Here is a 57,671-nt window from a genome sequence, read left to right as displayed (position 1 = left end):
CCGAACCGCGAATCACGCCCAGGATCCGATCGCCATCTTCCAGCGCGCGCGAGAGGCGCTTGAGCAGGATGACGCCGGTTCCCTCGCCGCGGACAAAACCGTCAGCCCGCGCGTCGAACGCCTTGCAATGACCATCCTTCGAGAGCATTTTGAAGTGGCTCAGCACGACCCAGCCCGGCCAACTCACGCTCAGGCTCGCTCCGCCCGCCACGGCCAGGTCGGCGTCGCCCGAGCGAATGCCCTGGCACGCGAGATGGATCGACAAGAGCGACGAGCTGCACGCCGAGTCGATGACCAGGCTCGGTCCGCGCAACTGCATGGCATAGGACAGCCGCGTGGCGATCGTGGCGGGCGTGGCCCCCACGTACTTGTGCGCTTCGCGACTGATGCCGAGCTTGCTGAGAATGCCACCGTACTCGATCGAGTTGACGGCGATGTAGACGCCCGTGGCCAGCCCGGCGAGTTGCTTCGGCTGATAGCCGGCCCGTTCGAACAGTTCCCAAGTGGTCTCGAGCAGCGTGCGCTGCTGCGGATCCATCCAGCGGGCCTCGCGCGGCGATACTCCAAAGACGTCTGCGTCGAACAAGTCGAAATTCTTCAGCAGCGCTCCCCATTTCGAGACGCTCGTGTCGGCTCGCTCGCCGGTGGGATCAAAGAATCGGCCAGAATCCCACCGCGCGCGCGGCACCTCCTCGACGGCGTCTTTGCCCCCTGCAACGATTTGCCAGAAGGCCTCCGGCGTCTCCGCATCGGGGAAACGGCAGGCCATCGCAATTACCGCGATGCCATCCTCGGCCAACGATGGTTCGATGCGTTCAGTCTTCGTCAACGGTGTTACTCCACGGCTTGCGCCTTCGTCGCTCGCGAGCAGCAAGCGGCGTTCGGCGGGCAATAACCTGGGGGGTGCAGTCACGTCGCGCGTTTCGTCGCGCGGCGGTAGGGGTTGTTTGGATTCTGGCGTTTCATGCGCGAAGCTGGCAATCCAGTAGCGTTCGCGCTCGAAGGGATAGGTCGGCAGCGACACGAGGCGTCCGGACGCGGACGCCGCGAAGGCGGAGACGATCGCCTCGCCCCGTACAAAGGCTTCTGCCAGCGAAACGAGCGAATCGCCCGACGCGGCATCGCGAGACGTTGCCCCCTGTGCCTTGGCACGGCCGTGCCACCAGCGCTGCCGCTCGGAGGACAGCGCCGGGGAAGCAGCGAATTCGCGCAGACGGGCGATGGCCTCGTCGCGCGTCGACACGATCATTGCCAGTCGCTCGGCAAACGCTCGACGGCCCACGGCCAGCGTATAGGCCACGTCGGCGAGGGTAGCGTCCTCGTGGGCGGCGAGATCATCGGCCAGATTCAACGCCATGCGGCGCAAAGCCGAGCTCGAGCGTGCGGACAACACGAGCAACTGTTCGCCGCCGTTTGCCGCTCGATCGGCGGCTGGCTGCGCGCTCGGGGGGCACTCGGCGATGACCGCATGAGCATTCGTTCCGCCAATGCCGAACGCGCTGACGCCGGCCATGCGCGGCCGCGAACCGCGGGGCCATGCCTGTGCGGAGACGACGGGATAGAAGGGCGTGGCCGCAAAGTCGATGGCCGGATTGGCTGCGTGGTAGTGCAGCGTGGGGGGGAGCTGCTCGGCCCGCATCGCCAGCAGCACCTTGATGAGCCCCGCCATACCGGCAGCCGCCTCGAGGTGCCCGATGTTCGATTTGACCGAACCGATGGCGCAGAACTGCCGCTCCGCGGTATCCGCCGCGAAGACCTCGGCGAGCGCGGCCACTTCGATCGGATCGCCCAGCGCCGTGCCGGTACCGTGCGCCTCGACGTAGCTCAGTTCGCCGGCCCGCACGCGCGCGTCGTCGAGGGCGGCACGAATGACGCGCTGCTGCGCCGCACGATTCGGCACGGTGAGCCCCGAGGATTGCCCACCATGATTGACCGCCGTGCCGAGCAACACGCCATGAATCGGATCGCCCTCGGCCAAGGCGCGATCGAGCCGCTTGAGCAGCACCGCGCCGACCCCCTCGCCCAGGATGTAGCCATCGGCCTGACGGTCGAAGGTGCGGCAGCGGCCACTGGGCGAAAGCGCGCCCAACTGCTCGAGCATGCGATGGTGCGTCTCGGCCAGTCCCGCGTGCGCGCCGCCGACCAGGGCCAGATCGCACTCTCCCTGCCGCAGGCTCTGTACGGCCAGATGCAGGGCGACCAGCGACGAGGAGCAGGCGGTATCGATCGACAGGCAAGGCCCGCGCAAATCGAAGAAGTAGGAGATGCGATTGGCGATCATCGTGGTGGCGTTGCCGGTGCCGGCGTGCCCCTGGCTGGCCGAACCTTCCTGGTGCAGCCGTTCGAGGTACTGACCCGGCTCGGTGCCGATGAACACGCCGACCGAAAGTGGCTCGATCCGCGGCCCGACATAGCCGGCCGACTCGAAGGCCTCCCAGGCCACTTCGAGCATGATTCGTTGCTGCGGATCCATGAGCCGCGCTTCGCGCGGGGCGATGTGGAAGAAGGCCGCATCGAACAGGTCGACACGATCGAGGAAGGCGCCCTGCGGCAACATGGCATCGAGCGGACCACACGGCGTGGCCGGCACGTCGCGCGCGGCGAGCCAATCTTGTTTTGGAATGGGACCAACCGCGTCGCGCCCCTCGGCCAGGTTGTTCCAGAACTCGGCCAGCGTCTCGGCCCGGGGAAATCGTCCGGCCAGGCCCACAATGGCGACCGCATGGCGCGGGTCGAACGGATGCGGTGCGTCCGCTGATGACGCTGGCGATGCTGCCACGCTCGGGCGCGTGTCGTGCCGAACGGCGTGTTGGGGCGGCGCGGCGCCGGCGATCGTGGGGGGGGCCGCGCTCGTACGGTCGCGACCAATCCCCGTCACGCGATGTTCGTCGATCAGGCCGGCTACGAGCTTTTCGACCGTCGAGTAGTCGAACAGCAGTCGCGTCGGCAACGGGCGACCGGTGCGCTGCCCCAGATCGAGCGCCAGCTCGACCGCCAGCAGCGAGGTGACGCCCAACTCGACGAAGGGACGGTTCACGTCGATCTGGGACGCTGACACTTCGAGCATCTCGGCCAGCAGCTCGACGCAAAGCGAGCGAAGCTCCGCCGGCAGGTCAGATGCCGTCACATCCGCCGAAGCCTGTTCGCGCGCAGCGGGGGATTCGATCTCGGGCTCCGCCACCGGCATGGATGTCGGCACGATCTCACGCGTTGTGCCGGCCGGTAGATCCATCCAATACCTGCGACGCTCGAAGGGGTAGGTCGGCAGCGGCACGCGCCGGCTCAGCGGACGGTCGAAGAGCGCCTCATAACGCACGGCGATGCCGGCACAGAACATTTCCGCGGCGGCGGCTAGCAGTGCGACACCCTCACGTTCGGCAAGCGTTTGGCCCTCGGCAGGCGGAGAGCTCTTGGCGAGCCGTGCTTCGATCCAGCCCGCGCACGACTCTTCGTACACGCGGCCATGACAGGCCGCCGCCAGGCGCGCGAGCGCAGCGGGAGAAAGTCGCTCCAGCACCGGTTGCAGTCGATGCTGCCAATGCTCGACCAAGGAGCGTTCGTCGCGCGGTTCGCCCGCGTAGACGAGCATGCTCTGCATTGCATGGCGAGAATCCCACTGCGCGAGTGCCCAGAGCTTGGCACAGAGCTCGTCGCGATGCCGAGCCACGATCGCCAGGCGATGGGGCATCTGCGTGCGACCCCGGCCGAGCGTATCGCACAGCTCGGCCAATTCGGCCACAGGGGGATCGGCCGCAGAGGGGCTGCTGAGATAGTCGCGTAGCTGCAACGTTTGCTCGGCCAGCGCGGTGGCTGTCGCGGCAGAAAGCAGGAACAGGCAGGGTTCGTCGGTCGGCCTGCCGCGCGAGACGAGCTCGGGCGCTTCTTCCAACACCACGTGAACGTTGGCGCCACCGGCTCCAAAGGAGCTGACTCCCGCGCGGCGCGGCGTCTCGGCCAACCAGGGGCGCAGGCGATCGTTCACGTAGAACGGCAGGCGTGTAAAGTCGATGTGCGCGTTGGGTGCGGCGATGCGCAGGCTGGGTGGAAGCTCGCGGTGGTGGAGCGCGAGCACCAGCTTCAGAAGGCCGGCAATTCCCGCCGCCGCTTCGAGATGCCCCAGATTCGTCTTCACCGAGCCGAGAGCGATCGAGGCCGTCGCGGCGCCGGCTGCCTGGAAGGCCTCGGCCAGCGCGGCGAGCTCGATCGGATCGCCGAGTTCGGTGCCGGTGCCGTGCGCTTCGAGGCACGAGACCGCCGCGGGCGAAAGGCCGGCAGCGCGGTAAGCGGCGATCAACAAATCGCGCTGCGCCGCCACGCTCGGTGCCGTGAAACCACCCTTGGTATGGCCGTCGTGATTCGTGGCACTGCCGCGGATCACGCCCCAGATGGTGTCGCCATCGGCGATCGCCCGCTCGAGAGGCTTGAGCAGCACGGCGGCGGCCCCTTCGCCACGCACGTAGCCATCGGCGTCGGCGCTGAAGGTGCGACACGCGCCCCCCGGCGCGAGCATGCCGGCCGCAGCCAAGGCCACGGTGCTGTCGGCATTCAGGATCAGATTCACCCCGCCGGCCAGCGCAAGCTCCGACTCGCCCGAGCGGAGACTCTGGCAGGCGAGATGCACGGCCAGCAACGAGGCCGAACAGGCCGTGTCGACCGTGATGCTGGGACCGTGGAAGTCGAACAGGTAGGAAACGCGGTTGGCGATCATCGCCAACGTATTGCCCGTGGCGACGTGCGCCTCGCGCTGGGCGCCGGCGCGGTCGAGGTGGCGCAGGTAGTCGACCGATGTGGCGCCGGCAAAGACTCCGGTTCGCGATCGGGCCAACTCCTCGGGAGAGTATCCCGCCTGCTCGATGGTCTCCCAGGCGATCTCGAGGAAGAGTCGCTGCTGGGGATCGAGGTGCCGCGTTTCGCGCCCCGAGAAGCCGAAGAAGGGAGCATCGAACTCGGCCACGCGATCGAGGAACCCGCCTCGCACGAGGCATGCATCGATCTCGGACGTGGTCGACAAGCCCAGATCGGCGCGCCGCTCGTCGGCGAGCGAGCCCACGCCCTCGCGACCGTTCCGCAAGAGCTCCCAAAACTCGCCGGGATGCTTGGCGCCCGGCAGGCGACACCCGAGACCAATGATGGCGATGGGAAAATCGCCAGAGGGCTCGGCGCCGCGATGTGTAGTCGCGTCCGGCTGCGGGATGGGGTGCCCAGACTCGCTCGTCTCGTTGGTGAGTTCAATCGTACTTGTGTGGACGCTCTGCGGTGCAGGGGCGGTTTGGACGGCGAGATGCTGTGCCAGCCGTTCGACCGTCGAATGCACGAGCAGCAAGGTCGGATCGATGGCCAGGCCCAATCGATCGCTCAACGTCTGCGCAAGTTGAGTCGCGCCGCGCGACGTGAGCCCCAGATCGAGGAAGTTGCGTACGGGATCGATCTCGCGCGTCGGGCGTTGCATGACGTGCGCGAGCTCGTCGGCGATCTGCTGACGGAGCCCGCGCACGGTGCTGAGGTCGACGGCCGACACTGGCGGCATAGCGTGCTCGACCGTCTTGATCGCGGCGTGCGTCGGCGGCAAGGTTCGCGGCGGAGCGCTGGGCGAGCGGCTCGGAAGCCAGTAGCTGCGTTCCTGGAAGGGATACGTCGGCAAGGGGACGCGCCGCCGGCGACCGGGTGATCCGCAGCGGTTCCAATCGACATTGACACCGGCCGACCAGAGCTGGCCCAGTTTGGTGCGCAACTGGACGCCCGGCGGCAACGGCACCGCCAGGTCGGGCGCGATCGTCAACAAAATGTGATCTTCGTCGAGCACGGACGCCTCGGCCGACGCTTCGGCCAATTCCCGGTTGGCCACCGTCAGCCAGTGCTCGGGGCGTGTGGCGGAGAGTCGGTCGAGCCACGTGCGCGTCGTGTGCGAAAAGAAGGGGATCGCCGGTGGACGAAGTTGCGATGTGCTGGGCTGCTCTCGCCGCACGAGCAATTGCAGCGCCGTCTCGAGTGACATCACTCCTGCCAGGCAGGCGGCGGCCAGCTCTCCCACGCCATCGGCCACGAGCGCCGCGGGCTCCAAGCCCCAGGCTTGCCAGAACCGCGCCAGGGCATACTGCGTGACGAACGCACGGCAATGGGGCTCGGCATCGGCCAGCGACTGCCAGTCGCCCGGCCTCACCTCAAGACATTCGTCGACCGCCGCGCGGAAGGCGGGCTCTGTTGCCGTGAGTTCGGCGAACGCGTCGTGCGCGAGAAGCGTTCCCGAAATCGCGAAGGCAGGCGACGGAGCCAGGGGACGTCGGCGACGACTCTTCTCGTCGGTTGTCGAGAGCGCGCGAAGCTGCCGCACGGCGTCGTCTCGATCAGTTGCGACGACAACCGCGCGTTGCTCGAGCAGTCGGCGACCCATCTGTAGCGTGAAGGCCACCTCGGCCAGATCGAGCTCCGCATGATGTTCGAGATGATCGGCCAGTTGCGCCGCGAGCTCGCACAGTGCTGCGTCCGTTCGAGCGGAAATCGGCAACGCGTACACGCCACCTCGCGTTGACGACGGTGGGGTAGACGACGTTTCCGCAGCGGCTTCGAGCACGACGTGGGCGTTCGTCCCCCCCAGGCCCAAGGAGCTCACCAAGGCCCGGCGCGGACCGTCGGTCGCCGGCCACGCGCGCGCTTCAGCGGCGAGCACGAAGGGAGATTCGGCAAGCTGCAGGTAAGGATTCGGCGAGCGGTATCCCGGCATCCCAGGAATGACACCATGCTCGAGGGCAAGTACGGCCTTGATGAAACCAGCGATACCGCTGGCGACGCTGAGATGCCCGACATTCGCCTTCACCGAACCGATCGCACAGTAGTTGCGTCGCGCAGTCGAGTGGCGAAATGCGGCCGCCAGCGCGGCAAACTCGATCGCATCGCCCAGCGGCGTGCCCGTGCCGTGGCATTCGACGAGCGAGATCGAGTCGGGCGAGACACGGGCCTTGTCGAGCGCCGCTCGTGCAGCGGCGGTTTGTCCGTCGAGCCCCGTGGCGGCAAAGCCGGCCTTGGCGGCGGCGTCGTTGTTGATCGCCGAGCCGAGAATCACGGCGTGGATCGTATCGCCATCGGCCACGGCGCGATCGAATCGCTTGAGCACCACGACGCCGACGCCATTGCCAAAGACCATGCCCTTGGCATCCGCCTCGAAGGGGCGGCAATGGCCATCGGACGAAGCGAGCCCCCCCTCGTGCCACGTGTAGCCCGTGGGAGTAAGCGTCCAGAGAGACGACGCCCCGGCGAGCGCCAGTTCGCACTCATCTGCGAGCAGACTCTGGCACGCCAGGTGGACCGCGACGAGACTGCTCGAGCAAGCGGTCTGCACGCCGACGCTTGGCCCGCTGAGATTGAGCTTGTAGCTGGTGCGCGTGGCAATGAAATCGACGGCGCCGGCAATCAGGCGTTGTTCGAAGTCGGAGTCGAGTCCCGTCGGCGGCTGCGTCGCCTCTTGATAGAGGTTCACCCCGGCACTGGCAAAGACACCGGCATTGAGCGGAGATTCGCCCGCCGCGTAGCCCGCCGCTTCGAGCGCTTCCCAGGCCCCGCGTAGAAAGAGACGCTGCTGCGGATCGATCTCGGCCGCTTCACGCTCGCTATAGCCGAACAGGTCGGCATCGAAGCGATCGATGCCATCGATCCAAGGCACCGCCGGGACGAAATGGGGATCGGCGAGCCGTTCTTCCGGCACGCCGGCGGCACGCAGCTCGCCGGGCGAGAGACGACGAATCGACTCGATCCCTTGACGCAGGTTGTTCCAGAATTCCTCGACGGAAGGAGCGCCGGGGAATCGCACCGACATGCCGATGACGGCGATGCGCTGGTCCGATCCCTGTGATGCGATTCGGCCGGTCGCTGCCGGATCGTCTGACGTGTGTCCTGCTTCCGGCAGAGTGTCGGCAAGGCGCGGCAAGCGCTCGCGCACCAGTCGGGCCAGCGCGTTGACGTTGGGATGAGCGAGCAATTCCGCGGCCGAGACTTCGACCGCCAGCCACTCGCGGAGCCGGGCTTCGAGATCGGCCAGTTGCAGCGAAGTTCCGCCGAGTTCGAAGAAGCTGGTGTCGGCGGCGACTTCGGCCACGCCGAAAACCTCGGCACATAGGGCCGCCAACCGGCGCGGCACCGAATCGGCGCCGCCACGCGCTATCTCTTGCGAGACGACCTGCCGCGGCGCTGCCGCGGATGCCAGCAGGGGAGCGAATTCGCCCGCTTCGAAGCGCGCGCGCAGCCGTGGACGCTGAATCTTGCCGATCGACGTCTTGGGAATCTCCTCGGCCGGCAGCTCGAGCACGAACTCGGGCCACACGCCGACGCGTGTTCGCACTTGTTGCCGAATCTGCGCGGCAAGCGAGGCCGCGTCGAGGTGGGCATCCGGATCGCGGGCATAGAAGATCGCCACGGCCTCGGTATCGCGACCGGCGGGACGCACGGCGCAGGCAGCCGTGAAGCTGGTTTGCACTCCGGCGAGCGATTCGACGACGGCTTCGATATCGGCGGCCGCGTAGTGAACGCCGTGGACGATGATGTCGTCCTTGGCGCGTCCTACGAGCGCCAATCGACCTGTAGCGAGAAAGCCCATGTCCCCCGTGCGGAACCAGCCGTCGGGCGTGAAGGGGGACGATGCCGGCGTCGTTTCCGATGGCAAGTAGCCATCGAAGACCGACGCGCCGCTCAACTGCAAGTGCCCCACGCTCCCTTCAGGCAGAGGACGATCGGCATCGTCAACGATGCGCAGAGCGGCGCCGGGAATCGCCGGCCCGAGCGAAACGGCCTCGCGACCATCGTCGGACGCGACGACCTCGAAGCGTTCGCCCCAGGTAACGCCCGAGCAGGTCTCGGTCATGCCAAACGCGGGACGAATCGCGTCGGCGGGGAGACCATATTGGGCGAGCAGGTCGGCAAAGCGGCGTACCGTCTCGGGCACGACCGTTTCACCCGCGCTGACGAGAAATCGCAGCTTCGCCAGGTCGAAGGGGCGCGGACGCGCCCCGATCTCGTTCGCGCGATCGAGGATGCGACGGAAGGCGAAGTTCGGCGCCCAGGCAATCGAGGCGCGGAAACGATCGAGCCATTCCAACCAAGCCAGCGGCTCTTGCAGCACGCGCGAGGTCGATCCATGTACCTGCTCGGCACCAAGCACGACCGGCATCAGGTGCAGGAACGAAATGGCCCCCACGTGGTCGAGGGGGAGCCAGTTGAGCGTGACGTCGTCTGGCGTGAAGCCGTTGGCGGCGATGGTGCCTTGCGTCATGGCCAGCAGATGGCGGTGTCGCAGGGGGACACCTTTCACGCCCCCCGTGCTCCCCGAAGTGAAGAGGACGAGTGCCACGTCATCGGGATGCATGGCATGTGGCGTTGCCTCGTACGATGCGGACGCCACGTGGTGCAGTTCGCGCAAGTTGGCAAAGTCGAGGAGCGAGGGAGACGCCTGAGATGATTCCTCTTGCAGGGCGCGCGCCACTTGCGGGGCGTGCTCCGCGATGGTTACGACTGGGGGTCTCCCCAGCAGGCGCCAGGCGGCTCGCTGCGGCGACTTCGCGCCGGCTGTGGCATTCACCGGCGCCAAGGGGACGGGAGCGGGGACGATCCCCCCCAGCAGGCAGGCCCAGACCATGGGTAGCAGATCGGCCGGCTCGCTCAACTGAAGCAGGAGCCGATCGCCCCGTCGCACTCCGGCCGCGGCAAGACCGGCTAGAAGCTGCTGGGCCGCGGCGCGCAGTTCGTCGTACGGCATCCGGCGATCGCTCGTCTCCGCCGAGGCGAATACGAGACCGACGCCACGAGGATCGCGCGCCGCTCGATCGAGCGCATCGGCCAACGTCCGCGGCCGGTCCATAGGATCGACGTGGGTCATCAAGTGTCTATCGCGAAGTGTGTCGATCTGACGTGATGGGGGCACGTCTTACGACTGGGGACATTCCGGGCCGGTACCCTCGATCCGGCACAGTCGCACGACGATCCGTGTGCGCAAAAGCTTCCCCGCTCGACCGCCGCCAGGAGCCTGGCGTTGGGCGGTCGATAGCCCAACCGAGAAGCAGCGCACGACGAGACAACTTAATCGTAACCGCTAATCCGGTCGGTCGATAGAAAAAATCGACTAGGCAAGAAAACGGACCGGCTGACCGCCCCAACCAGCATCGCCGCTCAGAGAGAAATCCGGAAGGTGTGGAGACATTTGCCGAAGCGGCTCCCCCCATCCTGCGCCAACCAGATGATCGAATTATTCGTCACCTGCGTACTGCCGCAGGCGAACTGGACTCCCAGGCGATGGAGGTGATAGGCCACCTCGGGACCGAGCCAGCCCAGCCAACCGACGAACTCGGGGGATACGGCCGACAATACCCCCTGGACGACGTTCAGCTTCCAGCGGTCCCACTTGTCGCGGTGGTAACGATACGTGACGAAGGCGCCCGGCTCTGGCACGTCGGGCACGATCGTGATGTCGGCCATGCGGCCGGCGACCGATTCGGCCACCCAGCGTTCCATCAGCCGCGCAGCGTCCGCGGGATCGATCAGCGGATCGGCATGAAAGCGGTCGTAAGGGTTTATCATTTGGCTGGCGGCGCGGGCCAGGCTGGGAATGTCTTCTTCCGTGGCCCGGCGGATGGGAAGTCGTTCGCCCAACACGGGTTCGATGACGGGACCGCAGTGCAGATAGCGTGTCTCGATGAGGGTGAAGCCTGCCTCTCCGACGGCCCGTAGCAAGGCGAGATCGCGCGGGTCTACCTGGACGGTAACGTAACGGAGCCCCTCTTTCCGCAAACGCTTGAGCAGCTTGCCAAAGACGCGATGGTAATCGAAGCCTGGCCGAACCAGCGGGGCCGCCAGCGGAAAGACGCCGTGGATGCGGCCCACGCCGTAGCCAAAGAACTCGCTGTCCCAGGGGAGACATTCGGCGAGCAACGCCACGGGCGAACCGTCGTCCGCCGCTCCCTCGAAGCGAAAATCGTTTTCCGGGGCCTTGGAACTCGTCAGGTCGGCAGCCGCCAGTTCTCGGTCTCCCTGCCGGGAGATGCCGGGCACGTAGTCGAACGGGGTCCAGGGCAAATGCTCGGCCAGCAGTCGTTCGAGCGTGTTCAGGTTGTCGCGTAGGGAGACGAGCTTTGCCATTACTACCTTGCTCAAGAAGGGACGATGCTGGCCATTCTGCTTGCGCTCCTCTGGCAAGGCAAGTTCGCCCCGCGACGAACTCGCACACATCGCCAGGTGGGAATGGAAGTCTTTGGCCACAAGGTCGTTAAGATCGGATTAGTGGTTTTAACGCGACCGAAAACTTGCTCGCCGTTTTCGAAGTTTGCTGTAATATGGGTTCAGGCCTTTGGGACGAGGGTCTTTCGCGCATGCCGGCGTTCGTCGGACAGGCGTGGAGGCCGTGGCAGACGCGTGTCTGACTGCGGTCCAGAATCCAGCTCCATGCTGCGGGCCACCAGCAGCGCCCTCGGTTCGGATCGAGGCCGGGCCACGCGTGGGAGGTGGGCGCGATCAGTTCGCGCATCATGGGGGGCCGTCCGGCATGACAAGGTTTTTTACGATGCCCATAAAGTTCGGGTTGTGTTTACTCTTGTTCTCGCTGTCGGCGACCTATCCGGTCCTCGGGCAAGATGCTCCGAAGACGGTCGAGAACTCCAGTCCCGCCGAGCAGTTCGAATCGATTCGCACGGAATGGGCTCAATTCGCGCTTGAGTTGGATAAGGCGCGGTTCCGGGTCAACAACTGCCCGCCCGATCAGAAGAACGAAGCCGTGCTGGCCTACGACACGCTGCTCGAGCAGGGCAATCAACTGCTGCAGCGATTTGCCGACTCGACCGTGACGGCCTATGAGGCGGATCCCGACCACGCCGAGGCCGCTCGCTACTTGACCATCATGATCGAGCACACGCTCGCGGCCGATCGATACGAGCTCGTCGTACGCATGGCCAAGGCCATGATTGAACATGGCAAGCCCGATGCCAAGCTCTACGAGCAGGCGGGGATCGCCTGCTTCGAGCTGGGCGCCCTGGACGATGCGGAGAAGTTCTTCGCCGAGGCCGCCAAGCTGGGCGATTTGAGCAACGACGCGAAATCGCGTCACGACAGCATTCCCGAATGGCGCGAAAAGCTCGCGCGAGAGACGAAGCTGCGCGAAGCGGAGGCCGCGGCCGATAACCTGCCGCGCGTCACCATCACAACCACCAAGGGGGACATCGTCCTCGAACTGTACGAGGATCAGGCCCCCAACGCCGTGGCGAACTTCATCGGGCTCGTCGATCGCAAGTTCTATAACGGTCTCGAATTCTTTCGCGTGCAGAACAACTTCGCGGCAGTCGCCGGCTGTCCACTGAATCGTGGCACGGGTGGTCCTGGACATGAAATCTTGTGCGAAACCGACCGCGACGATCGCCGCGCCGCCATGCGGGGAACGATCTCGATGGCCAATGCCGGCCGCGGGCGATGTGGATCGCTGTTCTTCATCTCGCTCGCTTCGAGCGGCGTTAACCACTCGGAAGCGAACAACCCGGTCTTCGGCCGCGTCCTTAGCGGCATGGACGTCGTCGAACGGCTGAAGCGGGCGGATCCCGACACCACCTCGAAAGACTTCGCGCGAGATCGCATTCTCGATACGAAGGTCGAGCGCCGCCGCCCCCACGAGTACGTACCCGTTACGACCTACGACATCGGCAAGGCTAAAGAGGCGGAGGCCGTGGTGCTGCTGCGCGAAGGCAATTACGACGAGGCGGAAAGACTCCTCGCCGAGGGGCTCGAAGTGGCCCCCTGGTGGTACAACCTGCGCTATCGCATGGGGGTGCTGCAGCTCGAACGTGGACGAGCGGCCGAGGCGATTCCCCACTTGAGCCGCGCGGCACGGATGGCGCCGCGCGAGCCCGACCCGCACTTGTACCTGGCGATGGCCTACGCCAAGGCGGGGGACTCGACCAATGCCAAGCTGAACTTCGAGAAAGTGCTGAAGCTGCGCCCCACCGACGGACAGGCCATGAAGGGATTGGGGATTGTGCTCATGACGGAACGGCGTTTCCGCCAGGCGATCGAGATGTTCGAGCAGGCCCTCGAGGTCAATCCCAAGGACACCGAGGCGCAGGGGTATATCAACCGCGCCGGCGAACTGCTCAATCAACAGCGGGCCGGCAAGTAGGCCGCTTCGACGCTGTGGGCGTCCATATCAACTCGCGCGCGGAACGCGCGAGCGCCGCGCCGCTGTCGCCCTGAAGCCAAGCGAGCGTGCCGAAGGCCGTTTAGAACAGCGTGTAGATGAACGGGGCCGCGCCACTCGAAGCGAACATCGCCAGCGCGCCGACGGCCGCAATCACCAGCAGGATCGGCAAGAGCCACCACTTCTTGTTGTCGCGGAGAAACTCGAGAAACTCCACGACCAAACTCGGCTGGGCTTCTTGAGACAGCTCTTCCAGGCTCTTGTCCTTGCGTTCGCTCATCGCCGACCCCATGTCTTGATTCCTGATGTCGTGGGCCTGCTCGCCTGCTCGGCGGCGTCGGCACGCTGGCCATCGCCACGGCAAGATGCGGGCCGCCTAGAACTGCTTCAAGTATCGCGCCCGATCGCGATCGGGTCGATAGGATTCCCAATAAGTGGCTGCCTCCGGCTGCAGCTTGCGTTTCAGCGGATCGCGCCCGATAAGGCGGAAAAACAGCCCCACCGGCGTAAAAACGCCATAAAAGACGATGGCCATCGCCAGGTGCGAGATCGTCCAGCCAAGGGGCCAGGCCGCCACGGACATGGCTACGAACAGGGGCCGCATCCAGTCGGGCCGCAGAAAGCCGAGGGCGCGCCCGGCGATCGCCACCCCCCACAGCACGACGGCCAGGGTCATGTGTCCTCGGTAAAGCGCCAGCGGCGCGGCCAGCATGCCGAGAAAGAACATCCACGCCTCGGAGAATTCGGCGAGAGTCTTTCGATTCGGACGCCAATTGAGTTGGACGAGTGACACGGGGCACTCCGTGGAACGAACGTGAATTAATCGAGCTGAAACTGCGCGAGGTAATGGTCGACCTCGTCTTCGGAGAGGGTCTGCTGCTCTCCCTTCTTCAACACGCAATGCCCCAGCACGAGCACGTCCATGTTCGTGCCGAGGAAGCAACGGTACGCGTCGCGCGGCGTACACACGATCGGTTCGCCACGCACGTTGAAGCTGGTGTTGACGAGCACCGGCGAGCCGGTCTTCTCCGCAAAACGCTGGTGCAGGCGGTAGTAGAGCGGGTTTCGATCCGCATCGACCGTCTGCACGCGGGCCGAATAGTCGACGTGCGTCACCGAGGGGACCACGCTGCGCGGGACCTTGAGCTGCTCGATGCCCTCGAGCGCCGCCGTCGCCGGATCCTGCGACAAGCGCTTGGATGATTGCACCGGCGCGACGAGCAACATGTAGGGGCTCTCCTCGTCCGGACGCATCTCGAAATACTCGTCGACGCGATCGCGCAGCACCGTGGGGGCGAAGGGACGGAACGACTCGCGGAACTTGATCTTCAAGTTCATCGTCGATTGCATCGACGAGCTGCGGGCATCGCCGATGATGCTGCGGGCGCCGAGCGCCCGGGGACCAAACTCCATCCGCCCCTGGAACCAGCCGATAACTTTCTCCTCGGCCAGCAGGTCGGTCACGGTATCGATCAACTCTTCGTCGTCGCCGCAGCGCGTGTACGGCGCGCCGACGCTGTGCAGGTAGCGCTCGATCTCGGCGTCGCTATAGGCCGGTCCCAGCAGCGAGCCGGACTGGAAGTCGGGCTGCTGCACGACGCGCGGATGGTCGAGCAACTGGTAATGGATGAAGAGCGCCGTGCCGAGCGCCCCGCCGGCATCGCCCGCCGCGGGTTGAATCCAGATGTTCTCGAAGGGGCCTTCGCGGAGAATCTTGCCGTTGCCGACGCAATTCAGCGCGACGCCCCCCGCCAGGCACAGGTTCTTCGACCCGGTCGCCTCGTGGACGTGCCGCGCGGCGCGGAGCATCGCTTCTTCCGTCACGACCTGGATCGAGGCCGCAAGATCCATCTCGCGCTGCGTGACGCGCGACTCGGGCTGCCGAGGCGGACCGCCGAACAGACGATGAAACTTCTCCGAAGTCATCGTCAGGCCTTGGCAGTAGTTGAAGTACGACATGTCGAGTCGGAAGGAACCGTCTTCCTTCAGATCGATCAGGTGCTCGCGAATGAGCGAGGCGTACTTCGGTTCGCCATAGGGAGCGAGCCCCATCACCTTGTACTCGCCGCTGTTGACGCGGAAGCCGGTGTAGTAAGTGAAGGCCGAGTAGAGCAGCCCCAACGAGTGGGGAAACGTGATCTGGTGGGTGAGCGTGATGCGATTGCCGCGGCCATGCCCGAAGCTGGTCGTGGCCCATTCACCGACGCCGTCGAGCGTGAGGATAGCGGCCTCCTCGAACGGCGAGGGGAAGAAGGCGCTGGCAGCATGAGACTCGTGATGTTCGGTGAAGACGAAACGCTTCTTGTACACGCCCCCCAGCTCGCGCGACATCTCGCGCGGCAAGAACAGCTTTTCGCGTAGCCAGAGCGGCATCGCCATCAGGAACGAGCGAAAGCCGCTGGGGGCATAGGTGAAATACGTTTCGAGCAATCGCTCGAACTTCATGAGTGGCTTGTCGTAGAAGCCGACCCAGTCGAGATCGCCCGGCTTCAGGTTCGCCTCGCGGAGGCAATATTCGATGGCGTGCGTCGGAAAATGGAAATCGTGCTTCTTGCGCGTGAAGCGTTCTTCCTGCGCCGCCGCGACGATCTGACCATCGACGACCAGTGCCGCGGCCGAGTCGTGGTAGTAGGCCGAGATTCCCAGGATCGCCGTCATGTTGCGTTACCAGCTTCGCATCGCGATCGACCAAACCATGAACGAACCGACGGCGCCCCGTGCGGCCCCGCGGTCGTAACAGACAAACTTAGGACAGGAATCGTCCCGCGTTGGGGTCCCGGTCGCTCGGGACCGGTTCTGCGGGTGCCCGCCGCCCATCGATCCAGCCCAGCGGGATGCGTCGTATCTCGAAGCGCTGTCGAAGGTTCGAGCCAGCGATGGCCGCACAGTTTAAAGTCTATCGGTGACCTCGTTGAGCGTCAATTTTCCGTGTGGGGCGCTCGCCGCAATTCGGTGGACGAGACGTCCTTGCGGAACGAGGACTCGGGCACCGCCTGGCAGAGCTCCACCAGCGACGGCGACAGGTTCAGATCGCCCAGCGTCACGAAGCCGCGACGGGGATCGCAACGGCCGAACACGAGGAACCGGCAGCCGCAGGCCGCGATCCATCGGATGGCATCGTCGCGATTCGCCTCGCTCTTGTGGTAATAGCGAGGATCGTTGATTCTTTCGACCGTATCGACGCCGACCACGAACGTGGCACCCGGGAAGCTGAGGGCCTTGGCGAAGAAGGTTGCCGCACGGCTGAACCACACGGTTCGATCGGAAAACTGAGCGAGGCGAGCGGCCATTTCGGTGTAGTCGAGACGCGGCTTATCGACGTTCTCGACCGAGATCTCGAACTCGACCGACTTGCCGAGCCATTCTTGCGCAACGGCCGCCATGTGGCGATGCCCCTCGTGCAGCGGATGGAAGGCCCCCGGAAACACGACCAGCCCTGGCTCTGGCTGCACTTCGGCGGGGGGAGACGCCGCGCTCGCGTGGCGTACGACGAGTGTGCGATTGCCGGTGACCAGGTCCTGCCACAAGGGGGGCGCCTCGGTGCGGACGACGTCTATCTGCTCTGAGGGGAATAACTCGACCGCGAGACGCTCGGCAAGGCCTGCTTCTCCCGCGATCGCGTTGAGGATGAGCGCGGCGACAAGCTGTTCTTCGGCGGCGCGCGAGCGGGCATTCTTTTGCAGTTCGAGCGAGTAGGTCTGCGTGCAACGCGTCGACTGCAGGGCGATGTGGACGCGGTGCGCGCCCCGCTTCGGACGATCGCTCGCCAGGCTTGCGGTACAGCCAAGCCCGACCAGGTGCTCGGCCGCCGTGGCCGATTCGCCCAGGTTTTCTCGCAGCGTACGCATGCGCCGGTACGCGGTCATCGCCATGGCCCGCGCCGTGCGTGCCGCACAGAAGTGCTCGGGGCGCGAACCGAGCCAGGCGGCGAGCGATTCGGGCGCGTAGGGCACGATCGCCTCGACGAGCGTGCGCGACCCACCGGGCACGACCAACAGGTCGGCAATCGCCTGCGAGCCACCACCGGTGATGGCGAGACCAAGCCGCAGGTCAGAAGCGTGAATCGCGCTGACCACAGCCTGCGGAGATGGAAACGACTCGCCGGTCGGCGGCATGCGTTGATCGATCGATTTGGAAGGAGATGTCGCGACGACTCGCCCACGTCCCTATTTTAGGCGGCATAGGAGTGGCCTGTCAGCGAGCTCCGGCCGGTTTTCGGCCAGGCCTTTCCCAGCATGCTGCGGCAGCGGACGTACTGGTGCCAGACCGACTTCTTGATCCCCTCGGCCGAGCCCACCCAATCGTACAACTGATAGTCGACCCAGTTCCGTTCCTGGAAAATGCGCACCGCCGCTGGCGACGCCCCATGAAATGGCTCTTCCGCTTGTTCCGAAGCGGGAGCCACGTTCACTTGAAAATACTGGTAATTTGTCAGTCCCAAGACCTCGGCCAGATGTTGCGAGTCCTGTTCGAACCGCTCGGCGAGCCCGATGAACGCGATCTCTTGATCGATCGTGCGGAGGGCGCGATGCAGTGCCACAAACGGACGACGCGAGGAGAGCTTGGTCGCCACGCCCAAGCGACTAGCCATCACATTCGTCTGGCAAGTCTCGAGATAGTGATTGATATCGTGGAAACTGTTCAGTTGCTGATGGTGGACCGGGTTCTTCGATCGCAGCCAATGCCGCCAGCGCGACAGGCACAGTTGCAACGGATCGCGCAAGAAAGTCGCTACCTTGACCCGCCACGGAATCGAGCGGATCAACGGCATCGAGATATGCCCCACGACGAGCTTGGGGGGTTCGGCACGCAGGGCGAACTGTTTGCGAAACAGGTCGCCCGCCGTGAACCCGGGTCTCGTGGCATACAGCTCAAGCCGCTCGTTCGTCGAAAAATTGAGCTCGAGCAATCGGCGAATGCTCGTACCGGCCGTCTTCGGAATATGAAGAAAAACAGCAACCGGATGATCGGTCGACTCAGGCAATCTGCCCATTATTTCCATCTCGATACGGGATTGGAATCTCAACTCCTTGCGCGGCGGCGGCTGTTGCACGTCGCCGGGACTAAGTAAGGTGCCACTCCGTCTGTGGCATTACGGTGGAACCAAAGGGAAACGAATCACCAGGACTCGTTTCGGTGCTCCGAGTGTTGGCGGCGAACCCCCTAGCAAATCGCCTCAGGCAATCACTTGCAAACCTAACAGCTTGTTGAAAAATGCCTTCGTGGCATTTTTCAACCTCGCCAAGTGCGGAGCAAAGCTCCGCACGGCTCGCACAGGCCGAGGAATACTTTCCCGGCCTGTTAGCGTCGCAGCTCGCTACGGCTCTTGGCGCGAGGAGCATGCTGCGGCTGGTCGTACGACACACGGCGATAGCCCGAACGCGAATGGTAGGAGCTTGAGCGATTGCCAGGCACCGGGATGGGCTCGGCGACGGGGGGCTTGGCCGGCGTCGGAGATCCCTTGACCGCGGGTCCGTCGTGGAACTGCATGTCGGAATACCCACCCTCGAAATAACCACCGCCGGAACCGCCGCTGTAGGGATAGTAGTTCGACCCACAACCACCGCAGCAGTCGCCACCACCGCACTCACCATAGCAGGTCTGACCGGTCCAATTGCCGCAGCGATCGCAGGGATCGCACAAGTCGGGCTTATCGCTGAGCTCGCCCCAGTAGGTCGGGCCACAATCGCCGTGCTGGCCGCACGAGAACAACCAATCGATGATGCCCCCGTGTCCGATGCTCGTCCCGCAGCCACCACATCCGCCGCAACTGTCGTAGCAGCCGTTCTCGTAGCAACCGCCATAGGGCCCTGTGTCTTGGCAGCAATAACCGTGGCCCAAGCCGCAGCAGCCCGAACTGGCCGCGAGAATAGCGGAAATCACGCTGACGAGTAAAGCGTTCTTCATGGTCGCGAAATCCCTTTGCGAGACGTCCTCGGCGACGGTATCCGCCCGTCGCCCACGGCAGTCGAGCCGAGTCCCCAATGGGCATATCGGCCCAACAACCGGAAAAATCGAGAAAACCGTCATAACCCCCAGGGTTTGACAGCCATGACAGCGTGCCGCCGCCAGCAAAGTTGGGCCTGCAAGCATGCGGGCTCCAATACCGCACAAGGCTTGTTCCCCCAGACACTTTGCAAAGCGGGGAATAAGCTAGCAGCCGAGCAGCTTCGCCGTGGCGAGCCATTGCAACTCGGCGGAACCGGCCCGCAGGGGGCTCGGCGCGTCCAGAGCAGCGACGGCCCCCTTGGCAAAACGAATCAGCGCACGGCGATCGCCGATCATGGCGGCGGTCAGTTCCGCCACGTCGGGCATGTGGCCGACCCAGGCGAGCTCCGCGTCCGCGCTCTGCGCCGCACTCCAGGCCAGTAAGGCCGCGAGGTCGGAACCTGGCGCCAGGGCCGGCAACTCCTCGACCACGGGTTTACCGCGCACGCCAGCCGCGATGATGTCTGCCGTTTGCCGGCAACGCACCAACGGGCTGGTGGCAATGAACCGCGGCGCGAAGCCTCGTTTGGCAAGCTTGCGGACCATCTCGGCAAAACGCTCCTTGCCTTCGCGCGTCAGAGGGCGCAGGCGGTCGTCGGGATAGCGTGGGTCGCCGTACTCTCCGGCCCAGGCGTGTCGCACGATGTAGAGCTGCATGACAAGGTCTTACCAGGAGTGGGCCGTGCTCAGCGGGTGCGCCAGAGAACAGCATCGTCGATGCCAAGCGCCGCCTGCTCGAGCTCGATTTCGCGTTTGAAGCGAGCGGCGTCGCCAGGATATCCCGCCGTCGGGCGGAGATTCGGCACGCGCGCACACCAGAAATCGTTGAACGCCCGCATCGACAGCTCGCGCAGATACTTCGAGGCCATCGAGGCGAGCGCCGTCGGCAGAAACTGTTCGCCCTCGGACTTGAACTTCACCTCCACGGCACGCGCCGCAAGTTGGAAGCGATAGGTGCTCACGTCGCGCGATTCGCCGTGAACGCCAATCAGGACATCGGGAAACTGTCGCTGCAAGAGCGGGCTGTAGCGATTGCGACCGCCATGCTTGTCGCACAAGACGAAACAAGGCTCATCGCTCGCCGGCAACGCGGCGAGCATCTCGGCCAGCAATTCGATCGAAAGAATTGAGAGCGCCGTTCCCTTGCTATTGTCCTGCTCGGCCAGGCAGTTGAAACGCGCGGGAAAGACGGCACGACTGCCCACGGCGACGAGCGTGACGCGAGCCTTGCGCGCCGCGTGCCGCAGAATCTCCGCCCGGCGAGCAATGAAGTCTACATCGGCCACGAGCGGCAGCGAGACGTCGAAACCGTCGTGCCAGGGAGCTGCGTCGCGTTCCGCAAGCGAGGAGGCGGCCAACTGCTGCCACAGCATTTCCCACGTGTCGGGAATCGAACCGCACAAGCCGAGGACCGCGAACAGGTTCGCTTCGAGATCGCCCAGCCCCTGCCCTGCCCGATAAACGACCTTCGAGTCCGCGATCGTCACGCGTTCGGACGTCTCGGCGTGCGCGTTCGTCCTGGATCTTGGGGCCATCGTCGGCGTGACGGCATCGGCCAACAAATCGTAGAGGTTGGCCGCGGTTTTGCGCCCCGCCACGTGCCAAACCGAGGCCGAAACCACCAGCGGCCCCAGATTAGGGCCATATCCGGCCTCGTCGATCCCCAAGAAGTAAGCCACGGCGTTCCTTCGCGAAAGGTTTCGCTGAAGGTACACCCCAGGGCTGCCGCGAAGCAAGAACCCCCGCTCACTCGTCGAAGAGCAACAGCCCGAACCCTTCGGGCTTCGTCGTCGGCGAGGCGGGCACCGTCCAGGATTGAAAGCCGACGCGCGGCACGGTGCGTTCGACCCCCACCAGCCAGGCAGTCCCCGGCGTGGGAGTCTTTTCGGTTAATTCGATCCACGGGATCGCCGCCTCGCAGATCCAGGCCTCTTCTTCCGCGGCGGTCGCCACATGCCAGGTGGGGTTCCAGGTGGCATCGTTCCACAGGCGATCGCGGACATCTCCCCGATGATCGACTTCCAAGCGATACGTCACACTGCGATCACGATCGAGATCGAGGTTCAGCACGACACGGTCTTCGTCGACCAGCGTCATGTCGCGGTGACGAAGACCGTCGGTGGGCGTATAGGTGGCGCCGCGGGGCTTGCGACAATGAAAGGCCACGTAAAGGTACTCGTCGTCTCGTGCGAGCAATGCCGTGGCGGGCCAAGAGGCATCGTCGCGAGCAGCGCTCACGAGCGCCACGCGCTCGGCCGATTGCCACACGGCCTCGTCGAGCTTGCCATCGAGGAAGGGCTTTTCCGCCGTCTTGTGGACTCTCCAGAAAGGAAGTGGCACGTTCGGGCTGCGGTTGGCCAGCCATTGCTCTGCCTCAGCGGCGCGACGCCAGGCATCGGCGGGGCGCGTGCGGTACAGGCCTGCGAAGAACTGCCCCCCGCTGCCAGAGGCCAACGCGGCCCGCTCGGCGAACATCCAGGGAAAGACGATCTCGGGCTCGGCCGAATAGGTGGCACTGGCCGCCTGCAATTGCGCGGCATAGCCGATCGCCCGCGTGGCACGTTGTGCCAGTTGCTGCTCGTTGCTGACGCGAGTCGTCGCATTCGCCTGGGTCACTTCGGCCGGCAGGTCTTCTGGTTCGAGTTGCTCGAGCGCGGCGACCGGCGCGATAAGATTCGTGGGGGCGGCGGCGTTCATGGTACCCACGAGCGATTGCGTTGCCGCCTGCTTCTCGCGTTGCAGCTTCCAGGCGAATTCGGCACTGGCGTAGTAGCGGACGAGCCAGGCCAGTGCCGCGGGGGTGAGCTCGCTCGCGGGAAATCGCTCGGCGATACGCGCGAAGGCATCGGCGGCCATTTCATGGTGTCCCGCCAGATGATGCCGCCAACCCAGCTCGTACAGAAAGCGCGCGGCGTTGTCGGAATCGAGTTCGGCCGTCAGGCTATCGACCTCGGCCAGGAGACGGGGCGCGAGCGATTCATCGGTGGCCGAACGGCTCATGATGGCGGCCAGGTTGCGCCGGCGTTGTGCGAGTCGGGCCAGCACGGCCGTGCGTCCTGGCGGGGGATCTCCCAGCCGGCGTCGGGCGTCGCTCCCTTCGGCCAGCGAGATGCCGCTCATCAAGTCGCGCCGCCCCAGTCCTTGCGGCACGCGATCGACATAACAGCGAAAGGTTTCTGTTTCTTCCGCGATTTGTGGCACGTTCGACCATAGCGCGCGGCCGACTTGGGCGATGTCCCCCAGCGAGAGCCCCAAGCGAGGAGAAAGCTGGTTGCTCCCGATGTCGAGGCTGCCGTTCTGATTGCCGCGCATGCGGCCGTAGACTTTCTTGACCTGCCACGCCCCCAGGTCGGCATGCGCGGCAAGTTCCTTGTAGCTATTCGCATCGCCGGCGCGGTCGATCGCACGGAGCACCATCTGATTCAACAAATGACTGCGTGGATCATCTCCGGAGGTGGCCGCGCCGTGCGTCAGCACGACGTCGGGGCGCACGGTGCGCAGATACCGCACCAGGTGGCGTTCGAGCAGGGCCAAGCCGTGCCCGTCGTTGGCGCGATTCCACCCCTCGACGAGCCGTTCGGCCGTGAGGCGCAGCTCCACTTCGCGCGCGGGAAAGGCCCAGTTCGTGTTGATGTCGCTCGCACCGACACGGACGAGCGCCTCTTGGGTGCGCCACTGCGGATCGCTCGACTCGAGACCGGCAATGCCGACGTCGCGCCGCGAGAGGATGGCGACCGAAGAGAGAAATCCTTCATCGCCCGAGAGTCGCGCCAGGCTGACCAGGGGAACGTCGGCCGTATCGCCAAAGATACCCGCGACCGCGACGCGAATGCCGCCGCGGCGCAGCGAGCGCCACGTACGCCCGCCATCGGAGGTGGCGATGATCGAGCCTAAGGAACCGGCCGCCCAGCCATGCTGTGAGTCGACAAAGGTGATCGCTTCGAGGGGCATCCAATGGCCGGTGGCGTGCGAGGTCCACGATTGGCCGCCATCGGGGGAATGAAAGACGCGCGTGCCGGGATTGCCGGCCACCCAACATTCGTTGCCCAGCACGGCGAGGGCGTTGAAGTCGAACGCGGCGGCAATGCCGACGCTGGTCGTTTCGTCGAGCACCGGTCGCCAAGTGGCGCCGGCGTCCTCGGTCCGCAGGACTTTGGCGCCCTCGGCGACGGCCCAGGCAATACTGGCATTCGCATGTCGAACTCGTTTGACGCCGCGCAAGCCCAGCGTGGGAAGTGTCACTTCGCGGGGGGCGCGTTGCGAGATCACCGCGGCCGTGGCGGAGCGTCCCACGATGATGCCCGTGCCGGGATCGACAAAGCTGCCCGCGTTCCAACTGGTGAAGCGCGTGCCCGCTAGAGGCATCCAGGTTCGCCCACCGTCGTCGGTGACGTAGACGCCGCTGGGAAAAAAGGCGGAGGCGTCGCCGGTCGCCCAGCCGTGCATGAGATCGAAGAAGCCGACATCGGTCAGGCCCGGCAGCATGAGCTTCGGATCGCGCTGCCAGGTGGCGCCACCGTCGCGCGTGCGCAGCATGACGCCGCGCGAGTTCTGCGTGTAGGGTTCGGTGAAGCGGCCGGCGATCCAGCCGGTCTGCGCGTCGAGAAAATGGACGGCCGTCAGCGGACAATTGACGCCCGACTCTTGCCGCTGCCAGGTCTGGCCCGCATCGCGGGTATGCCAGACGACGCCGCGATCGCCGACGGCCCAGCCTTGCTGGGGATCGACAAAGTGGATATCCGCGAGCCGGGCATCCTCGAGCAGCGGGGCCGCATCGGGGGGGCGCGACGGACCATCGGCGCCCCGCGCGACGGGCAACGTGCCGAACAGGCCGACCGCCACCCACGACAAGACAAGGGAGCAAGCGGCGCGCTCGAACGAGTCGCTGGGCCGTGAGAGTCGTAATCGGAACATGCGTCGCATCCCTGCCAGCACGTCTTATTCGCTAGCGCGGCGCGCGAACATTCCACCTGCCAGGCGCCGCCTGAATCCGCCGCGAATTGTAACCCCAAGGCGCGGCCCCGACCTATGCCGGATCGTGGAAGGGGCGCGAATCCGCTCGCCGCTTCATCCACACGACGCACACGAGGTTGCTGCTGCGCGTGCTGTCGCACGACCATCCGCCGGCAGAGATCGTGCGCTCAACGGCTTTCGTTCCGAGCACGCTAGCGGTGCTAGCAGCAACGACGCGACCCTGCGAACCGCGGAGATTCGCAGGGCCGGCGTCTTATCCTTGCCGCGGGGTTCCGTCCGCACGCGGTGGTTGGTTAGCGGACCGCCTCGTTCAGCATCCGGGTGTTCGGGACGCTGTGGCGATTCAACAGGCCATCTTCGAGCGTCTCGATCGTGGTGGCCACGGGGCCCACCTCGCGGACGGTCCCCTCGAGACCGGCCACTCGCACGCGATCTCCGGCGTGCAGCCGTTGACGCGTGTAGTAGCCGGCGAGGATGCCTCCCATCACGTCCCGGCCCCCGAGCCCGAAGGCGAGACCGAAGCCGACGGCGACGGCGCCGAAGGCGATCAGGATCATGTCCTTGAGCAGATCGAACTGCAGACCGAGCTGCTCGAAGGCGGCGATGAAGGTCATCAGCGCCAGCACGTAGTAGCAGCCGTTGGCCAGATACTCGGCATACGAGAGACCGACGCGATCGGCACTGGTCGCTACGACGCCGCGAAGGAAGGTGGCCACCAGCAGGCCCACCACGACGACGACCGTCGCCACGAGCAGGTTGGGGATATAGCCCACCACGTCTTGCATGGCCGTCGAGAGGGCCTCCCACTTCAGGATGTTGAAGCTGGCGCTCAGGAAGAGACAGATCGTGAGCCAGAAGACGATCTGGCCCAGGATCGCCGATACGGAGCGGGCGATGCCGGCCTGCTTCATCGAGTCGACCAGGCCGCTACGCTCGGCCGCGGTTTGCAGGCCAATCGCGTCGGACAAGGCGCCGACGACGCGGGCCAACAACCGCGCCACGACGTAGCCCACGATGACGACCACGATGGCCGCCAACACCGTGGGAGCCATGCGAATCACTTCGCGGAAGGCGTCCTGAAAGCTCGACACGAAGACTTGCGTCCAGTCGTCGAGGTGGACCTCGGGCATGTAGCTGGTTTCAGCGGCCGGAACGGCCGGCACCGCGGGAGTCGTGGCCGGGAGCGTCTCCGCACCGGGCGTTTGACCCACGAGCGACAGGATCAGGTTCGTAGCGTACATCTTCGTTCTCCTTCGTGTTGTTTGAGGTCGCGTGCGACACGCGGGACTTATTGGCACCTAGAATTCGACTCCTGGCGTGGGCGGCTCGCGCCGTCGGGCGTTACGGCGCCGGCCGATCAGGGCGGTCGACGTCGGCCTTTCCAGTAACGGTGAAAACAATCAATCCCACCAGCGCTCGCGCAAAGCGCGCGAGCGCGAACGGTGCGCCGGCCAGGAAGAACTCCGCCACGTGCGTGACCAGTAGCACGCGATTCACGCGTGTGTGAACCTCCTCGTCGAACTGCTCCGGCAAGGGAGGCACTTCGACATCGGCCAGTCGTTCGAACATGTCGTTCGTCATGTGGATTCCATCCTCGGACCGCTCGGCGGTCTTCCTGCGTGCTCAGTCGCCCAGGTGCGGGAAGCGTTGCTGCAACTTCTCGCGCGAGCGACTCAGTCGCATCTTGCAGGCACTCTCCGAGATGCCGAGCATCGCGGCCAACTCCTCGATCGAGTACCCTTCGGCATACTTCAAGATCACGAGCGCCCGCTCCTCGTCGCCGAGCGTGTCGAGCGCCGCGGCCAGGTCGAGCCGCTCGGTGGTCTGCTCCGACGCTCCGGCGAACGACTCGCCCGTCGAGGCCGCTTCGCTCGGCGCGACGCGCCGCTCGCGCCGACCGCGTGCGCGGCGTAGCGAGAGACAGGTACGTAGTGCGATGCCGTAGAGCCACGTGGAAAACCTCGATCTTCCGGCGAACTTGGCGCGGTTGAGAAACAGTCGCACGAAGACTTCCTGCGCGGCGTCGGCCGCGTCGTGCTCGTTTCCCATCAGGCGGTAGCAGATCTGCCAGACCCGCTGTCGATGGCGTGCCACCAGCGCGACGAACGCAGGGCCGTCCGACCCTTCGCGAGCGGCCTCGGCCGCCAGTTGTTCATCACTGAGTTCGGTGGTTTCCAAGACGGTTTCCACAGCGTTGCGAGCCTCGCTGCGTTCTCCGGCCGCCTTACGCAAGGTCTGTTGCCGGAGAGGGGCGCACAGGTCACAAGAAATTTTGGCTTACCCCGCGGCAGGCCCCGATTTGCGGCCGACGACAGGGTTTACGTCGCCCAGGCGTTCTCGGGCAAAGCTCGGATTCAACCCGCCGCAACCGCGGTGAGGGGGGGTGGAGAAATCGTTCGCGTGGCCGTGCGCAGCAAGATGTGTCGCCAGAGAGGCCATTTCCGCCCGGCATCGGACCAGGAAATCGGCGCAACCGTCAAGACCAGAACCTGAGGCCCAGCACGCGAGACGGCCGAGCGGCGTGCGTCCCGCGCGGGCAGCGAGGATCAATCGACCGTGTCGCTGGGGACCGGCCGCGGCGGAGTCACCGGCGCGGGGGGAGGCGGATTGGGGTTCGGCATCGGAGGTGGTGGAGGCGGACCGAAACGCAAATCGCCCCCGAGCGGCGTCGCGTATTCTTCGCTCGTCGTCTGCGGCGCCCAGCCAGCGAGCAGCCCCGCGGAGGCCACGACCTCGCGCGCCGCGAGATAGACCTCGAAGCTGTCGGGCCAGACGAGAAAGTTGGCGAACTGCTTGGCCGGATTGAGCGTGCTCAGTCCGCGCTGAAAATTTCCGCCGCGCCTTCGCAACGCCAACGCGGGATGGCCGCGATCCTGCCGCCGTTCGAAGACCAGCCAAGGCGTGGGACCACGCGCCATCAAACTGACGCGAAAGTAATCGTTGTTCGGCTTGCGCGCATTGAAGGCCGCGATCAGCTTTTCGGCGTCGATGCCCGCCTGCGGATCGCGGTCGAGCGATTGGCTGCGCACGATTTCGAGCGCCCGCGCCAGGGACTCTTGCCGCAGCGTCTCGACATCGAGCGGATAGAGCCGTTCGTCGCGGCACAAGAGCAACACCGGCTGCGCCCCCTCGGGGGCCGAACGCGGGTTGGGCAGGTAGACCACTTCGGCGTCGGGCGTGTCTCCGGCAGGTTCGGCCGGCGTTTTGGCCAAGAGCGTTTCGAGCGAGGCCTTGTGCGCGAGCACCTGCTCGATTTCGGTACGGAGTTGCTTTTCGCGCTCGGTCAGCTCGGCAAGGTTTTTGTCCTGCTCTTGCTTCGCCTCGACGCGCTCGCGAGTTTGACGTTCCAAGTCGGCAAGCTGCTCTTGATGGGCGGCAAGCTCGGCGCGGACGCGTTCGAGTTCGACCGCGGGATCGAGCGCTAGCAGTTCGGCCAACTCGCGGCGGCGGGCCTCGGTGTCTTCCAGCTTCTCGCGCGACTCGGCCAACCTGGCGGGATTGGCTTTCGCGGCGATACGCTTCGCCGCTTCGCGGGCGCCGATCTGCGTGAGAATCAAGACGAGCACGAGAATGCCCAGGACGTTGAACATCGTGTCCAACAGGGAATCGAGTCCCACGTCGTCGCCGCTATCGGAATTGCGTCTGGGCATGGCGCGTCACGCACGATCAAGGGCGATGGCGGCGAAAAACACTCAGATCGATCTCGCCCTGGCCGACCACCGGCAGCTTGCCGTTGCGCGCGTAGTTGCGGCGTGCCACGTCGGCGGCGGCGTAGTACACGTCGATCGCATCGCTCCGCAGCAGGAAGATGACGGAACGCTTCTCGCCGCGCGAGATGTGCGCGAGCGCCGCCAGAAAGTCGGCATTCGTGGCGATCTCGCTACGGGGAATCCGCTTGGGCGGTTCCGCGTCGAGCAGCACGATCGAATCGGAACGGCACTCGACGAACGTGGGTTCGATGTCGACGCCCGTCCCCCCGGGACGAATTTCGACCACGGCTCCCTTGGGCGGCTCGGGGAGATCGGCCACCTGCTTTTCGAGCGCCCCGACTTGTTCTTTCAATTTGGCGATTTCTTCTTCAATCGCTTTGATCTGGTTCCGCAAGGCCTCGATGTCGACGGGAGACTCGTCGGCGGGCAGCCTGGCCTTAAGCTGGTCGAGCTGCGCGGTGATTTTGTTGAGCTCCGCCTGGAGCCGCGCGAGTTCCTGGACCTTTTCGCCCGCCGCGGCCGATTGCGCCTCGAGCTCGGCCAGTTCGGCGTCGGCGGCCACGAGCTCACTGTCCAGGTGCTCCAACTCTTCGGCCTGGGCCACGCCGTCGGTGTCGATCTGCACGACGGCGAAGGCCGTGATCAGCAGCGTGAAGAGTCCGATCACGCAGGCCAGCACGCTCAAGAAGGGAAACAGCGAGATACCGTCGTCGTCTTCTTTGCGTCGTCGCGACATCACGCCACTACTCGCTCAGTTGGACGAGATGCTTTCATTGGCAGACTTGTCGCCGTTCGATCGCCAGAAGGCCCAACTTCGCCGCCGTGTTTCCACGGGCATGGGAAGAGCGACAGGCCGAGCGCCCAGCTCGCGCAAGACGTGATTGAGCGCTAGGAGCCCCTGGTTGAGCGCCGCGAGGCTCGTGCCCAGCGAATCGGCCGTATGCTTCATCGAGTCGGCGGTCTTCGCCAGCACGACATCGATCTCTTGGATGCGGCCTAGCTTTTGCGCTTCGAGTTGTTGCAGCCGGGCATTGATCTGCTCCCAACTGGCGGCGACCTGGCCGGTGAGCGTGGTGCCGATCGCTTCGAGCCGGCGGGTCCAGGCTTCGAGCTGCGCGCCGTTCGACAGATTTCCATCCATCGACCCGCGGGCATCGTCGAGCCGTTTCAACAGATGATCGTTGCAGTATTCGTCGACGCCGCTGAGCAGGTCCTCTTCGCGCTTCTGCATCGACGAGGTGGGAAACTTGACAAACAGGCTCAGCACCAGCGCGATGAGCGTCGTGTCGAAGGCGGTGGCCAGACCGCCGAGCACCGGTAAAAGAGACTCGGTCATGTCCGAGACGCTTTCCGCCGTGCTGACGGAGCCCCCCAATCCGACCACGGCCGCGCTGATCCCGATCACGGTGCCGATAAAGCCGAGAATCGGCATGGCCCAGATGAAGACCTTGACCATCGTGTAGCTCGAGTCGACCGACATGGAGTCGATCTCCCCCTGCGACGCCAGCACCGAGGCGACTTCCGGGGCGCTATTGCGCACGCGGAAATGCTCCAGTCCGCGAATCACACGGTTGATGAGGTAACTCTCGTCCGGGCGGATTGGCAGTTTCGCCAGGTGCTCGAGATACTTGGGCACGTCGTCGGCCGTAATGTCCTGGCCCAAATCCATGGGCAGCAGATCGAGCAGCATGGCGCGGCGCTGCCGAGCGACCTTCTGCAACTTCAGCCCCAGCACGGCGAAGGACCACGAGGCCAGCAGGACGACGGCCGGCGGCACCCAACCTCGTTCGAGCACGAGGTCGCCCAGGTAGGTACCGCGCAGGGGATACAACACACCACAAACGACGATCGTGACGGCCAGGGCGATGCCGCCGGAAATCAGCATGCTCACATCGCTCGAGGGGCGCATCTTGAGCAGCGATTCGGCGGCGCCCTTCACGGCCTGCGACGGTTTGGGCCTGAACTTGCGCTCGGTGGCGAGCGAGGTCGGCTCGATCTGTTCGAGGAACTTGAAGGGTTGTTCTTCGATCGACGTCTGCGCGGCGCCGCTGCCCTGCGGAGCACTGACGTCGACGGGCGCTGGCGTGGCCGGTCGTGGAACGGACGCCGCAACGGGGGCATCCGCAAGGCTGCCCGGCACGGTGAAGGGGGCCTTGCAATGCGGGCAATTGACGCGGCGGCCGACATGCTGTGGACCGACGCGAATCACCTTCTGGCAGCTTGGACAGCCGACTTGCAATGACATTTCGCCAGGCCCCACTCGGTCGAGCGTGAGGAACGAAGGGGAAATCTCGGGGCGCATCACGTTGGGCCATCGCGCGCCGTCGCGGGAGCGTGCCATACCTGAGCGTGCCGCGCGGAATCGCCGACACGCTGAAGATGCTGCCTCGGGACCGCGCCATTTTAGCAACGGTGCGCGCCGGGTTCCCCACCATTTCCGGGCGAATTTTTCGGGAGCGCATGAAGGTCGGCTGGTGACCGATGCACGCTGGGCGCGAGTCCGACGGACGTGGCAGACCGGGCGGTTAGCGCCGCGGCCCCATTGCGTCGCCGTCGTGTTCTTCGCAGGGGGCGCTTACCACTTGAGACCGAACTTCTCGCCGCCTGAAGATGCCTTGCGGCCCCCCTTGAGCAGGTTGGGATCGGTCTTCTTGACGGGGGGCAGGGCGTTGATCGCCTCTTCGGCTTCGGCAGCGGCGTCTTTCTTGATCGGCTCGGGACGGGCCTGCAGGGCCTTGATCGAGAGGCTGATCCGCTGCGCGTCCTGATCGACGGAGATGACCTGCGCCTCGATCTCGTCTCCTTCCTTGACGACATCCGCGACGCGGAAGACCCGCTTGTGGGCGAGCTCGGAGATGTGGACGAGTCCCTCGATACCCGGCTCGAGCTCGACGAACGCGCCGAACTCCATCAACTTGGTCACGCGCCCGCGGACCGTGGCGCGGGGGGGATACTTGGCGGCAACTTTGTTCCAGGGGTTCTCGAACAGGTCGCGCATGCCGAGGCTGATCTTGTGCGTATTGGGATCGATCCGTTCGACGATCACGCGGACCTTCTGCCCCACTTCGAGCAGATCGCTGGGATGCTTGACGCGGGCCCAACTGAGCTTGCCGACGTGCAGCAGGCCATCGACGCCCCCCAGATCGACGAACGCGCCGAAGTCGCGGATATTGCGGACCACGCCTTCGCGAATTTCGCCCGGCTGGAGTTCTTCGAGCAGCTTCTTCTTATTCTCGGCCTGCTCGCGCTCGAGCACGGCGCGGCGGCTGAGGACCAGATTGCGTCGCTCGGGATTTGCCTCGGTGATGACGCAGGTGAAACGCTCTCCCACGAGCGTGCCGAGATCCTCGATGCGATAGAGCGAGGCCTGACCGGCGGGAATAAAGCCGCGCAGGTTGTTCACCTCGCACTCGAGGCCCCCTTTGTTGTGCCCAGTGACGCGCACGTCAACGAGCATGCCTTCGGCAATGTCAGACCAATCAGCGACATTCGCCGCGGCGCCGGCCAGGCCCAGCTCGTAGAGTCCCTCTTCCGCGTCGAAGCGTTGCACGACGGCCTCGACCTCGGCGCCGATCTCCGGCGGCTTGGTGAACTGTTTGAGGGGAATGACCCCTTCGTTGCGATTGCCCAGATCGATGAAGACGAATTCGTTGTGCTGCGAGACGATGCGACCTTTGACCCGGGTATCGTTGGTCAGTTCCTCGCTCGTGCTGGCGGTTTTCGTGCTGCCGGTCAGGATGTCGTCGAGCGCAAGATCGCCCAGGGCGTCTTGTAGTTCTTGCTCGAGTTCGGGAGGCAGATTGTGGCGCTTGTTCGGGGGTGGGAAGCGCTTGTTCGCCGGTGCGATGGGCTCTTCGTCGACATTCGCGCGGCGGCGACGCTCGGCGGCCGCCGCGCGCAAGGCACGTTTGTCCGTGCGGGGTTCGTCGTCCCCTGCCTTTTCCTGTTCCGCAGGGGATGTCTGAGGAACGGGGCCGGCTGCTTCCGCGGGTTCATCGGTCGGGGAGTAGCTGGCCGGAGCGGCTGAGGCTACTGTCGCTACCTCCGCGGGCGCCGGTGCTTGTGTCTCGCCGCTCGTCGTCAGCGTGGGCAACGCGGGCTGAGGCTTTCCCTGGTCGCGCTGAGAACCAATACGAATTCGTCGTGCCGCCGATGACGATTCGTCTACTTCCTGCGCCGCCGCGGCCTGAGTCACTTCCGTCTCGGGCGATCCTTCCTCACGCTCAACGTCGTCTACCATGTCAAAATCCCTCGCCATCGAACTCCCCCCGCGTCGGCCGACCGGCCGGCGGATAGACCCGTTAATCTAGACCAATTCTGCCACGTGGGGAACTCCCGGCAAGGTAGGGTGTAGCCAGCGTGGTGACTAAACCGCCTGGGGAGATCTGGAGTTTTCGGTAGAGGGTAAGTTCGTCGCGTTTCCGCAGTATGGTATTCCGCGGGATCCCGCCTCACGCCCCCTACCCACTCCGCGAATTCTCCGCACCCCCTACAAAAGGCTCGAAGGCTTGGTAGACCGGCAGTTTCATTGCCCAAAGGCTCGAATGAGGTTAGCCTTAAAAACAGTACCCCTACGAGCGGCCCTACTTACTGCCGCACCTTGCAGCGAGCAACGCTACTGAGCCATTCTTCGAACGTGGGCGACTGACAACTCGGTCCCCTTCTCTTTCGTTCGCAAGTCCTTATCGCGACCGTTGCGTCACGCGAACGGTTACCTCTCTACTTTGTTCCGCGACTTCATTACGTCAAAGGGGGCGAACTATGTTGAGTTCAGCCTTGTCGACCGGCCAGCAGTTCCGCCGTCCATGTGGCGAAACGACGATCTGCCTGGGAGTGTTCCTGGCATTGAGTGCGATGGTCGATATCGCCCGCGCCGATTTGTTGATCACAAACTGGCGAGGCAACTCGGTACTGCGCTACGACGATACCACGGGCGCATTTCTCGGCGAACTGGTCGCGTCAGAAAGTGGCGGTTTGAAACGTCCGATCGGCCTGGCGGTGGGTCCCGACGGCCTGCTCTACGTGAGCGGGAGCGAGTCGGACAACATCCTGCGTTACAACCTTCAGACCGGGGCGTTTGTGGACGAATTCGTCGGCTCCGGCCCCGACGGCATCGACTATCCTCTCAGCATTCATTTTGGTCCGGATGGCCATTTGTATGCCGGCAGCTTTGGCACGCAGTCGATCCGCAAGTATGACGGCACGACGGGAGCTTTTCTGGGCACCTGGGCCACCGAGCCCTCGCTCAACGATCCACTCGACTTCACTTTCAGTTCCACGGGCCAGTTGTTTGTCAGCGGCTATGCCTCGGGTGCGCTCTATCACTTCGACGCAGCGGGGAATTTCGTGCAGAAGCTGGCCGAGGAGTTCGGTGACAGCGAACCGTGGGGAATCACCTTCGGACCAGATGGCAATCTGTATGCGGCCAGCTACCTGCTGAACGGCATCGGACGGCTGAATGGAACGACGTTCGAGTACATCGACACGTTTGTCGACGAAGTGACGCTGGCAGGTCCGGGCAGCATCGCATTCGGCCCTGACGGCAATCTTTACGTAGCCAACTGGAATGTGAACAACGTACACCGTTACGATGGCGTTACCGGCACGTTCCTCGGCGAGTTCGTCGCGAAAGGCAGTGGTGGATTGTTCGGCCCCAAGGCAATTCTATTCGTCAACGTGCCCGAGCCAGCGACATGGGTCATGGCGCTAACTGGCTTGCTGGCGATGCCATTCTTGCTTCGTTCACGCCACAGGGGCGTGCGAGCATAGTCGGTTCGCGGCACCAATTACTTACTGAGCTCTGGATGGCAAGGACGGTGCGTCGGCCCGAAGCTGGCGCGCCCGGCAGGTCATCACGGCATCAAAACGCTAACGACGACTCGATGGGGCGCTGGCTCCTTCGCTCCTTATCAGTACCCGGCTCGCTGGGCTATGCTCGCGATCTGGCCTGATGTGGGACGTCGCCCTATTAGTGCCACTCGCGAAAGGTGCGGGAACATGGAATTCGACCGTCAGGCCTTCGGACCGGCCGCTGCGGCGCTCTTGCCGGCTGGGCACGTCAATGATTTGGGTCCTGGGCGTCCGAACTCGGCGGTTCGTGCGTCGCTCGAGGGGCTGACGGTCGACGAACTGTTTGCGGGACAGAAGATCGTCGACGGGGCGATGGCGAGGTGTTGCCTCTCCGCCCTATGGCTCTATCACGATTATCTCGACGAGTCGCACGCGCTGAGCCAGGAGATCGAGACCCCTTCGGGCAGCTACTGGCACGGGATCATGCACCGCCGAGAGCCCGACAGCTCGAACGCCAAATACTGGTTCCGCCGCGTTCGCCAGCACGAGATTTTTCCGGCTTTGGCGGCAGATGCCCGACAGTTGGCCGCCAAAGAACCAGGACTCGATCGGTCGGCCGAATTCCTTCGCGAGCAGACGGAATGGGCCCCTAACGCCTTCGTCGACCTGTGCGAGCATGCCCGGCTTGGGCGCTCGCCGGCGGCAAGTCTGTGCCAGGCAATCCAGGAACGGGAGTGGCAACTCCTGTTTACCCATTGCTTTCGAGGAGTGGTCAGGGGATAGGGGGAGTAGTCCCAACATATTTCCCCTGTCCCCCCTGCCCACTATCCACTGACCCCTGACCACTCTCTACCTGCCGCAAGTGCTTGCAACTCCTTAAGTTTTACTTGTTTCGGTGCTCGGGTGGGCTAGAATATACCCCACCTTCGGAACAGGGTACCCGAGCACACTCGAGGCAGAGCCGATGCTCCAATTCGATTTTGAGAACAGTGTTGGATACTGGATCTTCGCCACGGCGCACGAGCTTTCGTGCGCCATGAACGAAGAGCTCCAGGCCCATGGCATCACCTACCGTCAGTGGGAGGTGCTGGCCTGGATTTCCGTCGCGGGGGAGATGTCGCAGAGCGAGCTGGCCGCGCGGATGGGCATTGAAGCCCCCACGTTGGTTGGGGTGCTCGACCGCATGGAGCGGGACGGCTGGATCACGCGGACCCCCAGCGACTCGGACCGGCGCAAGAAGATCATCCGCACGACCGATCGGGTAGAACCGGTCTGGTCGCAGATGGTCGCTTGCGGCCTGAAGATTCGCCAAAAGGCGACGCGGGGATTGAGCCAGGAGCAGTTACAGACACTGCGCGAGACGCTCGCCGCCGTGTGCGAAAATCTCGGTTCAATGAAGCCACACCTACGCGAAGCCACGCAGGTCACCACCGAAGCACTGACCTGATTGGCTCGACCACGCCGGCACGAGGGACCGTAGCGCCGTAGCAGGCCGCCTTCCAGCGGCCGTTGCGCGCTGGTTCCTGCGCCCGATGACGTACTGTCGCATGTTACCCACCCTCGTTCGATCAGCCCGCTCGGCACGAACCCCTCGGTATTTGCCGCTGGCGCTGTTGCTGTTGGTGGGCTGCAGCGGCCCGCCGGCCGCGGTGGAGACGGCGCCACAAAACAACGTGAACGTCGTGGCGGTGCGCGCCGACCATGTGACGCCGGAGCTGATGGCGGTCGGCACGATCATGCCCGTCGAGCGCAGCCGAGTGGCGGCGGCAGCCGAAGGGAAGGTGATCAAGTTCCCCCATCGGGTCGGCGCCTTCGTGCGCGAGGGAGAGTTGCTGGCGGAACTGCGCACCGTGACGCTGGCCATCGAGTTGGAGGGGGCGCGGGCCCTGTTGCGTCAGCGCGAGCAGGACTATCAGCGGACGAAGGTCGGTTTTCGCTCAGAAGAAAAATCGCAGGCCGAAGCCAAAAAGCTGGCGGCGGAGGCGACGATGAATCTGAACGAGTCGGCGCTGCGCCGCCTCCAAGATCTGCGCGCGAAATCAGAAAACGCCGTCAGCCAGCAGCAACTCGAAGAAGCGCAGTTTCAGCTCGAGAACGCCAAGCAGCTTTTTGCCGAGGCCGAAGCGGCGCATGCCCTGACCGTGGCCGGCAATCGCACCGAAGAGATCGATGCCGCACGGGCCGCCGCCGACGTGCAGCAACAGGAAGTGCTGCGTCTCGAGGACGAGATGCAAAAGCGGAACGTGGTGGCGCCGTTCTCGGGCTTCATCGTCGAAAAGAATATCGATCTGGGAGAATGGGTACCGCTCGGCGGACCGGTCGCCACGATCGTGAATCTCGACGAGGTCGAGGTGCAGGTCAACGTCGAGGAATCGTACATCGCCGAGATTCGGCTCGATCAGGAAGTCGAGGCGCGCATCGACGCCTTGAAGGGCGAAGTGGTGCGCGGCGTCGTGCGGCAGGTGGTGCCGCGTTCCGACTGGTTGACTGGCAGCCGCAGCTTTCCGGTCATCGTGCGGATGAAGAACACGATCGAAAACAATCAGCCTCGCCTGCGCGAGGGGATGGTGGCGCGGATCACCTTCCGGGGCGAGGCACAATCGGCCCTGCTGGCCCACAAAGACGCCATCGTCCGCAGTCTGAACGGCACGCTGGTTTACGTCGTCGGCCCCGACAACAAGGTGCGGGCCGTGGCAGTGCGCGAAGGCGCCAGCAGCGGCGAGTACATTGCCGTGGAAGGTGACTTGCGGAGTGGCGATCTGCTGGTGACCGAGGGAGTTGAACGGCTCCGCCCGTTCGACGAAGTCGCCATCTTGAACCTGGACGACGCCTCGCGCGCGGTGGCCACCGAATCGATTCCAGCGACGCGCACGACGAACGTCGGTGGCGAGTAACCGACTCGCGAGATTCCGCACCGCTCGGACACCGCTCGCCGGCCCTGCCACGCCGCGCTGAATCTTCATGGAGTGGCGCGGCCCCTTGCGCTGCCGGCGGGGTTATAATGTGAGCCTGTCCCCGCGTCCCTCCGGCCCGTAGCCTGCCTTCCGCGATCCCGCCATGCAGATTGCCGACTTCTCGATTCACAACCCGGTGAAGGTCGCGGTCGGCGTGGTGCTGGTCTGCCTGTTCGGCATCGTGGCGATGCTGAATATCCCGGTGCAACTGACGCCCGAGGTGACGCGACCGGTCATTAGCGTGCGCACGCGCTGGGCCGGCGCGAGCCCCGAAGAGGTGGAGAAGGAGATCGTCTCGAAGCAGGAGCAGCAACTGCAGGACGTCGAAGGGATGATCGACTTCCGCAGCACCTGCCAGGAGGGGCAGGGGGAAGTCGAGATGGAGTTCGAAGTCGGCACCGACATCGATGCCGCGCTGGTCCGCGTGACCAAGCGTCTCTCGCAGGTCCGCGATTATCCCGACGATGCCGACGAGCCCTTCGTGCGCACGGTCAGCGCGAACGGCTCGCCCATCGCGTGGTTCTCGTTGCTGCCGGTCGCGCCGACGCATGCCGAGGTGCGCGCGTTGCTGGAGGCGAATCCTCATTTGGCCGAACCGCTCGCGCCGCTTCTGGCGCGAGAATCGATCCACGTGCCGATGCTGTACGAGTTGGCAAAGCATCATCCGGAAGTACAGGAACTGATCCGGCACGACGTCGATCCGTCGCGTCTGCGGACGTTCGCCGAGGACAACATCGCCGCGCGCCTGCAGCGCGCGCACGACGGCGTCGCCGCGAGCGACGTCTATGGCGGGCGAGAATTCGAGCTGCGCGTGATCTTCGATCCCGTCCGTTTGGCGGCGCGCAAGATCACGGTCCCTCAGCTACGCGACGCACTGCTGCGCGAGAACCGCAATGTCTCGGGGGGGGACGTGTGGGAAGGGAAACGGCGCTATCTCGTGCGCACGTTGGGATTGTTCTCCGATCCGCAGCAGGTGGCCGACACGATCGTGGCCTATCGCGACGGCGCGCCCGTTTACGTCCGCGACCTGGCCACGGTCGAACTCGCCAGCACGAAGCCCGACAGCCTAGGGCGCGAACGTGGCGTGAACATGCTCTCGGTCAACGTTCAGCGCAAGCAGGGCGCCAACGTGATGGACGTGATGGCCGCGGTGCGCGAAGAGGTGCGATCGCTCAACGAGGGGTTCCTGGGCCGCAACGGCCTGCAACTCGTGCAAACGTACGACGAGACGGTCTACATCAGCTCGGCCATGTCGCTCGTCACCGACAACCTGGTCGCGGGGAGCGTGCTGACGGCCCTGGTGTTGCTCGTCTTCATGCGGAGTGGCCGCTCGACGCTGGTCATCTGCCTGGCGATACCAATTTGCGCGATGGGTACGTTCGTCGTCATCCGCCTGCTGGGGCGTTCGATGAACGTGATCAGCCTGGCCGGCATGGCATTTGCCGTCGGCGTGGTGGTCGATAGCGCCACGGTCGTGCTCGAGAACATTTACGTTCGCTACCAGCGCGGCGAGAGCGCCTTCACGGCCGCCAGTCGCGGCACGAGCGAAGTCTGGGGGGCGGTGCTGGCCGGCACGCTGACGATGCTGGCCGTCTTCCTGCCGGTGATTTTCATCCAGGCCGAGGCCGGACAATTGTTCCGCGATATTTCGATCGCCATCAGCGCCGGCGTGGCGATCAGCCTGCTGGTAACCCTCACCGTGGTGCCGAGCGCGGCGTGTCACCTTCTGCAACATGGCGAAGTGGCGCGCAACCGCGAGGAAGATCGCTCGCTGGGGACGCGCCTCTGGCGCGTGTTGGATCGGTGGATGACGCCGTTCAGCTACCTTGGCGAGCGCTTTACCACGGCGCTGTTGTGGGCGACCGACCGCTTGCAGTCGGGCAACCTGAGCCACGGCACGATGATCGTCACGTGGCTGCTCTTTGCGGCCGGAGCGATCATGCTCGTGCCGAGCCGCTATGTCCAGCTCGAACATTGGCCCTGGTACTATCCGGTCCCCAGTCTGCTGGGGCTGACGATCGCGGTGGTGTCGACGCTGCTGTTCCTGCCCCTGGCATTTCGCTCGCGGCGCGTGGCGGTGGCGATCATGTCGATCGTGCTGGGCATGGGGATCAGCTACCGTTTGATGCCCGAGGCCGAGTATCTGCCGGCGGGCAACAAGAACCTCGTCTACGGCCGCATGCAGCCTCCGCCGGGCTACAACGTGGATCAGCTCGTGGGGCTGGCCCGGCAGGTCGAGGATCGTCTGCGCGCGAACTGGGAAGCGCTGCCCAATAGCGCCGAAGCGGCCAGGCTCGAGGGCCCCCCCTTGGCAACTCTTTCGGTGACGGCGCGCGGTCGCACGCTGGTCGTGGCGGCTCGTTCGGCCGATCCCGAGCGCGCGAGCGAAATGGTGCCCTTGGTGCGCCGCGCCATCGCCAAGCTGCCAGGCGTGCTGACATCGGTGAGCCAGACGAGCTTGTTCGAGCGTGGGCTTTCGGGGGGGCGCACGATCGATATCGAAATCTCCGGCCCCAAGCTGGCCACGCTCGTGGGGCTGGGGCAAGAGATCATGTCGGGCGTGCAGCGCATTCTGCCCGCCGAAACGACGGAGACCTCGGTACAGCCCATTCCGGGACTCGACCTGGGCAGCCCCGAGTTGCACGTGCGCGTGCGTCCCGAAAAGGCCGCGCAGCGCGGCATCAGCACATCCGATTTGGGCTACTCGATCGATGCCCTGGTCGATGGCGCTTACGCCGGCCCCTACTGGCACGAGCAGAAAGAGATCGAGCTCGTGCTGTACGGACAAGCGGCCTTCAGCGAACGGACGCAGAACGTCGAGCAATTGCCGATCGCCACGCCGACGGGCGAGGTGATCTCGGTCGCCGACGTGGCCGACGTGCGACTCGCGAGCGGACCGGAGCAGATCAGCCGTATCGATCGCGAGCGGGCCATCACCATCCAGGTGCGCCCGGGGACCGGCGTCGCGCTCGAAGGGGCGATGAACCGCATCCAGCGCGAAGTGCTCGATCCGATTCGCGCCGCGGGTTTGCCGCCGGGCTATCACCTGAACGTGGCGGGCACGGCCGACGACCTGATCCAGATGCGCACGGCGATGTCGGGGAGTCTCCTGTTCGCCTTGCTCATCACCTACTTGTTGATTGCCGGGCTGTACGAGTCGTTCCTGTATCCGCTCGTCATCATGATCAGCGTGCCGATGGGGGCCGTCGGGGGCTTTCTCGGCTTGTGGCTGTTGAACCTGGTCACCGTGCAGCGGCTCGATTCGTTGACGATGCTCGGCTTCGTGATCCTCATCGGCACGGTCGTGAACAACGCGATTCTGATCGTCGATCAAACGCTCGTGTACATTCGCCGCGACGGGGCACATCACCGCGATGCCGTCCGCGAGAGCGTGCGCGGACGCGTGCGACCGATCTTCATTACCACGCTCACGACGTTGATCGGGTTGTTCCCCTTGGTCGTCTCGCCCGGGGCGGGGAGCGAGTTGTACCGCGGCATGGGCACGGTGCTCTTCGGCGGGCTGGTGGTTTCGACCTTTTTCACGCTGCTGCTGGTGCCGCTACTTTTCTCGCTCTTCTTCGAGATGCGAGCGCGACTGTTTGGCCGCGGCATCTCCGCATCGTCGCTGGCCGCGGTAGCGGCCCTGTCGGGTGGCGACGACGAAACCGTAACGGTGATTCCGACGCGAAACGAGGACACCGCCGTGGTGGAAACCCTTTGATTTCGGCGGTCGGACAGGGGCTGGTACTTTTTTTCAGGAGCTTAGGCGGATGAATCGTTTGCTCGGTGGCGCGGCCTTGGCCGCCTTGTGCGTCTCGTCGGTCGTGGGCGGTTCGGTAGCGGCAGATCATCTGCGCGATCTGCAAACCGCGGCCATCAAGGAACATCGCGCGGCGTGGGGCCACTGGGGAGCGAATCCCGACCGTTATAACGGCTGGTTCTCGCACAGCAACCGTTTGATTCCGATTTACTCGTTCGGCATGACGCTCGACGAGGTGAAGGGAGAGCAGAGCCTCTACCGCGACGCGAAGCGCCTTGAAGCACTGTACGGCCGCCTGCCCGAGGATACGCTCAACCCGGCCGCCGAATACTTCGACCAGACCGACGTCTACCGGCTGCAGAAAATGGCCGCGGAGGCGGGCAAGAAGTACATCGTGCTGATGGTCTTCGACGGCATGGACTGGCAGACGACGCAGGCGGCCGCGATCGAGGCCGCCGGCAAGGTCGCCTACCAAGAGGGGCGCGGCACGGGACTCGCCTTCCAGGACTATCGAGGCACGACGACCGACTTCGGCTATTTCGTCACCAGTCCGCACAACGAAGGGACCAGTGTCGACGTCAGCCAGCAAACGATCGCCAACCCGGGGGGAAAAGTGCCCGGGGGTTACGATTTCAAACGAGCGGGCTCGGCCCCTTGGGAGTTGCCCACCGATCGCGCGTATCCGATTTCGGCCAGCCGCGAGCAACGGCAGGCATATACCGACTCTGCCGCCTCGGCCACGTCGCTCACCTCGGGCATCAAAACCTACAACGATTCGATCAACGTCGATCACCTGGGTCGGCAGGTCACCCCGATCTCGCGCGAGCTGCAGGAGCAGGGCTACGCGATCGGTGTCGTGACCAGCGTGCCCATCAGCCACGCCACGCCTGGCAGCGCCTATGCGAACAACGTGAACCGTTCCGATTATCAGGACATCACGCGAGACCTGGTCGGTCTGCCTTCGGTATCGCATCCGTCGAAGCCGCTGCGGGGAGTGGACGTGTTGATCGGCACGGGCGCGGGAGAGGCGAAGGAGAGCGACTCCGGACAGGGGGACAATTTCGCCCCGGGCCGGCGACACATCAGCGACGCCGATCTCGCCGCGATCGATATCGCCAAGGGAGGGAAGTATCGCGTGGCGGAGCGCACGGCAGGCAAGAATGGTCGCGAGTTGCTCCTGGAGGCCGCGAACGAGGCCGCCGCGAAGAACGAACGATTGTTCGGCTTGTTCGGCCATTTCCCCGGCTTCGGCGACAGCCATCTCCCCTTTGCCACGGCCGACGGCAAATACGACCCGACCAGCGGCCTGCGCGGTAGCGAGACTTACACCGAGGCCGACATCGCCGAGAACCCGACCCTGGCCGACATGACCGAGGCCGCGCTCGCCGTGCTCGAAAAGAACCCGAAGGGCTTCTGGCTGATGGTCGAGGCCGGAGAAGTCGATTGGGCCAACCACGACAACAACCTCGACAATTCGATCGGCGCCGTGAAGAGTGGCGCCGCGGCGTTCGAGAAGATTGTCGAATGGGTCGAGAAGCACGATGCGTGGAAAGATGCGGCCGTGTTTGTCACGGCCGATCACGGGCACTACCTGTTCCTGACGCAGCCTGAAGCGCTGCTCGATCCGACGCCGACGGCGGCCAAGTGAATTGCTTCAACAAGGGGGCATCGATGGGCGACATACTAAACGTTAATTCGTGGCTGATTCGCCTCAGTGAAGTGGGGCGATTTTGGCAGATGGATTATGAGCAACTGACGCGGCCTGAGCAGGTGTTTTTCGGCGTGTGGGAACTGGAGGCCGAAGTCAACAACGGAGGCTTCGACCAGTATTTCTATAACTCTTCAGGGGACCACGCGTTTGCGATCGTCGATGTGCTGAACGAGATCAATGCACATCAGGCCGCTGCAATCGTGCGCCAGGCCATCAGCGTGTTCAATGGTGGCATGTTTTCTCGCGAATCGGCCAAGCGACAGGAACAACTTCTCGCGCTTTCCGAAGACGCAGAAGAGGAATTCGATAGTCTAGACGAAGAGTTCTTCGAGTATCCGGACAATCTGACCGAACTGCTCTATGCGTACGTCCGTCAGCATCAGTCCGAGATTGCGGGCGTCGATAAGGTCGACCGCGAGTTTGGAATCACTTTGTGACGGGTCTTCAATGGGGTGCGGCCCAGACCGTACTCACATCTGCAAAAAATCTTGGTCCGTGGACCAAGGCCGGGTAGAATGACCGCCGCTGGTCGGCGGCCTCGTTGGGGATCGTCGCGCCGCTCGGTGTGTTCGCCTCAGTGTGTGCGGAGCACGGCCATGTTCTCGCTCGAAGATCGCCCCTATCGCCTGTGCGACCACATCTCGCGGCGCGAATGCCTGCGCGTGGGTGGCCTGAGCGCGCTGGGGCTTTCGTTGCCGGGACTCATCGCCGGCCGCCGTTCGCTGGCCTCCGAAGCACAAGCCGCGCTCGGCGGATCGTTCGGCAAGGCGAAGTCCTGCATCATCCTCTTTCTGATGGGGGGTCCGCCGCAGCACGAGACGTGGGATCCCAAGCCCGAGACGCCGGTCGAAGTGCGGGGCGATCTCAAGCCGATCGAATCGCGCACGCCGGGCCTGATGGTTGGCGAGCTGATGCCGCGCACGGCGCTCATGACCGATCGCATCGCGGTGCTGCGGGCCATGTCGACGCACGACAACGCCCACTCGTCGAGCGGCTACTGGATGCTGACCGGCACGCCGCACGTGCCGATGAATTCGGAGAACGCGCTACCCGGCGCGCCGAACAACTGGCCCTCGCTCGGCGGCATCGTGCAGCACCTGCGGCCACACTCGCTTCCCTTGCCGGCGGCTGTGACGCTGCCCGAGGAAATCTGGAACACGGGCCGCATCGTCTGGCCGGGTCAGGATGCTGGGTTCCTCGGCCTGCGTTCGCATCCTTGGCTGCTGACGTGCGATCCGAACTCGCCGGAGTTCCAAGTGCCCGGTACGCGTTTGCCGGCCGAGATTCCCGCGGCACGCTTCGACGAGCGGCGCTCGCTACTGGCGACGATGAACGAGCATCTCGACGGGATCGAGCGCAGCGGTGGCCCGAGTCGCTGGGACACGGTCTCACAGCAGGCGATCGATATCATGGTTTCGCCAGCCGGTCGCAAGGCGTTCGACATCAACGCTGAAAGTGACGCCACGCGCGATCGCTACGGCCGCAGCCGGTTCGGGCAAAGCGTGCTGCTGGCGCGGCGGCTGGTCGAGGCGGGGGTCTCGCTCGTGCAGGTGAACTGGACGCGTCCCAAGACCGACGCAGATGTGAACCCGGTCTGGGATACGCACAGCGACAACGCCAAGCGGCTGAAGGAAGACCTCATGCCGCCGATGGATCTCGCGTACACGGCGCTGCTCGAAGATCTCGAACAGCGCGGACTGCTCGACGAAACGCTCGTCGTCTGGATGGGTGAGTTCGGCCGCTCGCCGAAGATCAACGCCCTGGCCGGCCGCGATCACTGGGGGCACGTCTACTCCGCGGCACTCGCGGGTGCCGGCGTGCAGGGTGGGACCGTCTTCGGCGCCTCGGACAAGCTCGGCGGTCAGCCCAGCGTCGGCCGCACGGAGCCGCAGGACCTTTCGGCCACGATCTTCCACAGCCTGGGCTTCTCGCCCGACACCGAAATGCACGACACCCTCGGCCGCCCCATTCCGATCAGCCGCGGCCGGGTGATCCACGAAGTGCTGGTGTAGGTCCGGCACTTCATGTGTGAGGGAGTCCACCCAACTTCGCGGGTGGCATACGGCAGTGGCACAAAGTTCAGACTGCTCGCCCTAACAGCCGATCGACCGCCGCGCCGATATCGTCGTGTACGATGAGCGATTCGCCCACCAGCATGGCTTTCACTCCGGCGGCTTGCAGGCGTTCGACGTCGGCTCGCGTGCGGATGCCGCTTTCGGCCACCACGACGCATTCGTCGGGGATGCGCTCTTTCATCCGCAGGGTGTGATCGAGATCCGTCACGAAGGTGCGCAGGTCACGATTGTTGATGCCGACGAGCGTCGCCCCGGCGTCGAGCACTCGCGGCAGGTTCTCGGGCTCGTACAGCTCGACGAGGGGTGTCATGCCCAGCTCGACAATCAGGTTGTGCAGGCTGCGCAGTCCGCAGTCGTCGAGGCACTCGGCGATGAGCAGGACGGCGTCGGCGCCAGTCGCGCGCGCCTCATACACCTGCCACGGATCGAGAATAAAATCTTTCCGCATCGCCGGCAGTGAAATAGCGGCCCGCACCGCGCGGAGATGCTCGAGCGAGCCTTGAAAAAATTGCTCGTCGCAGAGCACGCTGAGGCACGAGGCGCCGTGCGCTTCGTAGGTCGTGGCGATGGCGACGGGATCGAAGTCCGGGCGAAAGACGCCCTTCGAGGGGCTGGCCTTCTTCACCTCGGCGATGAGCTTGATCGGGCCGTCGGCGGCCAAGGCGCCGAAGAAATCGCGTGGGGCAGGCGCACTCGCCGCGGCGGCGCGCAGCGCGTCGAACGAGGTCGACGACTTCAGTCGTTCGATCTCAATTCGCTTCTGCGCGACGATTTTGTCGAGGATCGTGCTCACGACTCGCTCAATGTTTGAAATGTCGTCGACCGGTGAAGATCATGACCAGCCCGTGTTGGTCGCAGGCGGCGATTGAATCGGCGTCGTTCTTCGATCCGCCCGGCTGAATGAAGGCGGTCACGCCGGCCGCGGCCGCGATCTCGATCGAGTCGGGGAAGGGGAAGAAGGCGTCGGAGCCGAGCGCGGCCCCTTTGGCCAGGCTGCCCGACTTCTCGATGGCGATGCGTACCGAGTCGACGCGGCTCATCTGTCCGGCACCCGCGCCACGGAGGGCACGATCCTTGGTCAGGACGATGGCGTTCGACTTCACATGCCGCACCAGGTTCCAGGCGAACCGCAACTCGGCTAGCTGCGCGTCGGTCGGCTGCTTCTGCGTAACTACTTGCCATTCGGCTTCCGGATCGGCCAGCACGTCGCGATCTTGCACGAGCAGCCCGCCGGCGACCGAGCGGTATTCGAGCATCGCTTGCTGGGCCTCGAGCGGGCCGACGTCCAAGAGTCGCACGTTCGATTTCCACTTGGGCTTGGTCGTCAGGATCTCGACCGCGGCCGGCTCGAAGCCCGGCGCGACGATCGCCTCGACAAACAGACCCGGCTCGGCAAGCTGCTCGGCACAGGCCCGGTCGAGCGTGCGGTTGAAGCCCAGCACGGAACCGAAGGCGCTGACCGGATCCCCCGCCATGGCGCGACGCAGCGCTTCCGCCAGTTGCTCGTGCTCGGCGGCTCCACAGGGGTTGTTGTGCTTGACCACCGATACGGCCGGGCTGCCAAAGCTGCGGGCGATGGCCAGCGCGCTGTCGAGATCCAACAGGTTGTTGTACGAGAGCTCTTTGCCGTTCAACTGCTTCGCGCCGGCGAGCGTGTCGCTGCCGGCCCGCGGATCGACATACCAGGCCGCCTGCTGATGCGGATTCTCGCCGTAACGCAACGTGGCGCGGCGTTCCTGGACGAGATTCAAAACCGCCGGGAAGGGCCCCTCGGCCAGCTCGCGGGCAAAGTAGTTCGAGATGGCCCGGTCGTAGCGCGCCGTGTGCTCGTAGGCAGCTCCTGCCAAACGGCGTCGCAGGGCGTAGCTCGTCTTGCCGGTGGCCTTCAACTCGGCCAGTACGTCGGCGTATTGTTCCGTGCCGGTGACGATCGTCGTGAAGGCGTGGTTCTTCGCCGCGCCGCGGATCAAGCTGGGCCCGCCGATGTCGATGTTCTCGATCGCATCTTCGTCGGTGACGTCGGGGCGCGCGACGGTGGCCTCGAACGGGTAGAGGCTCACCACCACTAGCTCGAACGTGAGGATGCCATGCTCGGCCAGCACGCGCTGGTCGTCCTCGCGATCGTGACGGCAGAGGATGCCGCCGTGGATCTTGGGATGGAGCGTCTTGACACGGCCATCCATGATCTCGGGAAAGCCGGTATAAGCCGAGACGTCGCGAACGGGCAGGCCTTCCCCCTCGATGAATTTTCTGGTTCCCCCGGTGCTGAAAAGTTCCACGCCGGCGGCGACAAGGCCACGCGCGAAATCGCCCAGACCATCTTTGCTGCTGACGCTGATAAGGGCGCGACGGATCGGCGGAGAGTTTTCATCGGCGGAATTCGTCATGGGTGTTCGGCGCGGGCTGACAGGTTTGAGAGGAACAGCCGCGGCCAGGTTCGCCGCGGAACCTTCATTAAAGAGAGTACCGGCCGGCGGTCAACCACCTTGGGCTACGAGAGCCCACAAGACGGCTCGCGCGGAGCATTCGACTCTTAACGCAAAGACGCCAAGGCGCAGAGACGCAAAGTCTCAGAGACGGGAGACTTGCAATTCGGAGTGAAACGCAAGAGCTTGCCATTCACTCGTTCAAGAGAAGTCATGTTTGACTCCCAGCTTTCGGCCCGAACTTTGCGTCTTTGCGTCTTTGCACCTTGGCGTCTTTGCGTTGAAAAACTCCACGGCTCCGCGCGAGCCCCTTTTTTTCCGCAGAATCGCTCGATCCGGCCCGGGGGCAGACCTATAGTTGAGGTGTGGCCCGAGGTTGCCCCTGTTTTCCGCTTCGCCGCGGCGGAACAGGCTCTGGCCACTTTGCCTGCGAGGCCCGCATGCGCAGTACCTTGGAAAGATTTCGACTGACACGGCGGCGGTTTGCTTTTTGGGCTGGGCTGGGATTGTTCCAACTCGGCGAGAAACTGCAGGCCGACGAACTCGATCGGCTGGCGGCCGCGCTGATGCGGGGGACCGATCCGGCCAAGGCGATCACCCGGTCGCCCGAGCATTGGACCTTGGCCACCAACCGCACGTGGCGCTGGTTCGTGCGCGAGAACCTGATCGACGACAAGTGGGTCGTCACCGGCATCACGACGCCCATCCATCGCTCGACCGGCGAGCGCTACACCGGGCACACCGGCTATCTTGAAGATGAGCTGGTGCCCGACGGGGTGCGCTTCGGCGACGAGACACTCGAGGGTTCGCTGGTCGAGGATGAGACCGTCTCGGCCGCGGAGCCCGGTCATCCTACGGCCGAGCGCCGCGAGCGGCATGGCCGTCCGCCGAGCAAGTGGCTCCGCAGCCTGAACGCCGACGAGCTGCGGATCTTTCTGGCCAAGATCGACGTGCCGGAGACGGGCGTGAGTGGCATGACCTTCTGGGAACATCTGACGCGCGACCACAGCTTCGATCCCGACCGCATCGTGGGTCTCGACGAAGAGGAGCAGATGCGACTCCACTCGGCGGCCCACTACGGGTATTGAGACGTGAAGAAGACAAGCTCACGTGGAGGCGCGGAGAGGTGCCTTTCGGCATCGATCGTCAGTGAAATGGTTGCGTGAGCGATCCCTCCGTCAGTTATCATGTTGGCGGAGGTATAGGCATGCTTTCTCCGCGACTCCGCGTCTCCGTGTGCGCTTTGCTGATCGTCGTTTGCATGGCTGGCGTTGCGCGCATGGGTGTCGCCGCCGAACGGCCGAATGTGCTGGTGATCCTGACGGACGATCAGGGTTGGGGCGATCTCAGCATGCATGGCAACACGAACCTGGCGACGCCGCGGATCGATTCGCTGGCCCGCGACGGGGCGGAGTTCTTGAACTTCTATGTCTGCCCGGTCTGCTCGCCGACCCGGGCCGAGTTTCTCACGGGGCGCTATCATCCGCGCGGCGGTGTGTCGAGCACCTCGACTGGGGGCGAACGGCTCGATCTCGATGAAGAGACGATCGCCCAGCTATTTCAACAGGCCGGCTACGCGACAGGCGCGTTTGGCAAATGGCACAACGGTACGCAATGGCCCTACCACCCGAATGCCCGTGGCTTTGACGAATACTACGGCTTTTGCTCGGGGCACTGGGGGCACTACTTTGACGCGCCACTCGAGCACAACGGCCAACCGGTGCGCGGACGTGGCTTTACTGCCGACGATTTCACCGACCATGCGATCGCGTTCCTCGAAGCCCATCGTGACGAGCCCTTCTTCTGCTACCTGCCGTTCAATACGCCCCACTCGCCGATGCAGGTGCCGGAGCGATTCTACGAGAAGTTCGCCAGTACCGCGCTGAAACTGCGTCACGAGGGCAAGCAGGAAGAAGACGAGGCGTTCACGCGCGCGGCCTTGGCCATGTGCGAGAATCTCGACTGGAACATCGGCCGCGTGCTCGACAAGCTCGACGAGTGGCAACTCGCCGAGCGCACGATCGTGGTCTACTTCCACGACAACGGCCCCAACGGCTGGCGATGGAACGGTGGGTTGAAAGGACGCAAGGCCTCGACCGACGAAGGAGGCGTTCGCTCGCCGCTGTTCGTACGCTGGCCGGGAAAGATCGAGCGAGGAGTCCAGTTCGCCACGCCAGCCGCGGCGATCGACTTGTTGCCGACGCTGCTCGATCTGGCGGGCATCAGAGAACGGCCGGCCAAGCCGCTCGATGGTGTGAGTCAGGCCGAAAGGCTGATGGGCAGAGGAGTCGATGCTACGGCCCAGCGTCTGATCTTCTCGCACTGGGCCGGCAAGGTGAGCGTGCGCGACGAGCAGTTCCGGCTCGGCGACGACGGCAAGCTCTACAACTTGACGGCCGATCCCGGGCAAACGCGCGACGTGACACAAGAGTATCCCGAGCGGGCCGTGGAATTGAAAGAGGCCGTGGCCGAGTGGCGCGACACGGTACTCGGCGAATTGGCAACACCCGACCGGCGTCCGTTCACGGTGGGTTACCGCGAGGCACTGCTGACGCAATTGCCCGCGCGCGACGGGGTGGCACAGGGTGGCATCACGCGCAGCGCCTGGGCTCCGAATTGTTCGTTTTTCACGAACTGGAAGAGCGCGGAGGATCGCATCACGTGGGATATCGCCGTCGCCACAGCCGGCCGTTACGAGGCCACGCTGCACTATACGTGCCAGACGGAAGATGTCGGCTCGACCGTCGAGTTAATCTTCGGCGATCATCGCACGGCGGCCAAGGTCACCGTTGCCCACGATCCGCCCCTCGAGGGCGCGGCGGTGGATCGAGTTCCCCGGCAAGGGGAATCGTATGTGAAAGAGTTTGTCACCCTGCCGCTCGGCACGATCGAGCTACTCGCCGATCGCGGCGAGTTGACACTGCGTGCCACGGAGATAACAGGCAAGAACGTAGCCGACGTGCGCGGCATATCGCTCAAACTCGTCGAGGAATGATTATCGCAAAGACGCGAAGAACGTTAAGCTCTCGTAGGTCAGGTACTCCGTACCTGACAATGCTCGATGTAGCCAACTCAAACCATTGTCAGGTACGGAGTACCTGACCTACATCTAAGCAAGATTCTCTTGAGATACTTCACTGCTGGACAAGCCAGCAGTGCCACGCAACGCTCCCTTTCAAAGGGGCTTCACGACGAAACCCTTCGCATACTTCACGGTGAATCTTTTTCTTCGTGGCAACTTGGCCTAGTGTTTTGTCAAAACCTGATTTTCGGGTTCCCCAGCCGGGTAGCACCGACGATAGTGCGGCGCGACATGGCGCACGACAACACACTCGAGTCGCACCGTCGTCGGTGTGGCGCAGCAACCAGAGGGTCGATCGGGCAGGCACCTTTCAGCAGCGCGGCCTCGCCACAACGTCGGCCTGGTTGAAACGAACCTCTTGTCGCTACGCGACACCGACGAGCTTCCGACTTGCGCGAGAAAAGTTTTAAATCGTCTCCGGAAACTCGTCGGTGCTACCTCCCTCGTCCACCTCCCTCGTCCAGTGTCAACCCCTGTTTTTCGGGTTCCCAAGTTCCACGCGTTCGCGATGCGAGAACCAATTTAGCAAGGGCAACCCGAACTTTTGGCTCTGACAGAGCACTAGCGCGGACGGCCGCCGCGCGGTTGTCGCGTCAATTGGCTTTCGGTGGCGACGAAGACTTGCGGGTCGTCGATCACCCAGCCGGTCGACCAGTCGCGGCCGTTGCTTTTCTGGAAGACGTCGAAGAAGACGTCGATCAGCTTCTGCGCGCGGAAGCCGTAGCAGTAGTGCGAGGCGAGGTGATCTTCCGCCGTCAGCGGATCGAGGCCTTCGCTGGCGAAGTAGTGAACGCGTCCGTCGGGGGTGAAGGTCATGCCCAGCGTGTACCAGCCTGGGGTCGCGATGCGGCGGACGATGTAGTCCTGTCCGCGTTCGCCCGCCCGCACGAGCAGGCTGGCGTATTCCGGGGTCTTCGCGTTCTTGGACATGGGATGGAACTGGAAGAAGAGGCCCGGCCAGTAGGGTTCGGTCTCGCGTTCGCCTGGCTTGGCTCCTCGGAGAGTGGCTCGCACGGCAAAGGAGGAGCCGCTGCGACGTTCCCACTCTTCGAAGGGGGGCACCCAGACGCGCACGACCATGTTGGGTGTGCGGCTGACAGAGATCGAGCCACCTCCCTTGGCCGCTTTCATATACAGATCGTCCTGCTCGGTCTTGCTGGTGGGTTGGCCAGGATTGCCCGTGAACTGCGACGCGATCAACAGCGCGCCGGTGCTCCCCTCGAGACCGCCGAACGGGGTCTCGATGCGACGGACGACGTCGGGCTGTCCACGACCGTTGCCTTCGTACCACAGGCCGTTCACCGAACGTCCCACGGGAGGACGGTTCTGGCCGGCGGTTTCCAGGTCGCCGCTGTTCTTGGGGTTGTTGTAGGTGTACGTCCAGGCGGGATCTTCGAAGTCATCGCCGCCGATCAGCACGCCCGTACCTGGCACCACCTGTCCCCAGGCGACCGTGGCCAACAGCGAGTGGCAGAAGAAGGCCAGCGCAAGCGAACGCGGGCGAATAGAAATTGCGAACGACGGCATGGCGTGATCCTCCCTGACCTTCGCCTGCGTGTAGATGTTTGGTCTCTTAGCTGAATATCGCCCGCCGTACCGTCTCGGCATCACTTTCGGCCGGGGGATGTGACGGTGAATTTGGGGGCGGAAAACCCGTAACAGGGGATGACAAGACCCGGTCGGGACGCTTACTGTCCAATCTGGCTGCTTTGGAAGCCGGCAAGCTCTTCCCGTTTTGCCTTGCTTCTCTCCACTTCTGCCGAAAATGGTTCGTGACCTTTTCGGCGAGCTTGCGGATAGCTCACCTTACGGCAAAAACCGGTGGTGTAGCAGCCAATCCACGAAGGTCAGGAATTCGGAAAGGAACAAAAGCACGATCATCGTGGTAACGGTCGAGACGATCGCCAGGGCGATCTTGTAGGGCCACGGCCAACGGCGATAACGGCGCGGCGGAGGGTGGGCCAGCGTGCTTTCGATGGCTGGGGCCTCGTAGGGATTCATGGCCATAGGGCCATTTTACCCGATTTTGGCGCCATCTCGTGACGCTATTCCCGACCTTTGCAGCCAGCTAAAATGAGGGTTTTGCCCGTGGTCGGAAAAGCTCGCTGGGAGCGTCGATGCAGCCAGGTCGGCACATATCGTTGCGCGGGGTCGAGGTCCACAACCTCAAATCGATCGACGTCGATATTCCCCACCGCCGGCTCGTCGTCTTGTGCGGCCTGAGCGGTAGCGGCAAGAGCAGCCTCGCGTTCGACACACTCTATGCCGAAGGTCAGCGTCGTTACATCGAGAGCTTCTCGGCCTACACGCGGCAGTTTCTCGAGCGGCTGGAAAAGCCGGCGGCCGAAAAGATCGACGGCATCCAGCCGGCCATCGCCGTGGGACGGAGTGGCGCGCAGCGTTCGAGCCGCTCGACGATCGGCACGGCCACCGAGGTGAGCGACTACCTGCGGTTGCTCTTCGCCCGGATCGGCCGCGTATTCTGTCTCGATTGCGGCCGGGAAGTGCGTCGCGACAACTCGCAGAGCGCGGCCGATTACCTGCTCGGCCTCCCCGTCGGCACACGCTACCTGGTGGCCTTTCCCGTCGATCGCCCGGCCGATGGCGATCTGGCCGGCACGCTCGTCACGCTGCAAGAGGATGGATTCGTGCGCGTGCTGGCCGGGGGACGGATGTTCAATCTGTCTGACGCGGGCGAGGCGACGGCTGCCATGGCCGCGGCGCTCGACGACGCGCCGCACGAAGGAGCACGAGGCAACGGCGGCCATGGAAATGGCAACGGGTTGTATACGATCGTCGATCGCTTAGCCGCGGGGAGTACGGCGGACGAGCGCGTGCGAGATTCGGTCGAGACGGCCTTTGCGAAGGGGAGCGGTCGTTGCGCGGCGTTCGTCGAACTGGCCGGCGCGGATGCCGCGACGAATGGAGACTCACTGACAGACATCACACAGCCGCTGGGGATCGAATACCCGATCGACGGCAAGCCGTGGCGGCGAATTCGCTGGAATACGCGGTTAGCCTGTGCCGATTGCGGCCGCGAGTATCCGCCGCCCGATCCGCGCCTCTACAACTTCAACAGCCCGCTCGGCGCGTGCCCGGCGTGCGAAGGGTTCGGCAACACGGTCGACGTGGATCTCGACCTGGTGGTGCCCGACCGCTCGCGCTCGATCCGCGACGGCGCGATTGCCCCCTGGAACACGCCCGCCTACGCGCACGAGCTGCAAGAGCTACTCGCGCTGGCGAAGGATTACCATCTGCCGGTCGATGTCCCCTTTTCGGAGCTGACCGACGAGCAGATCGAGCTGATTCGCCAGGGTGTGCCCGAGCGCGAGTTCGGCGGTCTGCAAGGGTTTTTCAATTGGCTCGAACGGCGCAAGTACAAGATGCACATCCGCGTCTTCTTGAGCCGTTGGCGCAGTTATCGCCAGTGCCCCGAGTGTGGTGGCGGGCGATTGCGTCCCGAGGCGCTCGCCACGCAGATCGGGGGCCGCAACATGGCGCAGTTGAGTTCGTTGCCGGTGCGCGAGGCGGTCGCGTTCTTCGAGGGGCTCTCGCTGACGGATTGGGAGCGCAGCGTCGGTCGCACGATGCTCGAGCAGATTCGCGCGCGGCTGGGATTCATGGCCTCGGTAGGATTGGGCTATCTCACGCTCGACCGTACGCTGCGCACGCTCAGCGGCGGAGAATCGCAACGCGTGGCGCTCACCTCGGCCTTGGGTTCGAGCCTGGTCGACATGCTGTACGTGCTCGACGAGCCGTCGATCGGCCTGCATCCCAGCGACACCGAGCGGCTGCTGCGTTCGATTCGCGGCCTGTGCGATCGCGGCAATACCGTCGTGGTGGTCGAGCACGAGGAGTCGATCATCCGCGCGGCCGACCAGGTGATCGAGATCGGCCCCGGCGCCGGCGAACGTGGCGGCCAGGTGGTGTTCCAGGGCACGCCCGAGGAAATGATGGCCCGCGAAGGGAGCCTGACGGGAGATTTTCTCGCCGGGCGCCGGCTCGTGCGCACGCCGAGCAAGCGACGGCAGCCCGACCATGGCTGGATTCGCGTGGCCGGGGCGCGCGGCAACAATCTGAAAAACATCACGGTCGAGTTTCCGCTCGGCGTGTTGTGCGTGGTGACGGGGGTCAGCGGAGCTGGCAAGAGCACGCTGGTCGAAGATACGCTCTATCCAGCACTCTGCCGCCGGCTGCGGAAAGATGGTGAACAGCCGGCGCCGCTCGACGATGTCTATGGCGATGGGCAGTTGGACGACTGCCAGATGGTCGATCAGTCGCCGATCGGTCGTTCGCCGCGCTCGAACCCGGTGACCTACATCAAGGCCTTCGACGAGATTCGCGCCGTCTTTGCCGAGACGGTGGACGCGAGGACGCGCAACTACACGGCCAGCCATTTTAGCTTCAATGTCGAAGGAGGGCGCTGCAATGCCTGCGAAGGGGACGGCTACCTCTCGATCGATATGCAGTTTCTGGCCGACGTCCACATGCGCTGCGATCAATGCGGCGGCACGCGCTATCGGCCCGAGATCCTCGACGTCCACTACCGGGGCCGCAACATCGCCGACGTGCTCGAGATGACGGTCCGCGAGGCGTTCACCTTCTTCCGCGGGCATCAGAAGGTGCAGGCGCGGCTCAAACGGCTGATCGACGTGGGGCTCGACTATGTGCGGCTCGGCCAGCCGGCCAATACGCTCAGCGGTGGCGAATCGCAGCGGCTGAAGCTCGCCGGGTATATTTCCTCGTCGCGACGAGGGCGATGCTTATTCATTCTCGACGAACCGACCACGGGACTGCACTTTTCCGATATCGTGCAATTGCTCGACTGCTTCGACGCGCTCTTGTCGGTGGGGCATTCGCTGATCGTGGTCGAACACAATCTGCACCTCATCAAGTCAGCCGATTACGTCATCGATCTGGGTCCCGGCGCCGCGGAAGAAGGGGGGCTCGTCGTCGCCGAGGGAACGCCCGAGATGGTGGCGCGCAAGAACGAATCGGTAACGGGCCGCTACCTGCGCGAGGCGCTGGCCAGCGAGTTTCAGCCGCAGACCTCATGAGCAGGCCGTCTATGCACGAGCGCGATCCGGTCGATCTGTTCTACGGCGAGGCGAACGCGGCGCTGGCGCGGGTCTACGTGCGTCTGTCGGACGCGATCTCGCCGAGGCTTGACGGCGCCACGCTTTCCGGCACCATCGCCGGACCGCACTGCCTCTACGCGCGTACGCTCCCTTCGCAGTTCCGCTTGATGTCGGGCACGCCGGGGGGAGAGACGCTGGCCGAGGCCGTGGTGACGGATCCCTGCTTCTGGTCGCCGCTCGAGCCGTATCGTTATACGGCGCGGATCACAATCGACGACGGCTCCGGTTCCCATGCCCTGTCCGATCTTGTGTTTGGCATTCGCCGGCTAGGCGTGCGCGGAAAGCGGCTTTACTTCGAGGGGAAGAACTGGGTGGCGAGAATCGTCACCTGCCGCGAGCCTGATCTTGAACAGTTGCCGCGCTGGCGCGAGGTGGGCGCGACGCTGTTGGTCGACCGTCCTGACGATGAATTCTGCGAAGGGGCGAGCCAGATCGGCGTGCTGTTGATGGCACGGGTGGCGGGGGATGAAGCAACGATCGTGCGCGAGTTGCGCCGCCTGACCCGTCACGCCGCAGTGGGGATCGCGCTGGTTGAACCGACGGGCAGGATAGAAGGCGACCTGCGCGACGCGTGTCGCAATGTGCTGCTGGCCGCGGTGGCAAATGAGGAAACCGCTGTAATACCATCCACCTGGGCACATGTGATGTTGTTCGACGTAGAAAAAGCTTTGTCGATTGCTCGCCTGGCCGCCGACTGCACACTGCCCGTATTCATACGGAGAAAGCTGGCGCCCGCGAGCGACTCGTCGCTCGAAGGAGCGCGCGCGGCCTGCGATGGGCTACAAGCCGATTTGACAGGACAGTGTGAGGCCGCGGCCTTCTGCGTCTGAGCAAGAACGATCGCCACCACAACTTCGCAAGCAAGAGCATGTCTGATCCGGCATCGCCAACCATTGCTAACAGCATTTTGGCGCTGCCACCTCTGTGTCTTCGCGGCTTTTCGTTAAAACATCAGGGGAGCTGGATTGCTCCTGCGTCCTGACATTGCTCCTCTCCACATGTCGAACAAGCCCACGCTCGCTCAGCTTGATTTTCGCCTGGCAGCCATGCTGAGCCTGGCGGCGGGGGCCGTCGATGTGATTGGATTCCTGGCGCTGGGGGGACTGTTCACCTCGCATATTACGGGGAATCTGGCCGTTGTAGCGGCGCATTACACCACGGGGTTCTTCAGCGAAGTGGCGCCCATGCTGGCGATCCCGATCTTTATGGTCGTGCTGGTGTGCGTGTCGCTGGCGGCGCATGCCTTGGAACGGCGTGGGGCTTCTCCACGGCGATTTCTGCTCGTGCTGCACACCTTGCTACTCGTCGTCTCGCTCGTACTGGGGTGGGTGTGGGGGCCCTTCGAGAATGCGAACCTGGCGCTACCCGTGCTGATCGGAATGTTGTTGGTGGCGGCAATGGCGGTACAAAATGCCTTCGTCAAGCAGTGTCTGGCCGACGCCCCCTCGACGGCGGCCATGACGATGAACACGACGCAAATGCTCGTCGATGTGGCGACGCTTGCCGCACGGCGCGATTCGCCCGAAATGCTGGCGAAAGCACGGCGCCGCGCTGGGGCCATGTTCACCTGCCTCGTAGGATTCGTCGTCGGCTGCGCGATCGGCGCGGTGCTCGAATACCGTTACGATCTGGCGTCTCTCGCTTTTCCCACGGCGCTGGCGATCATCGCGCTGCCACTCAACGAGTTCGGCAGCTTCGGGCACACGACTAACGATTGATGATCGCTGCTACTCGTTGGTTGTTTTGGGCTCGCGCGGAGACGCGGAGTTGCTCACGGCTCGTTCGGCACCAGGCGTGATAACGCCAGTACGACCCACGATGCCGTTCCACATTGAATCGGCGTGAGCAGTTTTGAACTGCCACCGGGAGAACCGTCGTTCGAAGCGTGTGAGGTCATCGGCCAGCTACCGTCAGGTTGCTGCTTGGCGACGAGAAAGTCGATTGCGCGGCGGATCTCGGGGCGATCGGCGGTATAGCCCACGAGCGCCAGTGCGTAAAGCGTCTGACCGGTGGCGTAGGCATCGGTCGGCATTTCGGCATTTTGCCGCCAGCCTCCCTCAGGCTGTTGCAGGGCGAGGAGTTCGTCGACGGTCGATTGCAACTGGTCGCGCGACTTGCCCAGGCGAAGCTCGACCAGGATCTTGAGGACCTTATCCTGCAAGTTGTCGGGGAGCGTCAGGCCACTCCACCAAGTCAAGGCCTTGTCGAGCGCGGCACGTTGCGGCTCGGGAGAATCGGGGCCCGTCTCGCCATAGAGCGCCATGAGATTCCACGCGCCATCGGTGGTTTCGCTCTCGTTGATGGGTGGACGGCGGAGGTGGCAATCCCAGCCCCCGTCGGCGCGCTGTTTCTCGACGAGACCAGCGGCAATCGCTTGCAAAGCCTGCCGCTGGCCATCGGTCAGGGAGGGATAGCTGCGTGCGGCGACGGCGGTGAAGGCGGTCACGACGCGCACGCCGTTATCGACGGGGCGTGGGCCTGGCGGAGAGCCTGGCTCGGGAATCTGCTTCGAAGCGACCAGCGCCTGCGGACTGCCGAATGCCGTCTCGGCCATGTCGGTCACGTATTTCTTGTCGATGGCGTACCCCTGCCGCTCCGCCTCGTTGAGCGACCAGAGCACCATCGGTAGATGATGGCAGGAAGCGCAGCCGCGGGTGCTCATCCACGAGGCGCTTTCGGCCTGCTCATATCCGATTGCCTTTTGCACCGCTTCGCGAATCTGCTGCTCGGTGGCCGCGGCCGGTTCATCGGCGTGAGCCAGTGCCGAAAGGGAAAACCCGCACAACAGCAGCGAGAAGGTTGACGCCCGCACAGTGGATCCCATTCTGCCAGGAATACAACTCGTTCACGAGGCCAGCCGGCGATTGTACTCCGGGAGCGACCGCGCACACCACAAACTTCTTGTCA

General features: G+C 64.4%; 37 protein-coding genes (1 of these 37 running past the window's edge). 14 read left to right on the top strand and 23 right to left on the bottom strand.

Going from position 1 to position 57,671, the window contains the following annotated elements; translation table 11 throughout:
- Both KF708_15430 and KF708_15425 read right to left on the bottom strand, forming a co-directional pair.
- A protein-coding gene (locus KF708_15430) for an SDR family oxidoreductase (GenBank protein MBX3414078.1) crosses the window boundary here: on the bottom strand, positions 1 to 9,862 show its start. It extends 14,444 nt beyond the left edge of the window; 9,862 of the gene's 24,306 nt are visible here — the first part of the coding sequence; its start codon is at positions 9,860 to 9,862; its stop codon lies off the left edge, out of view.
- A gap of 290 nt (positions 9,863 to 10,152) precedes the next feature.
- Entirely contained in the window at positions 10,153 to 11,175 is a 1,023-nt protein-coding gene (locus tag KF708_15425) for a hypothetical protein (GenBank protein ID MBX3414077.1), read from the bottom strand.
- A gap of 364 nt (positions 11,176 to 11,539) precedes the next feature.
- On the opposite strand from KF708_15425, the gene KF708_15420 reads away from it, so the two are divergent.
- Positions 11,540 to 13,138 carry a peptidylprolyl isomerase gene (locus KF708_15420; protein MBX3414076.1) on the top strand — a complete coding sequence of 533 codons (1,599 nt, stop codon included), beginning with the start codon at positions 11,540 to 11,542 and terminating at the stop codon, positions 13,136 to 13,138.
- A gap of 100 nt (positions 13,139 to 13,238) precedes the next feature.
- Here the strand turns inward: KF708_15420 and KF708_15415 are convergent, their stop codons facing one another.
- The 16 genes from KF708_15415 to KF708_15340 all read right to left on the bottom strand — a co-directional run bounded on the left by KF708_15415 (position 13,239) and on the right by KF708_15340 (position 32,068).
- Positions 13,239 to 13,448 (bottom strand): hypothetical protein, encoded by a 210-nt coding sequence (locus KF708_15415; protein ID MBX3414075.1) that lies wholly within the window; start codon positions 13,446 to 13,448, stop codon positions 13,239 to 13,241.
- 84 nt (positions 13,449 to 13,532) lie between these two features.
- A complete protein-coding gene (locus tag KF708_15410; protein ID MBX3414074.1) occupies positions 13,533 to 13,949 on the bottom strand; it encodes a hypothetical protein in 417 nt (138 codons plus the stop codon).
- 26 nt (positions 13,950 to 13,975) lie between these two features.
- Positions 13,976 to 15,814 carry a carbamoyltransferase gene (locus KF708_15405; GenBank protein ID MBX3414073.1) on the bottom strand — a complete coding sequence of 613 codons (1,839 nt, stop codon included), beginning with the start codon at positions 15,812 to 15,814 and terminating at the stop codon, positions 13,976 to 13,978.
- A 260-nt stretch (positions 15,815 to 16,074) separates the two neighbouring features.
- Complete coding sequence (locus tag KF708_15400) at positions 16,075 to 17,271, bottom strand: hypothetical protein (GenBank protein MBX3414072.1); 1,197 nt, start codon at positions 17,269 to 17,271, stop codon at positions 16,075 to 16,077.
- A gap of 56 nt (positions 17,272 to 17,327) precedes the next feature.
- The gene (locus KF708_15395) at positions 17,328 to 18,149 is read right to left on the bottom strand and encodes a sulfotransferase family 2 domain-containing protein (GenBank protein ID MBX3414071.1); all 822 of its coding nucleotides are present in this window, start codon (positions 18,147 to 18,149) and stop codon (positions 17,328 to 17,330) included.
- 308 nt (positions 18,150 to 18,457) lie between these two features.
- Positions 18,458 to 19,063, bottom strand: a complete 606-nt coding sequence (locus KF708_15390) for a hypothetical protein (protein MBX3414070.1) — start codon at positions 19,061 to 19,063, stop codon at positions 18,458 to 18,460.
- A 246-nt stretch (positions 19,064 to 19,309) separates the two neighbouring features.
- Positions 19,310 to 19,801 carry a histidine phosphatase family protein gene (locus KF708_15385; protein MBX3414069.1) on the bottom strand — a complete coding sequence of 164 codons (492 nt, stop codon included), beginning with the start codon at positions 19,799 to 19,801 and terminating at the stop codon, positions 19,310 to 19,312.
- A 29-nt stretch (positions 19,802 to 19,830) separates the two neighbouring features.
- A complete protein-coding gene (locus KF708_15380) occupies positions 19,831 to 20,823 on the bottom strand; it encodes a hypothetical protein (protein ID MBX3414068.1) in 993 nt (330 codons plus the stop codon).
- A gap of 67 nt (positions 20,824 to 20,890) precedes the next feature.
- Positions 20,891 to 24,058: a hypothetical protein gene (locus KF708_15375; protein MBX3414067.1), complete on the bottom strand. Its 3,168-nt coding sequence runs from the start codon at positions 24,056 to 24,058 to the stop codon at positions 20,891 to 20,893.
- A gap of 353 nt (positions 24,059 to 24,411) precedes the next feature.
- Positions 24,412 to 25,359, bottom strand: a complete 948-nt coding sequence (locus KF708_15370) for a mechanosensitive ion channel (GenBank protein ID MBX3414066.1) — start codon at positions 25,357 to 25,359, stop codon at positions 24,412 to 24,414.
- Between the two features lie 100 nt (positions 25,360 to 25,459).
- Positions 25,460 to 25,699, bottom strand: a complete 240-nt coding sequence (locus KF708_15365; protein MBX3414065.1) for a hypothetical protein — start codon at positions 25,697 to 25,699, stop codon at positions 25,460 to 25,462.
- Positions 25,700 to 25,741: 42 nt separating this feature from the next.
- The gene (locus KF708_15360) at positions 25,742 to 26,296 is read right to left on the bottom strand and encodes an RNA polymerase sigma factor (GenBank protein MBX3414064.1); all 555 of its coding nucleotides are present in this window, start codon (positions 26,294 to 26,296) and stop codon (positions 25,742 to 25,744) included.
- A 368-nt stretch (positions 26,297 to 26,664) separates the two neighbouring features.
- On the bottom strand, positions 26,665 to 27,768 hold the full coding sequence (locus KF708_15355) for a hypothetical protein (protein ID MBX3414063.1): 1,104 nt from the start codon (positions 27,766 to 27,768) through the stop codon (positions 26,665 to 26,667).
- A gap of 16 nt (positions 27,769 to 27,784) precedes the next feature.
- Positions 27,785 to 28,564 (bottom strand): hypothetical protein, encoded by a 780-nt coding sequence (locus KF708_15350; protein ID MBX3414062.1) that lies wholly within the window; start codon positions 28,562 to 28,564, stop codon positions 27,785 to 27,787.
- 15 nt (positions 28,565 to 28,579) lie between these two features.
- Positions 28,580 to 30,169 (bottom strand): MotA/TolQ/ExbB proton channel family protein, encoded by a 1,590-nt coding sequence (locus KF708_15345; GenBank protein ID MBX3414061.1) that lies wholly within the window; start codon positions 30,167 to 30,169, stop codon positions 28,580 to 28,582.
- A gap of 234 nt (positions 30,170 to 30,403) precedes the next feature.
- Complete coding sequence (locus KF708_15340; GenBank protein MBX3414060.1) at positions 30,404 to 32,068, bottom strand: S1 RNA-binding domain-containing protein; 1,665 nt, start codon at positions 32,066 to 32,068, stop codon at positions 30,404 to 30,406.
- Positions 32,069 to 32,604: 536 nt separating this feature from the next.
- Here KF708_15340 and KF708_15335 point away from each other — a divergent pair.
- The 8 genes from KF708_15335 (at position 32,605) to KF708_15300 (ending at position 44,055) form a co-directional block, all read left to right on the top strand.
- Entirely contained in the window at positions 32,605 to 33,597 is a 993-nt protein-coding gene (locus KF708_15335) for an NHL repeat-containing protein (protein ID MBX3414059.1), read from the top strand.
- A 228-nt stretch (positions 33,598 to 33,825) separates the two neighbouring features.
- A complete protein-coding gene (locus KF708_15330; GenBank protein MBX3414058.1) occupies positions 33,826 to 34,401 on the top strand; it encodes a hypothetical protein in 576 nt (191 codons plus the stop codon).
- A gap of 181 nt (positions 34,402 to 34,582) precedes the next feature.
- Positions 34,583 to 35,065 carry a MarR family transcriptional regulator gene (locus KF708_15325; protein ID MBX3414057.1) on the top strand — a complete coding sequence of 161 codons (483 nt, stop codon included), beginning with the start codon at positions 34,583 to 34,585 and terminating at the stop codon, positions 35,063 to 35,065.
- Between the two features lie 151 nt (positions 35,066 to 35,216).
- Complete coding sequence (locus KF708_15320) at positions 35,217 to 36,512, top strand: efflux RND transporter periplasmic adaptor subunit (GenBank protein ID MBX3414056.1); 1,296 nt, start codon at positions 35,217 to 35,219, stop codon at positions 36,510 to 36,512.
- 163 nt (positions 36,513 to 36,675) lie between these two features.
- Positions 36,676 to 40,293, top strand: a complete 3,618-nt coding sequence (locus KF708_15315; GenBank protein ID MBX3414055.1) for an efflux RND transporter permease subunit — start codon at positions 36,676 to 36,678, stop codon at positions 40,291 to 40,293.
- Positions 40,294 to 40,552: 259 nt separating this feature from the next.
- Positions 40,553 to 41,980, top strand: a complete 1,428-nt coding sequence (locus tag KF708_15310; GenBank protein ID MBX3414054.1) for an alkaline phosphatase — start codon at positions 40,553 to 40,555, stop codon at positions 41,978 to 41,980.
- Positions 41,977 to 42,480 (top strand): DMP19 family protein, encoded by a 504-nt coding sequence (locus KF708_15305; GenBank protein ID MBX3414053.1) that lies wholly within the window; start codon positions 41,977 to 41,979, stop codon positions 42,478 to 42,480. The genes KF708_15310 and KF708_15305 overlap by 4 nt, the downstream gene beginning before the upstream one ends.
- A gap of 159 nt (positions 42,481 to 42,639) precedes the next feature.
- Positions 42,640 to 44,055, top strand: a complete 1,416-nt coding sequence (locus KF708_15300; GenBank protein MBX3414052.1) for a DUF1501 domain-containing protein — start codon at positions 42,640 to 42,642, stop codon at positions 44,053 to 44,055.
- A gap of 67 nt (positions 44,056 to 44,122) precedes the next feature.
- On the opposite strand, the gene trpC is transcribed toward KF708_15300, so the two are convergent.
- Entirely contained in the window at positions 44,123 to 44,911 is a 789-nt protein-coding gene (trpC, locus tag KF708_15295; GenBank protein ID MBX3414051.1) for an indole-3-glycerol phosphate synthase TrpC, read from the bottom strand.
- 7 nt (positions 44,912 to 44,918) lie between these two features.
- On the bottom strand, positions 44,919 to 46,505 hold the full coding sequence (purH, locus tag KF708_15290) for a bifunctional phosphoribosylaminoimidazolecarboxamide formyltransferase/IMP cyclohydrolase (GenBank protein ID MBX3414050.1): 1,587 nt from the start codon (positions 46,503 to 46,505) through the stop codon (positions 44,919 to 44,921).
- 479 nt (positions 46,506 to 46,984) lie between these two features.
- Here purH and KF708_15285 point away from each other — a divergent pair, with 479 nt between their 5' ends.
- Together KF708_15285 and KF708_15280 are read left to right on the top strand one after the other, a co-directional pair.
- Entirely contained in the window at positions 46,985 to 47,632 is a 648-nt protein-coding gene (locus KF708_15285; protein ID MBX3414049.1) for a hypothetical protein, read from the top strand.
- A 119-nt stretch (positions 47,633 to 47,751) separates the two neighbouring features.
- Positions 47,752 to 49,539, top strand: coding sequence for an arylsulfatase (locus tag KF708_15280; GenBank protein ID MBX3414048.1), 1,788 nt, complete (start codon positions 47,752 to 47,754; stop codon positions 49,537 to 49,539).
- A gap of 648 nt (positions 49,540 to 50,187) precedes the next feature.
- Here KF708_15280 and KF708_15275 read toward each other — a convergent pair.
- Together KF708_15275 and KF708_15270 are read right to left on the bottom strand one after the other, a co-directional pair.
- Complete coding sequence (locus KF708_15275; GenBank protein ID MBX3414047.1) at positions 50,188 to 51,153, bottom strand: hypothetical protein; 966 nt, start codon at positions 51,151 to 51,153, stop codon at positions 50,188 to 50,190.
- Positions 51,154 to 51,432: 279 nt separating this feature from the next.
- Positions 51,433 to 51,633, bottom strand: a complete 201-nt coding sequence (locus KF708_15270) for a hypothetical protein (GenBank protein MBX3414046.1) — start codon at positions 51,631 to 51,633, stop codon at positions 51,433 to 51,435.
- A gap of 110 nt (positions 51,634 to 51,743) precedes the next feature.
- On the opposite strand from KF708_15270, the gene uvrA reads away from it, so the two are divergent.
- The 3 genes from uvrA (at position 51,744) to KF708_15255 (ending at position 56,482) form a co-directional block, all read left to right on the top strand.
- Positions 51,744 to 54,683: an excinuclease ABC subunit UvrA gene (gene uvrA, locus KF708_15265; protein ID MBX3414045.1), complete on the top strand. Its 2,940-nt coding sequence runs from the start codon at positions 51,744 to 51,746 to the stop codon at positions 54,681 to 54,683.
- Positions 54,680 to 55,594 (top strand): hypothetical protein, encoded by a 915-nt coding sequence (locus tag KF708_15260; protein MBX3414044.1) that lies wholly within the window; start codon positions 54,680 to 54,682, stop codon positions 55,592 to 55,594. The genes uvrA and KF708_15260 overlap by 4 nt, the downstream gene beginning before the upstream one ends.
- A gap of 135 nt (positions 55,595 to 55,729) precedes the next feature.
- Complete coding sequence (locus KF708_15255) at positions 55,730 to 56,482, top strand: DUF1275 domain-containing protein (protein MBX3414043.1); 753 nt, start codon at positions 55,730 to 55,732, stop codon at positions 56,480 to 56,482.
- A gap of 53 nt (positions 56,483 to 56,535) precedes the next feature.
- Here the strand turns inward: KF708_15255 and KF708_15250 are convergent, their stop codons facing one another.
- A complete protein-coding gene (locus KF708_15250) occupies positions 56,536 to 57,576 on the bottom strand; it encodes a hypothetical protein (GenBank protein MBX3414042.1) in 1,041 nt (346 codons plus the stop codon).
- Between the last annotated feature and the right edge of the window lie 95 nt (positions 57,577 to 57,671).

This window comes from Pirellulales bacterium (assembly GCA_019636335.1).
Classification (GTDB): Bacteria; Planctomycetota; Planctomycetia; order Pirellulales; family JAEUIK01; genus JAHBXR01.
The sequence above is the reverse complement of the archived record's forward strand: the minus strand, read 5'-3'. Positions and strand labels throughout refer to the sequence as shown.

Excerpts from the sequence above, each read along its gene's own strand:
- KF708_15405 (MBX3414073.1), bottom strand. The coding sequence starts at position 15,814 with ATGACGGCGATCCTGGGAATCTCGGCCTACTACCACGACTCGGCCGCG.
- KF708_15300 (MBX3414052.1), top strand. The coding sequence starts at position 42,640 with ATGTTCTCGCTCGAAGATCGCCCCTATCGCCTGTGCGACCACATCTCG.
- KF708_15325 (MBX3414057.1), top strand. The coding sequence starts at position 34,583 with ATGCTCCAATTCGATTTTGAGAACAGTGTTGGATACTGGATCTTCGCC.
- KF708_15355 (MBX3414063.1), bottom strand. The coding sequence starts at position 27,768 with ATGCCCAGACGCAATTCCGATAGCGGCGACGACGTGGGACTCGATTCC.
- KF708_15395 (MBX3414071.1), bottom strand. The coding sequence starts at position 18,149 with ATGGGCAGATTGCCTGAGTCGACCGATCATCCGGTTGCTGTTTTTCTT.
- KF708_15390 (MBX3414070.1), bottom strand. The coding sequence starts at position 19,063 with ATGAAGAACGCTTTACTCGTCAGCGTGATTTCCGCTATTCTCGCGGCC.
- KF708_15385 (MBX3414069.1), bottom strand. The coding sequence starts at position 19,801 with ATGCAGCTCTACATCGTGCGACACGCCTGGGCCGGAGAGTACGGCGAC.
- KF708_15420 (MBX3414076.1), top strand. The coding sequence starts at position 11,540 with ATGCCCATAAAGTTCGGGTTGTGTTTACTCTTGTTCTCGCTGTCGGCG.
- purH (MBX3414050.1), bottom strand. The coding sequence starts at position 46,505 with ATGACGAATTCCGCCGATGAAAACTCTCCGCCGATCCGTCGCGCCCTT.
- KF708_15350 (MBX3414062.1), bottom strand. The coding sequence starts at position 28,564 with ATGTCGCGACGACGCAAAGAAGACGACGACGGTATCTCGCTGTTTCCC.
- KF708_15270 (MBX3414046.1), bottom strand. The coding sequence starts at position 51,633 with ATGGCCATGAATCCCTACGAGGCCCCAGCCATCGAAAGCACGCTGGCC.
- KF708_15375 (MBX3414067.1), bottom strand. The coding sequence starts at position 24,058 with ATGTTCCGATTACGACTCTCACGGCCCAGCGACTCGTTCGAGCGCGCC.
- KF708_15315 (MBX3414055.1), top strand. The coding sequence starts at position 36,676 with ATGCAGATTGCCGACTTCTCGATTCACAACCCGGTGAAGGTCGCGGTC.
- KF708_15415 (MBX3414075.1), bottom strand. The coding sequence starts at position 13,448 with ATGGGGTCGGCGATGAGCGAACGCAAGGACAAGAGCCTGGAAGAGCTG.
- KF708_15330 (MBX3414058.1), top strand. The coding sequence starts at position 33,826 with ATGGAATTCGACCGTCAGGCCTTCGGACCGGCCGCTGCGGCGCTCTTG.
- KF708_15310 (MBX3414054.1), top strand. The coding sequence starts at position 40,553 with ATGACGCTCGACGAGGTGAAGGGAGAGCAGAGCCTCTACCGCGACGCG.
- KF708_15340 (MBX3414060.1), bottom strand. The coding sequence starts at position 32,068 with ATGGTAGACGACGTTGAGCGTGAGGAAGGATCGCCCGAGACGGAAGTG.
- KF708_15275 (MBX3414047.1), bottom strand. The coding sequence starts at position 51,153 with ATGCCGTCGTTCGCAATTTCTATTCGCCCGCGTTCGCTTGCGCTGGCC.
- uvrA (MBX3414045.1), top strand. The coding sequence starts at position 51,744 with ATGCAGCCAGGTCGGCACATATCGTTGCGCGGGGTCGAGGTCCACAAC.
- KF708_15285 (MBX3414049.1), top strand. The coding sequence starts at position 46,985 with ATGCGCAGTACCTTGGAAAGATTTCGACTGACACGGCGGCGGTTTGCT.
- KF708_15370 (MBX3414066.1), bottom strand. The coding sequence starts at position 25,359 with ATGTACGCTACGAACCTGATCCTGTCGCTCGTGGGTCAAACGCCCGGT.
- KF708_15365 (MBX3414065.1), bottom strand. The coding sequence starts at position 25,699 with ATGACGAACGACATGTTCGAACGACTGGCCGATGTCGAAGTGCCTCCC.
- KF708_15400 (MBX3414072.1), bottom strand. The coding sequence starts at position 17,271 with ATGCCGCCGACCGGCGAGTCGTTTCCATCTCCGCAGGCTGTGGTCAGC.
- KF708_15345 (MBX3414061.1), bottom strand. The coding sequence starts at position 30,169 with ATGGCACGCTCCCGCGACGGCGCGCGATGGCCCAACGTGATGCGCCCC.
- KF708_15280 (MBX3414048.1), top strand. The coding sequence starts at position 47,752 with ATGCTTTCTCCGCGACTCCGCGTCTCCGTGTGCGCTTTGCTGATCGTC.
- KF708_15260 (MBX3414044.1), top strand. The coding sequence starts at position 54,680 with ATGAGCAGGCCGTCTATGCACGAGCGCGATCCGGTCGATCTGTTCTAC.